The sequence below is a fragment of the Acinetobacter sp. 25-47-122 genome, from assembly GCF_056779695.1.
The window spans coordinates 1-57671 of record NZ_JBWYIJ010000013.1 but is presented as its reverse complement, the minus strand read 5'-3'; the positions used below and the strand labels follow the sequence as shown (position 1 = coordinate 57671).

The following is a 57671-nucleotide window of genomic DNA, read 5'->3' as shown; positions in this document are numbered from 1 at the left end:
TGCTTTACAAATTATGCATTTGTTTCAGCAGGTACTTTTGGATAGCTTACGCCGCCCATTTGTTCAGCGATACGCAGAACTTGGCAGCTATAACCAACTTCGTTGTCGTACCATACATATGCTGTTAAACGGTTACCAGACGTAATTGTTGCTTGTGCATCAAAAACACCTGCAGTGCGTGAACCGATAAAGTCAGATGATACAACTTCAGTAGAGTTTGTATAACCAATTTGACCTTGGAGATTAGAGTTAATAGAAATTTGACGAATATATTCGTTCACTTCATCACGATCAACTTCTTTATCTAAAGTCAGGTTAAGGATTGCTAAAGACACGTTAGGTGTTGGTACACGTACAGAGTTACCAGTTAATTTGCCTTTAAGCGCTGGAAGTGCTTTAGCAACTGCTTTAGCAGCACCCGTTTCAGTGATCACCATATTCAATGTTGCAGCACGGCCACGACGGTCAGCTTTATGATAGTTGTCGATCAAGTTTTGGTCGTTCGTGAACGAGTGAACTGTTTCAACGTGACCATTAATCACTGTATATTTGTCATGAAGTACTTTCAACGTCGGTGTGATCGCGTTAGTAGTACAGCTTGCAGCAGAGATGATTGTGTCTTCATCAAGAATGTCAGCTTGGTTTACACCAAACACAACGTTCTTCATGTCACCTTTACCAGGTGCAGTTAAGATTACACGTGCAGCGCCTGGGCATTTAAGGTGCTGAGCAAGACCTTCAGCATCACGCCATTTACCAGTGTTATCAATCACCAATGCATTTTCGATACCATATGCAGTGTAATCCACTTCTGATGGGTTCGATGCATAAATCACTTTGATGAATTGACCATTCGCAATAATTGCTTCGTTCTCTTCATCTACAGAAATCGTACCTGCAAATGGACCATGAATAGAGTCACGACGAAGTAAAGAAGCACGTTTCTCTAAATCACCATCAGATGATTTACGAACAACAATCGCTTTAAGGTTTAGACCACGACCAAGACCAGACTGACCAATCATAAGACGTGCAAGGATACGACCAATACGACCAAAACCATAAAGCACAACATCTTTATGCTCAACAGATGCAGCATTTCCTTGTAGTGATTTAACAGCGTCAGCAACGAATGCATCTACATCGCCACCTTTTGCTTTAAATTCTACAGCAAGTTTGCCTAAATCGATTTCAGCTGTGCCGATATTTTGTACCTTAACCAATGCTTCAAGGATTGGGAAAGTATCTACAGCAGAAAGTTCAACGTCTAAAACACGTGTACGACGGTGAGCTTTAAGAATTTGGATAACCGAGCGGTTAATTAAAGAGCGACCGTATACTGTAGCTACGATGTTTTTTTCACGGTATAACTGACCAACAAGGGCAATCATACGTTCCGCGAGTTCTTCACGGTTTTTCCAGCGACCTTGGTGCTCTGCATGTAGGGCAACGATAGTGTCTTTGCTCACAGATACGTCCTCTAATTAATTGTAAATCTAAGCATAAATTTCAAAACCCCATAATTGTAAAGGAATTAACTCAGAGTTGAAATGAAAACTCGGTTTATTTTTTACTAAAGCAATTTTCTCTTTGTAAAAAATATATTTTAGCCATTGAATTACAATATAATTTTTTGGGTAAATGATTTCATTTAAATATCAAATACTGATCATTAAGCCTACAAATCCAATTTCGTCACTGAGTTGCAGTCAGTTCAACTAAATAAAGGGGAAGCCGAAATATCCTGACTCAACATCATATTTAAATCTTCTAAATTAAAATCTTCTAAGTTTTCTGGGAGTTTGACCAATACTGGAAGCTTAGTTAAACCATTTTGCCCCGAGGGGAATGCATAATGTCGCTCAAACTCACTTGTAGCTGAAAAACTTTCAAATTCAATAAATACACTATATTTACGGTAGTTCTTAGGCACACTTAAAATATCTAGATAAGCCTGCTTCTTGATTTTCACCATGGCCAATGAAGTTTGTTGAAGTTCTTTTTCTAACTTTTCTCCAGCCACCATTCTTTTTAAAAATGAGCCTTGAACTTCAGCATAATCTCGTTTCAAACGCATCGTATGAGACAGCATTTCTCGGTAATCTTGAATATGTTGGCTTAAATCTTCTTGTAATGCATTTAACGGTTTCTTGGAGCGCTCATGCATGACTCCACGCTCATACATATTCAATGGTACAAATATTTCATCTTTACGCTTTTCAAGTAGTTTTAAATAGGCTAACAACTTGTATTCAAACAATTGGACTGAGGAATTAAAAAATAATGAAGGCTGTTGTTTAAAATCTTTATAATTCGCCAGAATATCTGAAAATATGCGATGCACACTTTTAAACAGATGCTCATATTCTTCAATATGTGATAAATGCTGTTCTAAAGCCACCACGAGAGGTTGTAGCAATTCGACAGTCAATGCTTGCTCAATCTTCCGTAAATGCTGTTTGGCTACAAAATCACTATTACTTCCAGCCATCCCTAAATTTTGTGTCAAAAGCGGTAATATCTTCTGTTCAGCAACATCTTCAAATTCTTGCACAATTTGAATGACATCTTTATGGACTTGATGCTGAATAGTAACCATCATCTGCACGTGTTCCATAAACTGTTTGATATACCCCTCTTCATTGTAACGGCGCATATCCAAAACCAACCCATTGAGATAAATTTGCTGGTTGTATTCCATTCGATCTTCAAATAAAAAACGACGGATCGAAAATGGATTTTGTTCAAACTGACTGGTTGGTGCGATGACGAATAGAAATTCAGAGGTTTTAACAATATCAAAGTGTCGAATGGACTGTTCTTTCAGCAACCATTGTGCAAAAAAAGGATGCTCCATGATCGATGAGTTTCTAGGTAGAAGGGGTTTAAACCAATACCCCAATAATTGTTGCTTAATAAATACCTCTATCATAAAGCTCTTAATCTGAGCTGAAGTTAACTGACGAGCTCCAACTGGTGTTTCAAGATTTAATTCACGAATTAACTTAGCAACATCTTGCAAAAAAACCCGACGCATTAACATTTTTTCGCGTTGTAATTTTAAATTGTCCTCAACAGCAATTAGGTCAATTTGATACAGCGCATTTTCTAAATAGTCTGCCACTTGTACGCAAGCCGTCATCTCCTTCAACCATTGGATAGATTGACATAACTTTGCTGCAATGGAGCGCATTCTTTCACTAGAAAAACTATGCTTTAAAATTCCCAGCGACGTCGTGACTTTATATTCGAATGTGTTATTCACACGATTCCAAAATATATCTTTAGGTTTGAGAATTTGACGATCAATTTCTTCGCGAACGTCACTATCTGAATGTTGAAATATACGCTCTAAGAGTCTTTGCCAGTTTAAATCCAGACTAGGCTCCATCTGTAATAATGCTGCTCTTGTTTGGTACTGAATCATGATTGTTAAATTAGAATTATTATTGATTTAACAAATTTACCACATTTTTATGTTTTAGTTAATTATGTCACAAATATTTTTAAAGAATAAGTAATTATTCTTATCATTCAGTCAAAAACTCTTATGTACAACTCATGCTTATGTAATGATATGAAACTTAGTGCTCATCTTTTTTGGCTAGACGCGATTGTAGTTTCTTATGTTGATATTGAAGTAACTTTTCAGTTCTTCTTTGACGATAGAGATAAATTGTACCTTCCAAAATAAGGAGCAATACAGCAAACCAAATTGGAATATAAGTCAACCATTCTCCTGCTTCCACGCGTTCACCCATTGCTATTGATGCTCCTGCCAACAAAATCGGCTCTAAATAACTCAATAACCCAAAAATCACAAATGGAAGATATCTGCTCGCCAATATGTAACTTCCAAGCCCTAAGGCACTTAAGCAACCTAGACCTAGTACGGCTAAAATGAGATATTTAAACTCAATGATCAGGGGCAATGTGTTTGAATAAAAAAATGCTAGAAAAACAGCAACTGGAATAACCAGCAATAAATCCCACCAGAATCCACCTAAATGATCTGTTCCAAATTTTCTTCTTAAAAAAAAGTAGATCGGATAAGCCACAGCAACATACATGGTTTCCCATGCCACAGTACCGATGCGCCAGATTTCATGGCTAACACCAAGAATTGCAAAAAACACTGCTGCAATTTGCCACTTTGAGAGCTTTTCTTTGTAAAGAACGCAACCAAAGAGAACCATCACCAGAGGCAACAAAAAATATCCTAAAGAAACCTCAAGCCCCCGACCATTGATTGGCCCCCACAAAAATAACCAGAGTTGAGTTGTACACAAAAATGAACTGATCAAGAGCCAAATTAAAATAGATGGTTGTTTGCAAATTTTATTATAAATTTCTCGAACATATTTTAGATCACCCGACCACCACATAAACAGCGTTAAGAAAGGTAACGTGGCTAACATTCGCCAAGCAAAGGTTTGCTCGCTGTCTAGTGGTCTAAGAAAATACGTATAAAAATATAGCACCCCAAATGTCACTGATGCCATAACTGACAATGCTATACCTTTTAACATATCTGAACCTAAATTTTACCAAACGATATTATAGCTAGAATTCGTAGCAATAGATGTTGATGCATAAAAAAACCACGCCTTAGCGTGGTTCTGATCATTTTCAACATTATTTTGTTGAACCAGGTGCTTGACCCGTTTGCTTTGTACGTATCACATCGCTTAAGTCATAACCAACGGATTTAGCATAATCAAGATACTCATTCACAACTGCTTGATCAGGATTATGCGTGCGAGAAAGCACCCACATATACTTACGTTTAGGCTCACCCACAAGTACAGTTTGATAATCCTCATCCAGTTTCAGCACCCAATAATCGCCACGACCAACTGGTAACCATCGAATAGCACTCGGCAAGAAACTAACTTTCAATTTTGTATTAAATGGCTGATTTTGTACAAATGCCTCACCCACTGACTGAGTAACTTTACCGTCAGCAGTAAAACAACGGTTATCAACATTGACATTACCATTTTCATTTAATGTATATGTCGCAGTTACATCACGATCACACTTGTTTTGGAAATAAAGTGGCTTACGTGCTACTTCATACCAAACACCTAAGTATTTATCGAGTTCAACTTTTTCAACAGTATTGAGTGGCTTGTCCTGAGCATAAACCATCGTTGCTGCCCCTAAACCAACCAATAAGGCACCACCCAATACAATCTTGCTAACATTGAAACCAGCAGATGGGAGACTCTTGATCATCTAAATAACCCCTATTTATTGAATTTGTTTGTGAGTATTCATTTACTCTTCAACAATAACGGTTATTTTTCGGCTTAATGTTACGTTATGTGATGATTTTACAGTGTTTTCTGTAAATTAAATCACTGAATTAACTGTGCTTTTAAACGCACGATCTCATCACGGAAACGCGCTGCTTGCTCAAACTGAAGCTCTTTCGAAGCTTTGAGCATTTCCTTCTCTAATTTAGCCAAATGTTTTGCCAATAGTTTTGGATCGGAAACTATATGGCGCTCATCCGCACTTAATGCACGTGCTTGTCCCGATACACTCTCATCAATTGACTCATCATCATACTCTTCACCAGTATCAATTTCTTTGATGACTTGGCGGACTGCTGAACGCGGAGTGATGCCATGTTCTAAGTTAAAATTAATTTGTTTGGTACGGCGACGCTCCGTTTCATCAATTGCTTTTTGCATTGAATCCGTAATCCGATCTGCATATAAAATAGCCTTTCCTTCAACATTTCGAGCAGCACGACCAATGGTTTGGATAAGTGAACGTTCTGAGCGTAAAAAGCCTTCTTTGTCGGCATCTAAAATTGCGACTAAAGATACCTCTGGCATGTCTAAACCTTCACGGAGTAAGTTAATTCCAATCAATGCATCGTAGACACCTGTTCGTAATTCATGAATGATCTTCACACGTTCAACAGTATCGATATCAGAGTGCAGATAAGCCACTTTGATCCCGTACTCTTTTAAATATGACGTCAAATCTTCAGCCATGCGTTTGGTTAACGTTGTGACCAAGACACGTTCATTTTTATCTTTACGTTGATTAATCTCCGAAAGGACATCGTCCACCTGAGTCAATACTGGACGAATCTCAATAACGGGGTCAATCAAACCTGTTGGACGCACCACCTGCTCGGCAATTTGTTCTGATTTTTCTAATTCATAATTGGCAGGCGTCGCACTGACATAAATTGTAGTAGGAATAATACGTTCCCACTCTTCAAACTTCATTGGTCGATTATCCAATGCACTTGGCAAGCGGAAACCATAATTCACTAGATTTTCTTTACGTGATCGATCGCCTTTATACATCGCACCAATTTGAGGAACCGTAACATGCGATTCATCAATAATAAGTAATGCATCCTCAGGCAGGTAGTCGAAAAGCGTTGGCGGGGCCTCTCCAGCTGGTCGACCTGATAAATGTCTCGAGTAATTCTCAATACCATTGGTATAACCAAGCTGTTGCATCATCTCAAGGTCATATCGAGTACGCTGTTCAATACGTTGAGCTTCAAGCAATTTATCTTCAGCTCTGAAATATGCCAAGCGCTCTTTGAGTTCTTCACGAATCGTTTCGATGGCACGCTGCAAGTTATCTTTAGGCGTCACATAGTGACTTTTTGGATAAATCGTAATTCGTGGGACTTTACGAATCATTTTTCCAGTCAAGGGATCAAACCAGCGGATCGAATCCACTTCATCATCAAATAGCTCAATCCGCACTGCATTTTGTTCTGACTCTGCGGGGAAAATATCAAGAATTTCTCCACGAATTCGATAAGTACCTCGTAAAAATTCGAGTTCATTACGCGTATATTGCATTTCTACCAATCGACGAATCAACTCATCACGGCTGACTCGATCACCTGTCACAATATGTAAGAGCATATTCATATATGCGTTAGGATCACCTAAACCATAAATGGCGGACACCGAAGCAACGATAATGGCATCCTTACGCTCAAGCAAAGCACGCGTTGCGGACAACCGCATCTGATCGATGTGATCATTAATAGCAGAATCCTTTTCAATAAAAGTATCAGATGACGGTACGTATGCTTCTGGCTGATAGTAATCGTAATAACTTACAAAATACTCAACAGCATTATGTGGAAAAAAAGCTTTAAATTCTCCATAGAGTTGAGCCGCAAGGGTTTTGTTGTGTGCCATTACAATAGTAGGACGTTGTAATTGCATAATCACATTCGCCATCGTATAGGTCTTACCAGAGCCTGTTACCCCTAATAACAATTGATCCTTAAAACCTTGTTCTACTCCTTTAACAAGTTTCTCAATCGCTTGAGGTTGATCACCTGCAGGCTCGTAATTAGTTACTAATTCAAATGGACGACTGTCACTCACTCGATAATTCTCGCTATACAGATGATGAAAATATGCAATAACACTGGTAATGCATGGCTTGCTTGCTCAAATCTTTATGATTTACTCATCTGATGATGAGGGTGAAAACCATAAATTCAATCAATTTTACTTGACCCTTACAGCAATCAATTGCACCATGAACTTAAATTGCATGTTGATGAAAAAAACTATGACTTACCAATATCACGATGAAACGATTATCAACAGTTTAAATGAAGATACAGTATTTGTATTTGGTAGTAATTTAGCAGGCACGCATGCAGGTGGTGCTGCAAAAATTGCACTTCAACATTTCGGTGCGATTAAAGGTGCTGGCCGCGGCTGGGCTGGACAGAGCTATGCAATACCCACCATGAATGAGCATTTGCAACAAATGCCTCTATCTCAGATTGAACACTACATCAATGATTTTAAGATCTATACAAAAAACCACCCCAAGATTAAGTATTTTATTACAGCCGTTGGTTGTGGTGTAGCAGGTTACAAAGTTGCTGAAATAGCCCCCATGTTCAAAGGTATATCAAAAAATGTGATTTTCCCGATTTCGTTTAAACCTTTCGTTGAACGAACCTTTCCTAAATTAAACCAACCTTTATTACATGCCATTTTTTCTTCTGAACTGCTGTTCGCGGATTCTTTAGAAACGGCATTTGAGCAACTTAATTTAAATGAATCTGAAAAGAAACTAGCCAATATTTTGATCGAAACGCCGATGTTCCCCGTGGACAGTAATGGACGTGAACGCATATTTGAAATCGAAGATATCCTCTATCATCTAAAAGATCAAACCTTCCAATATGAACCGAAGTCCGATCGTGCATTCATGATGGGTGGTGTGGTATTGGCTTTACTTGAACTCTACCAAATTAATGAACAAGATTTTGTTGATGTTTGGCAAGGGCTTAAGTCAATTTCTGCGCCAAAACCTGAGCATCGAGCAAAAAAATCAGTTTAATAAGATGTTGATTTTATAAGATTCATTCACTTATATTGTATAAATGAATGAATTTTAAACACCAAGGCTCGCATCTATGGATCATTTAGATCTGACCATCTTTGATTTATCTCCAATTGCGATGTGGCTACAAGACTTCAGCGGTGTTAAACAAATTTTCGAACAATGGACTGCTGAAGGTATTGAAGATATTGAAGCATATTTAATGGAGGATCACAGTCGTCTCCACCTTTGCTTGAGTACGATTCATACCTTACGTGTTAACCAAAGTACGCTTAAACTGTATGAAGCAAAAAACTTAGAAGAAATTTTAGAAAGTTTTCAGAAGTTCCTTCATCCTGAAGTCAGCACTTTCCAAATCCAATTTTTTGTATCACTTTGGAAGAATACTGAACATCATATTCCAGTGATCAATTATACGACCAATGGAAAGCGTTTAGATGTTCAATTACGCGGTATGAAATTAAAAGGTTATGAGGATAATTGGAAATGCCTACTCATGACCACCGAAGATATTTCCCAATATCAAAAAGCACGTCATTTTGCCGAATCTTTATTTACTTATAATCCAACAGCACTATGGATCATGGATTTTAGCCAAATTAAAAAAAGATTTGAGCTGCTCCGTTTGCAAAACATTGAGAATTTAGACCAACACATTCATCAACATCCAGAATTTGTTGTGGAATGCTTTGAGCAAATAAATTTCATTGATGTCAATGAAGCGGCGCTCAAACTTTTTGCTGTGAAAGATAAATCTCAATTTTTACATCATTCTCATGATTTATTTGATATTAAACGTTTGGAAAATTTTAAAAGCCAGTTACTACAATTGTGGAATCATGAAGAATATCAACAGCGAGAAAGTAGTTTCTACAACGCGAATGGAGAACAAATCTTCGTTTTAGAACAATTAAATATTTTTCCACATAATTTAGATGATTGGGCGGTGATACAAGTCGCCCTTACAGATATCACTGAGCGAAAAAAATTAGAAAATCACTTACATTATTTGGGTCAACATGACATTTTAACTGATTTACATAACAGAACTTATTTTAATGAAGAAATTGAACGGATTGAGCAACTTGATCTCTATCCAGTGTCTTGTATTTACATTGACATGAACGGTTTAAAAATCATCAATGATCAGTTCGGACATGATGTCGGTGATCAGTATCTAAAAAACTTTGCCGAAATTCTTCAATTTGTCACTCACAAAAAAGATTTTTCAATTTCTAGAATAGGTGGCGATGAATTTGTATTATTGATGCCTCATGCCGATGTTGAGCAAGTTAAAATCCTTGTTCATGATCTTGAAACTCAAATACATCAACATAATCTAGATCACCCTCATCTTTCTATCAGCGTTTCACTCGGACATGCTACAAGACTTAAAGGCGAAACCTTAGAAGATATGTTACGCCGTGCAGATAAATGCATGTATATTAACAAGCATCATTTTTATCAAAATAAAAATCTAACGAATTGAGCTTAGGATTTAGCTCAACGTTAGCTTAGCTTAAAAAAGTGTCTTAAATCACGTAAATAATAAAAAAATTTGAATTTTATATCAAAATAATTTAGTGCTATATTATCCACAATTTATTGTTTTAAAAGAAAAGTTCAAGGATAGTTATGGAGATACTTGATTCATCAATTTTTGATTTATCTCCTATCCCAATGTGGTTGGAAGATTTTAGTGCCATTCAAACCATCTTTAACCAATGGCGTAGTGATGGGGTTACTGATTTAGCTTTACATCTTCAGCAAAATCCATATCTTGTGACTTTATGCGCACATCAAATTAAGATTGTTAAAGTAAATCAAAAAACACTCGATCTTTTTGAAGCACAAAGCCTTAAACATCTCACTCAAAATTTAAGCACCATTTTCCAACATCAAATGTTTGATGCACATGTAGCGGAATTAGTTGCACTTTGGAAGGGTGAATTAGAGTTTACAAGTACAACCACTAATTTCACCTTGAGTGGTCAACCCTTAGACATAAAACTGCGAGCTGTCGTTTTACCTGGTTCAGAACAAAGTTTAGACCGTATTTTGCTTACTACAGAAGATATTAGTGGTTATATGCAAGCTCGGCGTTTAGAAGAAAAAAATCGTCGATTAGCTGAAGCAAGATTTAGTTATTCACCCACATCATTATGGGTTGAAGACTTTAGTCGCATTAAATTAAGACTCGATCATCTTAAATCAATTGGTATTGATGATTTCAGAACTTTTTTAGATGTGCATCAAGATTTCGTACAACAATGCATTGAAGACATTGTATTACTAGACGTCAATCAAGCAACATTGGATTTATTCAAGGCATCGACGAAATCTGATTTATTTCAAAATCTAAAAAAGGTTTTCTCAAAAGAAATGCATCAAACTTTTAAGGAACAATTGATCGAACTATGGAATGGGAAAATTCATCATAGTCGTGAAGCAATCAACTACGCTTTAGATGGTTCAATTCGCTATGTTCTACTTCAATTCACTGTGTTTCCAGGTTATGAAGAAGATTGGGGACTTGTACAACTTGCCCTAACGGACATTACAGCGCGAAAAAAAGCTGAGAGCTATTTAGAATATTTAGGTAAACACGACGTTTTAACAAAACTCAAAAATCGCTTGTTCTACACTGAAGAAATCCATCGATTGGAACGCGCACTTATTCGTCCAGTTTCTGCAATTTTTCTAGATATGAATGGCCTTAAACCGATTAATGATCACTTTGGTCATGATGCAGGTGATGAGATTTTACGCAGAATGGGTAATATCTTAAGTAGAACGATTCACAATACCAGTTATACAGCCTCTCGAATTGGAGGTGATGAATTTGTTATCCTGATGCAAGGTGCAAATGAAACTACCGTTCAGTCGACGATTTTGACCATTCAAGAATTATTGAATATCGATAATCAATATTATTCTAACCATATCATCAGTGCATCAATGGGATTTGCTACAAGCCTTGAGAATGAAACAATTGAGGATATGTTAAAGCGTGCAGATCAATCCATGTATGATCATAAGAGACAATACTACAAATATTTATCAAATAAAAATCAATAATTTATAATATTTTTTTTATTTTTAGATCATACATTTTATTTGTTCTTAAAACACCAGTACTTGCACTGGTGTTTTTTTAAAAAAATCAATCTTATTCAGCTCTCATATAAGCTTTACTATATTTTTCATTAAATTATGACAAAAAATTCATGTTCTTGTCTAACAAAAGCAATTGATTTTAAATTAATAAAATGTGATCCTCATCACACTTTAATCACTAACAATGATTAAAAACACTTTATTTTTATAAGAGACTATAACAATGGCTTTGTTCAATTATAAATCATTCGATTACTTACCTAACTTTAAATTAAGTTCAGTTCTCTCAATTCCAGCTCAACTCGTTGGTAATGGTCTAATCGCTGCCACCAATGCTGTAAATACTGTTCTTGATGTAGTTTCTCCTATTGGTTTAGCAGGTAATGCTTTACTTGGCAAACCTTTCGAAGCAGTGCACGAACTTGGTGATAAAATTATTGATGCAGCTTCAGATGCAGTGAATTCAGTGGGTAAAGCACTTGGTGCAACCATCGAACCGAATGACACTCATCATAAAAATGAGTGGGAAGACAAAGAACTCAGCTTAGATAACATTTTAAGCCTTCCTGGGGATTTAATTGGAAACACCATTATCGGTGCAACCAATATTGCCAATGATATTCTTGATGCTGCTGCACCGATTGCTATTGCAGGAAATGCGCTTATCCCTGGTTTTGATGTTGTTCATAAAGCAGGTGATACGATTATTGATGCTGTCTCTGATGTGGCTCATGACATTGGCTCAGCGATTGGCGGGACAATTGAACCTAAAGATACTCATTATGATAATGAATGGTCTCAAGAGCTTCCATCAGCTACTGAAAACCTAAAATCAATTGTGAATACAGTTGCAAATCAAGTTGAAAATGCACTTGAACCTATTTTCGATTATGTTCCTGATTTCAAATTTAGCTCAGTACTTTCTATTCCAGCTCAGTTACTAGGTAATGGTTTAGTCACGACAGCAAATTTAGTCAATACAGTTTTAGATGTGGCTTCGCCTATTGGCCTAGCAGGTAATGCTCTACTTGGTAAACCATTTGAAGTTGTTCATGAGTTAGGTGACCGCATTATCGATGCAGCATCGAATTTACTCAGTGGTGCTGGTGAGGCCCTCGGCTCAAATGTAGAAGCAAAAGATACACACCACAAAAATGAATGGAAAGATGGCGAACTTAGCCTTGATTCAATTTTAAAAATTCCAAGTGAGCTGGTTGGTAATTTGATTATCGGCAAAGATGGCATCGTGAATGATTTATTAGATAGCGTTGCGCCATTGGTTAAAGTTGGTGATAAATTCATTCCTGGTTTCGAAGAAATTCATAAAGCCGGTGATGCAATCATTGATCAAATTTCAGACATTATCGTAAATATTGGTAAGGATATTGGTGCCACTCTTCCACCTTCAGACTCACATTTTGATCGAGAATGGGGGCAACCAAAACAACCAGATCAATCTAATCCATCAGATGACGGTCGTCCTAAATTCTACAAAATTGACAATCAATTCAGTTACCGCGTAAGTGAATCTGCATTTAAACAAGTTCAAGAACTATATAACAAGTTTATCTCAACTGGTTCTTTACAAGGTAAAAATTTCTGGCGCCCTATTTATACCGTGATCAAAGAAGATTTAGCATCAAATGACGCAGTTGATCAGGGTACTAAAAACTGGTTAAAAGTTGCTGAAGCTGTTGCAATAGCTGATCCTCAGAGCTTCCTTTATCAATATGTTCGCTTAGGAACAGGTAAATCACTCGCAGATAAAGGCATCTATATTACGGATGAACAATTCTGGCAAGCATCAAATGTATTGATCAAAACTTTAGCTGACAATTTCTTGAATGGCGTTAAAAATGCTGATGGCGAGACTGTTGTTCCAGCAGGATATTTACCAAGCTCTGATGGTAAGTTTGGATTGGTACTTATGGATGCAACTCAAGCTCTTGAAAACTTGGGTGGCGAGCTAGGTGATTGGACAGGTATCACACCATTAAGTATTCTTGATCACTATTTAGGTGTGGATACTTCACAATTGAACGGTGGTGATAGCCGTCCGTTTACTTGGTATTTAGAGCTATTAGGTGATGTGGTTAAAGCGAACTTAAAAGCTGGTGCGAGTATCTTTGATGTTGTGAATCAAATCGTGACTGAGGGCTTAAACTTCGTTGGACAATTCATCAAAGGTGAAATATTTGATGATGGCTTCTCTTCACGTGATCAACTTGTAAATACATTGACTCAACTTGCTTACGCATATGCAGGTGATTTAGCTGGTTCTGTAGCAGTAGCGACAAACTTATTTAACCCTAACACCAACATTATTACCACTTACTCAGTTTTCGGACGTACCTTAAACGGTAAAGATGGTAATGACATCATTAAAGGCGGTGTCGGCAACGATACGCTTGTAGGTGGTAAAGGTGATGACTTGCTCTTTGGTGGTTGGGGCAATGACATTCTAAAAGGTGGTGAAGGCATCAATGTCCTCGTAGGTGGTCGTGGTGACGATACCTATTATGTACAATCAAAATATGACTTCGTACTTGAACACAACTATGAAGGTACAGACACTGTCATTAGTTCTGCAGATCAGTATCAATTAACCGAAAATATTGAAAACCTTACGCTGATCAATCCAATCAAAGAACTTTTGATTGCTGGATCAGAAATTCAACAAAGTGGTACGGGTAACCAATCTGACAACATTATCACAGGTAGCAAATTCGTAAATAACGAACTAAAAGGCCTCGCTGGAGATGACACCTTAATCGCAAACGGGGGTCTAATTAACATCTTAAATGGTGGTATTGGTAACGACAAATTGTATGGCGATCTTGGTAACGAGACATACTATTTTGATCAAGGCTTTGGAATAGATACAATCTATGAAAAAGGTGGTCAAGATACCATTCAATTTGGTGCTGGTATCTCAATTGATGATTTACTCGTTCAAGACTCTGGGAATGATCGTATCATCAAACTTAAAGATTCTGCTGATCAAATCACTATTAAAGATTGGGCTAAAGGTGAAGCACATCAAGTTGAATCAATCGTATTTAAAGACGGTTCTACATTCAACTTACTGACTCTAGATCAAAACTTAAGTTACGTGTAATTCTTCCCTGCAAAAAAATAGGTGCTTAAAGCACCTATTTTTTATCTTTTACCCATCGAGCGACGTGTACCACGTGGCGGCATCCATGTGCGATCAGCATAGCGCTGAGGCTTTGGACGTAGAACTTCGATTTCTTCATCAGCTTGCTTTGCGTCATTCACTTGCTTGATAGGAAATGGAAGATTCACTACAGGCTTCTTTTTGGGAGAATTTTCCGAACTCATTTGAGACTACTCATTTCAATCTAACGCTATTGTACGGAAATTTGTTTTTTTATGCGACCCACGTTGTTTAATGTGGATATGTATCATTGCATTAAAATTCGGTGAATTTCGTGATTTTTTGCTAATTTGCCTAGATATTGGACGACTAAAACATTCAATTTAAGCTAAGATAGTGTGCTTTTTATTTTTTAATCCCTATAAGAAGGAATACTGCCGTGGACGTACGTCTCTCTGATCGTGTCAATGCCATCAAACCGTCCCCAACGCTTGCTGTGACCAATAAAGCTGCAGAACTTAAAGCTGCTGGTAAAAACGTTATTGGCTTAGGTGCAGGTGAACCGGATTTCGATACACCACAACACATCAAAGATGCAGCAATTGCAGCGATTAACAACGGTTTCACTAAATACACCGCAGTTGACGGTACGCCAGGTCTTAAAAAAGCAATTATCGCTAAATTAAAACGTGATAATAACCTTGATTATGCTGCTAACCAGATTCTCGTTTCTTGTGGCGGTAAGCAATCATTCTTTAACCTTGCGCTTGCATTGTTAAATAAAGGCGATGAAGTAATCATCCCTGCTCCATTCTGGGTAAGCTATCCAGATATGGTGATCATCGCAGAAGGTGTGCCAGTTATTGTTAAATGTGGTGAAGAACAACGTTTCAAAATCACACCAGCTCAATTAGAAGCTGCAATTACTGATAAAACTCGCCTAGTTGTTTTAAACAGCCCATCTAACCCAACAGGTATGATTTATACCAAAGAAGAATTAGAAGCATTAGCTGAAGTTCTTCGTAAATATCCTGAAGTATATGTTGCTTCTGATGATATGTACGAACCAATTCGTTGGGACGACGAGTTTTATAACATTGCTACAGTTGCACCAGATCTTTACGATCGCGTAATCGTTCTCAACGGTGTATCTAAAGCATATGCAATGACAGGTTGGCGTATCGGCTATGCAGCAGGTCCTGCTAAATTAATCGGCGCAATGAAGAAAATTCAATCACAATCTACTTCTAACCCAACTTCAATTTCGCAAGTTGCGGCAGAAGCTGCATTGAATGGTCCTCAAGATGTACTTAAACCAATGATTGAAGCTTTCAAACGCCGTCATGATTTGGTTGTTAATGGCTTGAATGATATCAAAGGCATTACATGCTTACCTGCTGACGGTGCATTCTATGCTTATGCAAACATTCGTCCATTGATCCGTGCAAAAGGTTTAAAATCTTGCACAGAATTCTCTGCATGGTTATTGGAAGAAACTGGTGTTGCGGTTGTTCCTGGTGATGCATTCGGTTTAGGCGGTTATATGCGTATTTCATATGCAACAGCAGATGAAGTATTGGTTGATGCGCTTGCACGTATCAAAAAAGCAGCTGACTCAATCGAAGGCGTAGATGCAGCAATTGCTTCTATCGCAGCTGAAAAATAATCTGATAAATTAATCAGATCAAAAAACCCGCGATTTTCGCGGGTTTTTTTTATTAAATCTAAACCCCTTCATGCACCTACATAACCCAATACGCAACATAAAACCTTTTGGTTAATACGCTCTCTCACTGAAGCGAAAAAAGTGTGCTTTTAGGATTGGATAAACGTCGGAGGTTTTTTTAAAGCTATCCAAACATGATCCATCAGTGATCCAAATAGAATATTGAAATTTAAACACTATTCATAGTATCGATAGCTCATTCTGAAAGATCATATTTATCACTGAAAAATCCCATTTATAGATATGCTTTGCACCATCATATAGAAGTTGGAACTGATCTAAGTAACCATAATATGGGATTTAATTAATGAAAAATAAGTTCTAGAAACACCAATTCACCCTACTAAAGAAGATAAAATGACACAGGCTAACTTGGACTATATTAAAAAAAAATCAATTCACTCAACAATTTCAGATTTGACTTGTGAAAATTTGCCTAAACTGCAAGCTGTTTATTAAACAAATGCTTTGAAGGACGAGAACAACTTAGGCATTCAACATAATATTTAAGTGGTGACTTTAATAAAATCTCACTCACCGCATTCGATTCATTTAACCAAGCAAGCGATTTATTCGTGCCAAGAATGGCATTCCCTTTTATGGAGTAGATATAGACTTTATTTACGTTAGGTGTTAAGTCATTTGCTGCCAAATATTGTTCAAGCGTGAATGATTGATCTTGATCAACAGACCATTTTTCAGAAAACCACAGCTGTAATAACTCACCCAAAACCAGATGATGTTTTTTAAAAGGAAATACATCAATTACCGCGCCCTCTACTTCAATGAAATAAGAACTAGGCGAATTCAAGATAGACAGGTAATTTTGTTTATAGAATTCAAGATTAGAAAAGATCTGAGAAATGGTAAGCGTATTCATTCGCTTTCTCCTATTTTAGCCATTTAGTGCTGGCAAGTTGGTATAAATCCACACTGCTTAAAACTCTGTTTCAAGCGCTCTGTTGTTAAATAAATCTAACAAGCTCATTCTAAATTGGCAAGTAAATTTAAAAAAAACATTTTATTTGAGCAAATAAACAACATGCGGCTCAAAAGTGACAATTGTATGGCAATTTACACTTGACCCAATCTTAAATCCCCTTATAATCGCATTCAGATTCTCCAATAGCTCAGTCGGTAGAGCGACGGACTGTTAATCCGCAGGTCCCTGGTTCGAGCCCAGGTTGGAGAGCCAAATACTAAAAAGCCCAAGCATTTAAGACTTGGGCTTTTTTTTATGTCAAAAAAATCCCCCACTTGGGAGGATTTTCTCAACCATATTTTAAGCTGCTTTTGCTGGAACTCCACTGTGAAAACGGAAGGTTTCATCAGGTGTTAAGATGAGTTGCTTTTCAACTTCACGAATGTGCTCTATACGACTTTGAATATCCTCCTCAGGATCTTTCAATTTCGCAGTTTTAGCCACATCCAGAGCTAGAGCCAAATAATCCTCATAATGGCGTGATTCAGATTTTAGTAAGTAGCGATAATAGCGCCCTAATTCCTCATCGACTCTAGGCGCTAATGCATAAAAACGTTCACATGAGCGTGCTTCCACAAACGCACCAATAATTAAAACATCAATTAGCGCTTCTGGTTCATACGTCCGAATTTCTTTGCGTAAGCCACCCGCATAACGCCCAGCACTTAAACCGACCCATTGCTGCCCGCGCTTGTTCATAAACTCTAAAACCTGCTCATAATGCAGCATTTCCTCACGCACTAATTGAGCGAGCTTAACTTGTAAATCTACAAAAAAGCTGTATCTAAACATGAGATTCATGGCTGTACTGGCTGCTTTCTTTTCACAGTTCGCATGATCTTGCATCAAAATATCAAGATTATTTACAGCCTCATCTAACCAAGCTTGTGGAGTTTCGCAACCAAGGAAGCTTATGACAGGCTTCATTAATTCATCATAATCAATATTTGACATAGTACTCATCAATCTTATCGTGCAGCTTTGATTGCTGCTTTCATATCTTGAACTGCTTGCGTAAGTCCTTTGAAAACAGCATCGGCAATCAGAGAATGTCCAATATTCAATTCGTGTATTTGAGGAATTGCTGCAATAGGAGCAACATTGTCAAGATTAAGTCCATGCCCAGCATTTACGACCAAACCTTTAGCAGCAGCGTATTCTGTTCCACGGATAATACGTTGTAACTCTACCTGCTGTGCTTCTTCTGTTTCAGCATCTGCATAAGCACCTGTATGAATCTCAATAGTTGGCGCACCACAGGCAATTGCAGCATCAATTTGTTCAATATCAGCATCGATAAATAACGATACATCACATCCAATCGCTGCTAATTCCTGTGTAGCAGACTTAACAGCCTCAAAATTACCAACAACATCTAAGCCACCTTCGGTCGTGACTTCTTGACGCTTTTCAGGCACAAAACACACGTGATGCGGCTTTATTTCTTTAGCAAATGCCACCATCTCATCTGTCACTGCCATTTCAAGGTTCATGCGTGTTTTAAGTACAGGGCGCATGCGACGGACATCATCATCATGAATATGACGACGATCCTCACGTAAATGTAATGTAATGCCTTCAGCCCCTGCCTCTTCACAAATTAGTGCTGCCTGTACTGGATCCGGGTAGCGTGTGCCTCGAGCCTGTCTTAGAGTTGCAACATGATCAATGTTCACACCAAGCAATGCAGCCATAACATTTTCCTAATTTGATTTTGATTGAGCGTTTTGAATCCACAATTGACGACTTTTTAGTGGGCGATCACCCAATAATGAAGTAATCATTTGACGATATAATTTATTCAACAATTGTAACTGTTCAGCGTTGAAATCTGTACCATTTTCATAATTTATCATGCTGCGAATTTGCTCACCTGTCAGTGTAGCGGCACTTGAATACTGAACTGGTATGAAGCCTTCGTTTAATTGAAATTGATATTTTTGTGAAGTTAAAATTTCATTTTGGTGTGCATCTATCGAGTAATCAATCGCATAACCAAGCTCTTCTAGAAGTACGTATTCAAATTGACGAAGAATTTGCTTCAAGAATTCGTTAGGATTTGAATGTTGAGCTAATTTTTGTAAACTTTCTAATGTCTTGTGGTACTGTGCAAAAGTATCTGGCATTGCCTCTTCTAATGGACATAATCTCAATAAGATTTCATTTAAATAAAATCCTGAAAAGAATGCATCTCCATGAAAAAAAATAGGATGATTAACAATTTCTAATTTTGTGAAATTTTTTAATTCAGACTTACCTGTCGCTTGGAGTGCGATAGGCTGATATTGCGGTGGTGGAGGTTGTCTTAGTATGCCGTCAACTCGTCCATACTCTTCAGTGAATAAATGGACAACATGACTCCGCTCTCGATACTTTCGATGATGGATTAAGTATCCATGCAAAAGTTCATTTCGCATCGACTAATCTTATTATTTATCTTTTTTTAGTTCTTTTTCATCATCGTCATCACCATCGGGAATAACAGCCCCAACTACTGCTGCAGTACCTTTGACGACTCCTTTGGTGGTTTTATACGCAACTTTTACAGGAACTGTGACAACTTTATGAATGCAACCTTGTAAAACCAAAGCACATACAATTATCGCAACCATCTTCATCATCATCATCATCAGCTCCTATAACCGTTTAATCCTTAGATATCACTATATCCTAGGCTTTTTAATGCACGCTCATCATCAGACCAACCGCCTTTGACTTTAACCCAAAGGGTGAGCATGATCTTTTCTTCGAACATTTTTTCCATATCAGCACGTGCATCCATACCAATTTTTTTCAACTTTGATCCTTTTTCACCGATGACAATGGCTTTTTGCCCAGGGCGATCAACAAAAATCGTAGCATCAATATAGGTACAAGCAGGCTTCATACGACCAGTTTTCTCATTTAAAGTCGCTTCTTCTGTTTTAAACGATTCAATTTGAACCGTTAAATCATATGGAAGCTCTTCACCCAGTTGACGCATGATTTTTTCACGAATAATTTCAGAAGCTAAGAAGCGCTCAGAACGATCTGTGAGTTGATCTAGTGCATACAATGGTGGTTGAAACGGTAAGTATTTTTCGATCGTATCACGAAGATGATCAAGGTTAGCGCCACGCAATGCCGATACTGGAACGATCTCAGCAAAATTCATTAATTTAGTACGCTCTTGAATTAATGGTAATGCCTGATTTTTATTCTCAAATGTATCCAATTTATTAATGACCAAGATGACAGGCATTTCGGCATTTTTGAGCTTCTCAAGGACTAATTCATCATTTTGAGTCCATTTGTCAGCGTCTACAACAAACAGTACAAGATTTACATCACGCAAGGCTGAATGAGCTGCACGATTCATCATTTTATTGATAGCACGGACTTCTTTCTTATGCATTCCAGGGGTGTCAACAAATACTGCCTGAGATTTCTCACGCGTATCAATGCCCACAATCTTGTGTCGAGTTGTTTGAGGCTTACGAGACGTAATCGAAAGCTTCTGACCCAAAATATGGTTCATTAATGTAGATTTACCTACATTCGGACGACCTACAATTGCTACAAAGCCACTTTTGTAGTCTGAGGGAATTGTAGTACCTTGAGAACTAAAAAATTGATTGATTAAATCATTGCCGCTGTCTTGCGACTCGTGATCAGCATCGATGTGATCGGAATGAGTAGTCATGAAGACTTTTGCTCCAAAAATTTTAAAATTTCCGCCGCTACTGCTTGCTCAGCAAAACGACGACTTGAACCCTCACCCATACATTTTGGCAAGCCTTCAACCATACATTCCACTTTAAAATGTTGGTTTGGTGCATCACCCTGAATATCAACAACCTCATACACTGGGAGAGGTTTTTTACGAGCTTGAAGATACTCTTGTAAACGGGACTTAGGATCTTTCAATTGATCTGTTGGTTCAATATGATCTAAATAAGGTTCATACCATTTCAACACAATTGATTCTAACAACTTTAAATCTTGGCTATCAGTATAGATTGCACCAATAATCGCTTCGACTGTGTCAGCGAGTATCGACTCTCTATGATGACCACCAGATTTTAATTCACCAGTACTGAGTATTAAACTCTGACTAAGTTTCAAATCTGTTGCAATTTTGCCTAACGCTTCTTGTCGAACCAAAGTAGCTCGCATACGCGTCAGACGACCTTCGTTTTCATGTGGATAAGCATGATAAAGGTAATTGGCAATAATCATACCTAACAATGAATCGCCTAGAAACTCTAGGCGTTCATAGTTATGTTTATGGCTAACCGATCGGTGTGTCAATGCAAGTTGAAGTAATTCAATTTTCTTAAACTGATAACCGATGCGACTCAGTAAGCGAGAATCACTTACTTTGAACTGACCTTTGATCAAAACTTTTCTCGAATGTGAGGACTAAATCAATATTAAATAAGAATGGCTTTCTTACTTCATATTTCTTTGTCACTTGTAAACCTTGTTTAGATTTGACAGTCGCAATATCTTTGAACTCAATGTCACGGATATTGTTCATGCTAAATTTCTGCCCCATTGTTGAAGCAAACTGTTGTGGTGTTGTCGCCTTTGAGCTGATTGCAACTTGTTCTTCAATCAATTGATTGATTAGTCGGTCATCCCAATAAGGCTGCCACAATGCTACGAGCACTTTAAGTCCAAATGCCGCAACAATTACCCCTAATAAAATCGCTGTATACGATGCACCGCGTTGAGTGTTACGCATTTTTTATTATCCATATATTTGAAGATTACTGAATTTGACCATTACGACTGAATGATGGCAATTTCAAACCAGCTTCTTTATGCATCCATACATAAATTGCTTGTCCTGTTAAATTTGCCTCAGGTACGAATCCCCAGATTCGACTATCAGCACTCTGATCACGGTTGTCACCCATGGCAAAATAATATCCTTTCGGAACAGTTACTTCCCAGCTTTGACCATTTGTTCTCACAAAGCGATCATTCGCAGTGGCAACATAAGGAAGATCTTGTTTGGTTTGTGCATAATTGAAATGCGCAATAATCGGGTTTTGACCTTCCAAATTACGAACCAAATACTTATGATCACCTAAAGTTTCATAATGATAAATTGAATTTGGCGTGTCTGAAACATCTTTTACACGATTAAATTCAGCCGATTCCGTTACAACTTTTTCACCATTGATGGTTAATTGATTATTCTCAAAAACGATATGATCACCAGGTAAACCAATAATACGCTTAATATAGCTAATTGATGGGTTTGGTGGATATCTAAATACCGCCACATCACCACGTTCAGGCTCATTGACATTCAAGACTTTGGTGTTGCTAATCGGTAAACGAACACCATATTGATATTTGTTCACCAAGATATAATCACCCGTTTCCAATGCCGGAACCATGGATTCAGAAGGAATATTATAAGGTTCAAAGAAGAATGAACGCAGCACTAACACAACTGCAAGTACAGGCCAAAAATCATATGCCCATGTAATAATGAAATTTTCATTCCCTTTTCCTTTGGTTGCTCTTTGTTTGAGCACCAATTTATCCAGCAACCATAATCCAAAAAAGATTAGGGTTGCAGGTACGAGAATGAGGTTAAAATCAAAATCCATGGGATATTCCTTGTTGTTATCGCTCTACTTTTAACACAGCTAAGAAAGCTTCTTGTGGGATTTCTACACTACCCACCTGCTTCATACGTTTCTTACCTTCTTTCTGTTTAGCGAGAAGTTTCTTCTTACGTGAAACGTCACCACCATAACATTTTGCCAATACGTTCTTACGCATTGCTTTTACTGTTGAACGAGCGATAATTTGAGCACCAATCGCAGCTTGAATCGCCACATCAAACATTTGACGAGGAATCAAATCTTTCATTTTTTCTACAAGTGCAATACCACGATGACGCGCATCTTGACGGTGACAAATCATTGCCAATGCATCAACTTTTTCACCGTTGATCAAGACATCTACTTTTACAAGAGAAGAAGACTCAAAACGGACGAAGTTGTAATCTAATGATGCAAAACCACGTGAACATGATTTCAATTTATCGAAGAAATCCATCACGACTTCAGCCATTGGTATCTCAAATGTAATGGCTACTTGATTTGCCATAAATTTCATGTCTTTTTGAACACCGCGTCGTTCAACGCACAACGTCATTACATTACCAAGATATTCTTGTGGCACAAGGATATTACATTCTGCGATCGGCTCACGAAGGTCTTCTACAGTAGATCCATCTGGCATTTTTGATGGACTGTCGATATAAACTGTCTCACCACTCTTCATAACAGCTTCGTAAATTACAGTCGGTGCCGATGAAATCAGGTCTAGATCATATTCACGCTCTAAACGCTCTTGAACAATCTCCATGTGCAGCATACCCAAGAAACCGCAACGGAAACCAAATCCTAATGCATCTGAACTTTCAGGTTCAAAGAATAATGCTGAATCGTTAATTTGCAGTTTTTGTAATGCTTCACGGAAAGGTTCAAATTCACTCGAATCAATTGGAAATAAACCAGCGTATACCTGTGGTTTAACTTTTTTGAATCCAGGTAAAGTTTCTACTTCTGGCGTTGTAGCAAGTGTAATCGTATCTCCAACTGGCGCACCAAAAATATCCTTGATACCAGCAATCACAAAGCCAACTTCACCTGCTTCTAAAATATCAGTTTCTGTATGTTTAGGATTGAAAATACCGACAGAGGTAATGATGTGCGTTTGACCTGTTGATTTCATCAACATTTTATCGCCTTTACGCACCCGACCTTGCTTAATACGAACTAAGGATACAACACCTAAATAGTTGTCAAACCATGAGTCAATAATTAAAGCTTGAAGCGGCGCTTCACGGTCACCCGTCGGAGCAGGAATGGTATTCACAAGTGTTTCTAAAACACCTTCGATTCCTAATCCAGTTTTAGCTGAACACGTAGGTGCTTCAGTTGCTTCAATTCCGATAATGTCTTCAATTTCTTGAATAACACGCTCTGGTTCAGCTTGAGGTAAATCAATTTTATTAAGTACTGGAAGAACCTCAAGACCTTGCTCAATAGCTGTATAACAGTTTGCAACTGACTGAGCTTCAACACCCTGAGCTGCGTCAACAACTAAAAGTGCACCTTCACAAGCAGCAAGCGAGCGCGAAACTTCATATGAGAAGTCAACGTGCCCAGGTGTATCAATAAAGTTCAGTTGATATTCTTCGCCATTTGGGTGTGTATAATAAAGCGTCACAGATGCAGCTTTAATGGTAATCCCGCGCTCACGCTCAAGCTCCATTGAGTCTAGAACTTGCGCTTGCATTTCGCGATCTTGCAAACCACCACAGGTCTGAATAAAACGGTCAGCTAAAGTTGACTTCCCGTGATCAATGTGAGCAATGATCGAAAAGTTACGTATATTTTTGATATTTACGGATTTTTTAGCTTGCGCCATGGGTTACCTTGAACAATAAATTGCGCTATGCATGAAATAAAAACTACATAGCAAAAGCTGTTTAACAAATTGCGGACGATTATAGCAGATGGATTTTTCAAAGTATTCATAATAATGAACACCATGTGGTGAAATATTTAATTCGTTCGACTCAAGCAATTCTTTAGTTAGCGGGTAAAGAATAATCTTGAGTGAAATCCAAAGGATTTACTACCTCAGAAATAGGCTGATAAGCTTGAGTAAATGTTGGCGATAATCGTTTAGGTCTGCCTGTCGCAATCTCTACACAGGCCCATTTGGTATTTCCCACAAATAATAATGATTGGTCTGAAGGTCTAAAAAAAGCGTACTGACGGAATGAATACATCGCATTCAAATCATTAAGCCAAGTTCTTAAAATAATTTCATCATTTTCAAAACACGCCTTTCTGTAATTCATGTGATGCTCAACTGCAACCATGGCATGTTTGAGTTCTAGATATTGCTCAACCCCTAAACCCAGTTGTTCAATATGTGCTGTTGCAACATCTTGCATCCATTTTACATACACCACATTATTCACATGACCTAAAATATCAATGTCTTGTGCTGTTGCTTTTATTTTAAGGTCAAAGATTGTACTCACTGTATTCCCTTGTATTGCGTATTCATCATCAACATTCGAAAAGAGTTTAATATAATTTTAGGGTTAAATAAAAAAGACCTTGCTATCGCAAGGCCTTTTATTCAATTCATGTTTACTTGATTCTCAATCCGATCATGGCATTTCGCCCTTCACGGATGATACCCACTCGTGCAACTGTATTCGTTTTAAGATTAGCCACCGCTTCCACAAAATCTTGTGTTGTACTTACATTCTTACCATTAATCGAGGTGATCACATCACCAGCCATAATACGAGATTGTGCCGCCAAACCTCCGCGTACAACCTCTTGAATGTAGACACCACCTTTAACACCAAGACGTGTTTTTTCAACAGGTGCAAGTTCGCGAATCGCAACACCTAGTGTAGGTCCGCGTTTTTTGGCTTCACTTACATTTTGCGCTTGTGCTGGTGTTTCATCTGGTGCTGATGCAAGTGTTGCTGAAATCGTACGTACACGTTCATCGCGCAAGATTTCTAGCTGAATTTTTTGATTTGGCTGTGTTCTATTTAAGTAATTTAATAGCTCACTCGTTCTTGAAATTGCAGTTCCGTTGTACTTCAAAATAATATCATTTTGCTTTAAGCCAGCGCGCTCTGCTGGGGAATTTGGCGCAATTTCTGTGATTAAAGCACCTTCAGGTTTTGGTAGTTTATAAGCTTCTGCGAGGTTACGATCAATCTCTTGTAAATGAATACCAAGATATGAGCGAGTAACTTTACCATTTTTCTTTAATTGATCCGCCACATCCATGGCTACATCGATTGGAATGGAGAACGACAATCCCATATATCCGCCAGTACCACTGAAAATACGAGAGTTCACACCAATCACTTGACCTTGTTGATTAAACAATGGTCCCCCAGAGTTACCAGGGTTTAATGCGACATCGGTTTGAATAAACGGAACTGATCTTTCACCCAACATATTTCTTGATTTGGCACTGACAATCCCTGCAGATGCCGAGTACTCAAAACCAAACGGTGAGCCAATGGCGAGAACAGGTTCCCCAACTCTTAATTGGTCGATATTCCCCGTTGAAAGTGCTGGGTAGTTCGTACCTTCAACTTTAAGTAATGCCACATCAGTACGTTCATCACTACCAATAACTTTGGCATCAATCTCGCGACGATCATTTAACATGATGGTGATTTGTGAAGCATTTTCTACAACATGATGGTTGGTAATCAGGTAACCATCACGGCTAATAAAAAATGCACTTCCAAAACCCGTTTTCTCTTGAGGAGCTTGGCGCTGCGGAATAATAATTTGGTTGCCGAAGAATCGTTTCAGTAGTTCAGGTACTTGTTGTTGAAGAATTTCTTCTTGTGTCATTTTCTTAACAACATTCACGCTGACGACACCCGGACTTACTCGCTCTACAAGATTTGAAAAGTCAACAGTAGCCGCCGCTTGAGTTTGCACTGCCGCAGTAAAGACTGCAGCAAAAAGTCCTGATGCTATAACGCGATTTTTCATGTTAAGTGAACTCTCATTTATGATTCTTGGATAAAATAATTTTTAGCACAATCAAAATTCTCTGTGCGTAAATAAATGTTTCTATATTAATAGAAAACAATACTTTACTTAAAATATGATTAAAAACTAATAGTTCAAGTGCATAAAAAAAAAATTGATCAATCAAACTCTTGAATTTTGCTTTGAAAAAGAGCCATATTAACGCACTTTTAAAATTCAGTTTGCGAATGGAAATGCCGAAAAATACAAGTACGCATCAATTTGATGTGATTATTGTGGGCAGTGGCGGTGCGGGTTTAAGTCTAGCACTCTCATTACCTGATCATTTTAATATCGCAGTGTTAGCAAAATCTCATTTGAAAGATGCCAGCACGTATTATGCACAAGGCGGCGTTGCAGCTGTTCTTGATGAGGCTGATTCTATTCAACAACATATTGATGACACGCTCATTGCAGGTGCCTATCTCTGTGAAAAACAAGCTGTTCAACACACGGTTGAAGGGGGAAAACCCTCTGTTGATTTTTTACTGAAACAAGGTGTTAAATTCACACTAGATGATGAAGATAACTTACATCTCACACGTGAAGGTGGGCATTCTCAGCGCCGCATTATTCATTCTGCCGATGCAACAGGGAAAGCTATTTCAACCACTTTAGTTGAACGGGCACAAGAAAAAAACAATATTCACATCTTTGAAAATTACATTGCGATTGACCTCATTACAGCGCATAAGCTGGGGCATTTGAATCAGGAAAATCGTGCTTTAGGCTTATATGCTTTAGATGAGCAAACCGAGCAAGTGCATACTTTCTTAGCACCATTTACTGCACTGGCATGTGGCGGTGCCATGAAAGCATATTTATATACCTCTAACCCTGATATCGCTACAGGCGATGGTATTGCAATGGCATATCGTGCTGGATGCCGCGTCGCCAATATGGAATTTAATCAATTCCACCCAACCTGTTTATATCACCCTCAAGCACGTTCCTTCTTAATTACTGAAGCAATGCGTGGTGAAGGCGCTTATCTTCGTTTACCTGACGGCGAACGCTTCATGCTTCGTTTCGATGAACGTGCAGAGTTAGCACCACGTGATATTGTAGCTCGAGCTATCGACTACGAAATTAAACGATTGGGTATACGACATGTATGGCTAGATATTACCCACAAAACCCCTGAGTTCATTAAAGAGCACTTCCCTACGTTGTATGCTCGCCTACTCGAGCTGGGTATTGATATTACCAAAGATATGATCCCAGTTGTGCCAGCAGCGCACTACACCTGTGGTGGTGTCGTAGTCGATGAACATAGTCAAACGGACATTCAAGGTCTATATGCGATTGGTGAGACGTCTTATACAGGTTTACACGGCGCTAACCGTATGGCAAGTAACTCACTTTTAGAATGTTTTGTATATGGTATGAGTGCAGCAAAGCATATTCAAGATCAACATCAAAATATTATAGATCACTATGAAGTCCCTGAATGGGATGCTTCTCAAGTCATGAATCCTGATGAAGACGTTGTCATTTTACAAAACTGGGATGAGTTACGTCAGACCATGTGGAACTATGTAGGTATTGTACGAACGACCAAACGTTTAGAACGTGCATTACACCGCGTTGAAATGCTGAAACATGAAATCACCGAATATTATCAAGATTATCATGTCAGTAAAAATCTAATTGAGCTTCGTAACCTTGTGCTCGTTTCTGAAATGATTATTCGTTGTGCGATGCAAAGAAAAGAATCACGCGGATTACATTACACTTTGGACTATCCTGAGCCTTCGCAAGAATTACGAAAAACCGTACTCACCCCACCAAATTTTGAAGTGGAAACACCTTTAGTTGAGGTTTAAGTTCAAATTAAAAAAAGCGAGTTCATACTCGCTTTTTTATGCCCTTTTGGGAGGAATTGAGTAAGTTCCAGTAACGTGAGCTATCGGCTCATCATTCCCAACAGAGTACAAGTAAACCTCTCCGACAACTAGAGTTTTGCCAACTTTCATTAATTTACAAACACCCTTGATGTCACAACCACCTTTCGGTTTTTTAAGAAAGTTTATATTCATATTGGTCGTCACTGTAAGACCTACAATACCAATTTCTCCGAGTATTGCGATATACAATCCATAATCGGCTGCTGTCATCATAGTCGGACCTGAAACTGTCCCTCCAGGTCTTAAATCATTTTCATCAACATGATAAATGACTGTAGCACCACGTGGCTCTACTGACATTATTTCACATTTTTGGAGACTTTGTGGAAATTCGGTTTGTAGGAATTTGAGTATTTCTTCTTTATTACTGATCATATTGAGTCTAATCGTTCTTCCATAAACAATGACTCAATATAAATCATATTTGCATCTTTTAATTAGCATTTATGCTCAGCTTTCCATGAACTAATTCGTTCAATTGCATCATTAAATACTTGCTCAGGACTTTGTGTTGCATCAATACGCTTAACACGATTCGGCTCTAACTGCTGCAATTCAGCAAATCCTGCACGTACTTTTTCAAAAAAAGCTGCTTTTTCTTGTTCAAACCGATCCAATGCTCCACGCGCTCGTGCTCGTTGCATCCCGAGTTCTGTCGGTGCATCCAACCAAAATGTCAGGTCTGGCATTTTTAGGACAAAGTTTTGGTTTAAAAGTGCTAATTTTTCACGACTTAACCCACGACCTGCACACTGATACGCGAAACTGCTGTCACAAAAACGGTCGCATAACACAATCGAACCATTTTCAAGTGCAGGTATTATGACTTGTTGCAAATGTTGCGCTCGAGCTGCGTACATCAATAATAGTTCAGTATCATTACTCATTCTTTCTTCATGATTCACCGTCAGAAGTACGGAACGAATTTGCTCAGCGAGCGGAGTACCACCTGGTTCACGAGTTAGAACAACTTGCTTTGATTGCTCAAGGAAGTAGTCACGAATTTTATGGATCAATGTCGTTTTACCAACACCTTCTGTGCCTTCAAAGCTAATAAACACGTCTATTTTACCCCTTATTTTTTAGATCGAATCACAGCAAGATATTCTTGAACAGCGCGATTATGGTCATCTAGATTGGTACTGAATTTGTGACCTCCATTTCCAGTCGCCACAAAATAAATATAGTCAGAATGATCTGGATGCATTGCCGCTTCGATCGCTTTATCACTTGGTAATGCGATCGGTGTTGGTGGCAATCCGTAAATCGTATATGTGTTATATGGTGTCGGCGTTCTTAAATCTTTACGGGTAATGTTGCCCGTATATTCATCACCCATACCATAAATTACGGTTGGATCAGTTTGTAAACGCATACCTATTTTTAATCGACGAACGAATACGCCCGAGACTTTATCTAACTCATGATCAACATTGGTTTCTTTCTCAATAATTGATGCCATGATGAGCGCTTCATATTTATTTTTATAAGGCAAATCAGAAGCTCGATTTTCCCAGGCTTTATCTAGTGCCTTCATCTGATGTTGATACAAATCAGTTAAAATTTTACGATCTGTTTCACCCTTCGCAAAAAAATAAGTATTAGGCGCAAATAAACCTTCTGGATGTGAAAATGGAATATTCAATTCCTTTAATATTTCTGCATCACTCAAATGAACCAGCTCTTTCGTCACCAATTCATCATTTTTGAGTGCATTTTTTAACTGCTTAAATGTTGTACCCTCAATGACCAAAATTCGATTCAGTTGTGCATTTTCAGAATTCGAAATCATGTCTAGAACTTGACGGACACTCATTCCCTCTTTAACTTCATAGACTCCAGCTTTCATGCTGTCATGAATCATGAATCGTTGATAAATCTTTAAAATAATGGGAAATGAAACTTGTTTATTTTGAGCTAAACGATCAATAAATTGTGAGTAAGTATCACCATGATTAATCGCGAGCATTTGCTTTTTACCTTCTACAGGATAATCCTTCCATAGACTTGCAGATAGAATCATGGTTGCAAGCAACATTAGGCCTGCAATAATGAATAAAAGCGCTTTAGGTTTAAAGGATGTCTTGCTGTTCTTTTTCTTTGTTGATTTCTGAGGAGAGGACATAAGCTTTAAATCTGATTAAGTTGAAGGTGGTGAAAAAGATCAATACACGCTTGTGTATCTAATCGACGATCATCAAGGCAAGAGGCGATTTTCATTGGGTGGAGCGCATTACAATAAAATACACTTTGAATGTGAAGAAGTTCATTCAAATCAATTACTCTTTTTTGGAACGTTATACAATAATGATTCATACGCTCCAAAATTTCAGCACGCATCACCCCATGAACGCCATTATAACGAAGTTCAGGGCAAATCCACGTATCATTCAATCGTATAAAGCAGTTGCTGCTGATTCCTTCAACAATATAGCCTTGCACATCTGTAACTAAGGCTTCTTGAAAACCCTTCTCATCGGCTTCCTGCTTTAGTAACACTTGTTCTAACCGATTCAGTGATTTAATTCCCACCAATTGTGGCATGGTTAAACCCATCGCTCGCTCAAGTAAACCACTCACAATGACTTCATAGTGATGATCAGTCACGTTTTGCGGATAATAATACAACCAAAGATCTGCTGAATGATGAGGTAAACTGTATCCTCGTTGCCCCTCACCTCGACTCAGTACAATTTTAATGGTCCCGTTTAATTGATCATACTTTTGCTGTAAATACTGGATAGACTCAGAAATATAGTCAAGATTAGCTTGAAGTGACAATCGCTCAATGGCGGTATTCAATCTTTTTAAATGACGTTCAAATAATTCAATTTTATTATTTCGAATTCTCGCCGTGGTAAAACAGCCATCTCCATAATGGAAGCCTCGATCAAAAATAGATATTGCATCCATTGGCTTGGCATTTTTTAAACAGATCATTTCAAGCAACCTCATTCCGTTCTCATAGTGTAAAAAGTCACTCACAAAATGAATAGCTGTTTTGATCATAACTTTTTCATTTCTTCTTATTTTTTTATTTTAAAAAATTTCCCTATGCTCAAATCATCAAAAAACGACAAACACATGGGATAATGATGCGTTCTTTTAAAATTGGGGTCATTGCGGCTTTACTTTCAGTCACTTCTGTTTCCACACTCGCAAAAGATTTTTTAAATGTTTCATATGATCCAACTCGCGAACTCTATGACAACTTTAATAAAGAGTTTGGAGCATATTGGAAAAAGCAGACTGGTCAAGATTTGAATTTTAAACAATCTCATGGTGGATCTGGTAAACAAGCGCGTGCTGTCATTGATGGCCTAGATGCAGACGTTGTGACTCTCGCACTCGCAGCAGATATTGATGCCATTGCTGAAAAAACCAATTTATTACCAAAAGACTGGCAGAAAAAATTCCCACAGAACTCTACACCCTATACCTCAACCATCGTGTTTTTAGTCAAAAAAGGCAATCCCAAAGGGATCAAAGACTGGGGAGACTTGATTAAAAATGATGTTGGAATTATTACGCCAAACCCTAAGACATCAGGTGGTGCACGTTGGAATTACTTAGCAGCATGGGCTTGGGCAAAACACCAACCCGGCGGTAACGATGCTAAAGCACAAGAATTTGTACGACAAATTTATAAAAATACTAAAGTGCTAGACTCTGGTGCACGTGGTGCCACAACAACTTTTGCAGAGCGTGGCATTGGAGATGTACTCCTGGCTTGGGAGAATGAAGCGCATTTAGCACTTCGTGAACAACCTGGAAAATTTGAAATCATTACACCAACACTTTCCATTCTTGCTGAGCCCCCTGTAGCAATTGTTGAGAAAAATGCGCAAAAAGATGGCAACCTCAATGTCGCAAAAGCTTATTTGAATTATCTGTATTCTCCAGCTGGTCAAACCATTGCGGCCAAAAACTTTTATCGACCACGAAATGCAACGGTACTTTCAAAATATCAATCCGTGTTTAAACCTTTGAAATTAGTCACGATTTATAAAGAGTTTGGAGGTTGGACAAAAGTCCAAAAACAACATTTTGATAATGGCGGGATATTCGATCAAATTGTCAAAGCAAACAGTAATAAATAAAATTAAGATTTAAGCTTTAACTTATGACGTGCCGATCATATTCATGATCGGCATTTTTTTAATAACACATATAAATCTTTTTTTTTCATATAAAATTCATTTTTAATTATTTTTTATGCATAAAGATTAGATTTATTCTAGCGCCATGTAACAGAATATTTTCTTTTGAGGTTGCCATGCGCTTTTCAACTAAATTAAAACTTAGGGTTCTCGCAGCTTTTGTTTCGGCTGCTTCGCTTAGTGCTTCCGCTAAAGATTTATTAAACGTCTCTTACGATCCTACTCGTGAACTCTACGTAGAAGTAAATAAAGAATTTGGTGCGTATTGGAAATCTCGGACTGGGCAAAACGTCAACTTTCGTCAGTCACATGGCGGTTCAGGTAAACAAGCGCGTGCAGTCATTGATGGTTTAAATGCAGATGTCGTGACTCTCGCACTCGCAGCTGACATTGATGCGATTGCTGAAAAAACCAATTTATTACCAAAAGATTGGCAGAAAAAATTCCCACATAATTCCACACCCTACACTTCCACAATCGTTTTCCTCGTCAAAAAAGGAAATCCAAAAAATATTAAAGACTGGGGTGATTTAGTAAAACCGGGTGTGGACATTATTACACCAAACCCTAAGACGTCAGGTGGCGCACGTTGGAATTATTTAGCGGCTTGGGCATGGGCTAAACACCAACCAGGTGGAAATGACGCCAAAGCACAACAATTTGTTCAACAAATTTATAAACAAACCAAGGTCTTAGATTCTGGCGCTCGTGGCTCAACTACAACTTTTGCTGAACGCGGTATTGGCGATGTTTTGCTTGCTTGGGAAAATGAAGCTCATTTAGCACTGCGTGAACAACCAGGTAAATTTGAAATTGTGACGCCAACACTTTCTATACTTGCTGAACCATCTGTAGCGATCGTTGAAAAAAATGCAGAAAAATCAGGCAATAAATATTTGGCGCAAGGTTATTTGAATTTCCTTTACTCACCTAAGGGACAACATATTGCCGCGAAGAATTTCTATCGTCCGCGTAATCAAGCTGTATTAAAACTATATTCATCAACATTTAAGCCATTGAAATTGGTCACAATTGATCAAGAGTTTGGTGGCTGGGCGAAAGTACAAAAAGCTCATTTTGAGAATAATGGTATTTTTGACCAAATTACCAAAGCCAATAACACAAAAAAATAATCAGTGGAGCATGACATGATACATACACTCATTGTACCCGGCGTCGGCGGAAGTGATGAAAATCATTGGCAATCATGGTTGCAACGTCAAGTCATGCCATGCTCACGTGTTCAACAAGATGATTGGAACTTTCCCTTACTTTCAGATTGGATTAATCGTTTTGTAGAAAAAATTTCGCAGATAGATGCACCCGTACAGATTGTTGCACATAGTTTTGGCTGTTTAACGTCAGTCGCTGCTCTGCATCAGCACCCAGAAATAGCACAGAAAGTTAAACAACTGGTTTTAGTTGCACCAGCCAATCCAAGTCGTTTTGGTGAAAATGGTTTTGCTCGTTTGAGTTTGACTGATTATAGTTTTTACTTTCATCAAATTAAGATTAGCGTTCCCACAAAAATGCTCATCAGTGAAAATGATCCGTGGTTAGGTTTTGAGGATGCAAAAAAATTAGCAAAATCATGGGGTGTAAAACCGATTAACTTAGGTCAAGTCGGTCATATTAATGTTGATTCAGGATTTGGACCATTTCCAGAGATCTTCGATTTTATGATTCATGAAAAGCTGTCGAACTATATCAATAGTATTGATAATGGCAAGTTGTATTACAAATTTGCAATTTAAAGTTCGCCACTTATTCTTGATAAATTTTTCAATTCAATTGCTTATTGATTTCGGTAAGCTTTTTCTCTCATTTGAGGAGTAGTCATGTCGCAGCGATCCCGAGTGCTGCCAGGATTTGGTCTATCTCTAGGCTTTACCCTAGCGTATTTATCTTTAATTGTGCTCATACCCTTGTCGGCTGTTTTTATTAAGTCTTTAGGTATTGGCTGGGAAGGTTTATGGGAGATTTTAAGTTCTGAGCGTATCTTAAAATCATTACAACTAAGTTTCAGTGCTGCACTCATTGCTGCCTTCATTAATGTTGTATTTGGCTTATTACTCGCTTGGTGTCTCGTGCGCTATAGTTTTCCTGGTAAACGAATTGTTGATGCATTGGTTGATTTACCCTTTGCGTTACCAACAGCTGTTGCTGGGATTGCATTAACATCTTTATATGCTCCGACAGGCTGGATTGGTCAATATCTTGAACCCTTAGGAATTAAAGTCGCTTATAGTCCTATTGGGATTACATTAGCGCTGATATTTATTGGCTTACCTTTTGTGGTTCGTACAGTACAACCTGTACTAAGTGACTTAGAGACTGAACTTGAAGAAGCAGCGTCAGCCTTGGGTGCAAATCGACTACAAATTGTAACCAAAGTGATTTTACCAATTCTTTTCCCTGCTTTAATCACAGGATTTGCTCTCGCATTTGCCCGTGGTGTGGGTGAATATGGTTCAGTTATCTTTATTGCAGGTAACCAACCCTTCGAAACTGAAATTGCGCCATTAATGATTATTTCTCGATTGGAAGAATATGACTATGCAGGTGCAACGACAATCGCCGTTGTTATGCTCCTTATTTCATTCGCTATCTTGTTCTTGATTAACTTGTTACAAGCATGGGCGAGTCGTCGCACAGGGAGAACTGCACAATGAGTTTGAATACAAATAGCAATGCTTTAGCGGAAAAATTGCAATCTCGTGATGCGACGCGAGAACCGACTTGGGTTCGTTATACACTCATTGTCGTTGCCATGATTTTCTTCCTCAGTTGCTTAATCCTGCCTTTGATTTTAGTTTTTGTTGAAGCATTCAAACAGGGTATCGGCGTTTATGCGCAAGCTTTAGTTCATCCAGACACGTTGTCGGCTGTAAAGCTCACCTTACTAACAGCTGCAATTGCTGTACCGCTCAACGTAGTATTTGGTGTGGCGGCGGCTTGGTCTGTTGCGAAATTTAATTTCCGTGGTAAATCCATATTAACCACGATTATTGATATGCCTTTCTCAGTATCACCTGTAATCGCAGGTTTGATGTTGGTATTGATGTTTGGTACTCAAGGTTGGTTCGGCGGATGGCTGATGGATAACGACATTAAGATTCTATATGCCGTTCCAGCAATTGTACTAGCAACCATCTTTATTACAGTTCCTTTTGTGGCACGTGAGCTCATTCCACTGATGGAAGCTCAAGGTACAGAAGAAGAGGAAGCGGCAATCGTTTTGGGTGCTTCAGGCTGGCAAACTTTTTGGAAAATCACGATTCCAAATATTAAATGGGGCTTGATATACGGGGTTATTCTTTGTAACGCACGTGCAATGGGTGAATTCGGGGCAGTCTCTGTAGTATCGGGTCATATTCGTGGAGAGACCAATACATTGCCACTGCATGTAGAGATTCTCTACAACGAATATACCTTTAGTGCAGCATTTGCTGTTTCATCCCTCTTGGCTTTATTGGCGATTGTGACATTGATTCTTAAAACATGGGTCGAAATTCGCCAAGAGAAATTAAGCAAACGTAATGAAGATTCTACAGTTTAAAGGAAGTATCCGATGAGTATTCAAGTTAAAAATATTGAAAAACACTTTGGTGCTTTCCATGCACTAAACAATATCTCCCTAGATTTTCCTGATGGTCAACTCGTGGCATTGTTAGGACCTTCAGGCTGCGGTAAAACGACTTTACTTCGCATTATTGCTGGTCTTGAATCTGCCGACAGCGGTCAAGTGATCCTTGAAGGTCAAGACTCAACAAATGTTCATGTTCGTGAACGTCAAGTCGGCTTCGTATTCCAACATTATGCTTTATTCCGTCATATGACAGTATTTGACAATATTGCTTTTGGTTTACGTGTTCGTCCACGTTCAACACGCCCTTCAGAATCTGAAATCAAAAAACGGGTTACACGACTACTTGATTTAGTTCAATTAGGATTCTTAGCAGATCGTTATCCAGCACAATTGTCAGGTGGACAGCGTCAACGTATTGCGCTTGCACGTGCGCTTGCAGTTGAACCTCGTGTACTACTTCTGGATGAGCCATTTGGCGCACTTGATGCAAAAGTTCGTAAAGAGTTACGTCGCTGGCTGAGAACTTTACATGATGAACTCCACATCACCTCGATTTTTGTAACCCACGATCAAGAAGAAGCGCTTGAAGTTGCAGATCAAATCATTGTAATGAATAAAGGTAATGTTGAACAAATTGGCTCACCTCGTGAAGTTTATGAAAAACCAGCAACGCCTTTTGTATTTGACTTCTTAGGTCAAGCCAATAAGTTCGAAGGTCATAATCAAGCGGGAATCGTACAGATCGGAAATGATCGCATTCAACTGCCTTTAGCTAAAGATGCACCTGAAGGTAAAGTGATTGCCTTCATTCGACCAGATGAGTTTCAAATTCACGCTCAACCTACAGACAATGCAATTCAAGCAACGTTCTTACGTGAAGTTTGGATTGCAGGAAAAGTGGTTGCCGAACTTCAAGGTCAAGATGGCAATCTCATCGAAATTCTACTCACTCCAGATGAAGCTAAACTGCATCAATTCCGCCCAAATCAATCGGTTTGGTTAACGACTAATACATTGCACTTATTTGCACAAGAAAACGCATAAAAATGTGTAGATGGGGCTTTTATATAGCCCCATCATTTTAAAGGTAACAAAGACTATGAACTTTCAACAATTAAGAATTATTCGAGAAACCGTCAGACAAAATTTTAATTTAACGGAAGCTTCCGCTGCCCTTTACACGTCTCAATCAGGCGTAAGTAAACATATTAAAGATTTAGAAGATGAATTAGGTGTTCAACTATTTATCCGAAAAGGTAAACGCTTATTAGGGTTAACTGAACCTGGTCAAGCTTTACTCGGTATTGTGGAGCGAATGCTGGTCGATGCAGACAATATTAAAAGATTAGCCGATGATTTTAATCGTGTAGATGAAGGTACATTAACCATCGCAACCACTCATACTCAAGCGCGATATGTATTACCACCAATTGTAAATTCATTCAAAAAATTATTTCCGAAAGTTCATTTGATTTTGCAACAAGCAAGCCCAACTGAAATCACTGAAATGTTACTTTTAGGCGATGCAGATATTGGTATTGCTACTGAGAATCTGACTACTGAAGAAAACTTAGCAAGTGTTCCTTTTTATAACTGGAAACACAGTATTATTACGCCTCAAGGTCATCCACTTACTCAAATAGCAGCGCGAGAGATTAGCTTAGAACATTTGGCAGAGTATCCGATTATTACCTATCACGGTGGTTTTACGGGACGTTCAAAGATTGATAAAGCCTTTGAAGACTCAGGACTTGATGTTGATTTAGTGATGTCTGCGCTTGATGCTGATGTAATCAAAACTTATGTGGAGTTAGGTATGGGTGTCGGGATTGTCAACGATGTAGCCTACGATACAGAACGAGATCATCGCTTAAAACAAATTGATACTGATTTATTCGGGGTGAATACCACTTGGATTGCTGTACGTAAAGGTCATTTGTTACGTGGATACGGTTACGAGTTTATTTCGCTATGTGCACCTAGTGCTGATATCAAAGCATTAAAACGTGTGGCTTATCCTGAAGATTAATAAGCTACAAATAATAAAGGTGCCTATAGCGCCTTTATTATTTGCATTAACTTGCATAAAAAAACGAGCCGAAGCTCGTTTTTTTAATTGGATCTTACCAGTGGAAGCTCACACCCACTTTACCGACTGGAAGCCACTCATATTTGTCTTTAGATTCAATTTTCGCTTCTAAAGCTTCAGCTGCATCAGCACCAGTACCAGTACCACCAACTTCAGCTAAACCTACTGAAGTAATATTTGCAGAAGGGTTACCAGTGTAATAAGCACCTACTTCACCAAATACACCGAAGTTTTTATTGATTTTAGGAGCAAAACCAAAACCTACGTATGGAGCAAAGTCATTTTTGTATGACATTTTACCATCGATGAAACCTTGACCAGATGGAGCGTTGTAATTTTTGCCATCAATCTTAACAACATCATTCGTATTGTTTAAGCGCTTAGTAACATCGTATTCATTATCGATATATGCTACACCAGCAGCCATATATAGACCTTGAGCCCATGGATTTTGACTCGCGCCCCAAGGACGAATCTCAGCATTTAAGTATGCCAAACTATTATCCATATCTAAATCGTACTTAGTACCGTCAATAGATAAATCATCAGACCAAGAGATATCACCACCGTTGTAACCTAAAGCAAGACCAACGTATGGGTTAGCAGTCCAAAGTAATGCACCACCGTAACCAGTTGTACCAACTTCAGCACGAACACCAGTAGGGATTAATTGATTAGCTTCAAATACATTACCTGTACGTACTACTTGAGTGTCCGCCATAGCGAAGCCTGAAACAGATAATGCTGTTGTAACAGCGAGTAATTTTAACACTTTCATTTTTTTCTCCTCAAAGAAATGAGTTGTTCTTTAATCATTAATGTGTTCGACTCGGAAGCATCTTAATGGAGATTTCAAAGCTGGTTAATATTCAAATTGATGCTTTTTTGTTATTTTTTGATACAATTTTGATTTAGTTGTTGTTTTATAAATAATTTGCACTTAAGTCTTTTATTAACTTTTATTAACATACTTATAAAGAATAGTCATTATTGTCGGACATTTTTTCAGGATTAATTGTAATTTTTATAATCAATTTAGTGTAAAATCTTGGAAATTTTTTTTGGAAGAGAAGATTATGTCTCAGCTTTCGTCAATCATCGAACAAGCGTTTGAAGATCGTGCAAACTTCACAGCTACAGATTGCCCTGCTGAAATTCGCCAAGCAGTCGAGGAAGCAATTGCTGGCTTAGATAATGGTTCATTACGTGTTGCTGAAAAGATTGATGGTGAATGGGTTGTTCATCAATGGTTAAAAAAAGCTGTTCTATTGTCATTCAAACTTAATGATAATAAACCAATCGAATCATGCGATCTCCAATTCTATGACAAAGTAGACACTAAATTTACAGGTTGGACTGAAGAGCAATTTAAAGCAGCTGGTGTACGTGTTGTACCGCCTGCAGTTGCACGCAAAGGTTCTTATCAAGCTAAGAATGTTGTACTTATGCCATCTTATGTCAACATTGGCGCTTATGTTGATGAAGGTACAATGGTTGATACATGGGCGACTGTAGGTTCATGTGCGCAAATTGGTAAAAATGTTCACCTTTCTGGTGGTGTTGGGATTGGCGGTGTACTTGAGCCTCTTCAAGCGAACCCTACGATCATTGAAGACAATTGTTTTATCGGTGCACGTTCTGAAATCGTTGAAGGTGTAATCGTTGAAGAAGGTTCAGTGATTTCAATGGGTGTTTACATTGGTCAATCAACTAAGATTTATGACCGTGAAACAGGCGAAATTCACTACGGCCGTGTTCCAGCAGGTTCAGTTGTTGTTTCTGGTAGCCTTCCTTCAAAATGCGGTAAATACAGCTTGTATGCTGCAATCATCGTGAAAAAAGTCGATGCTCAGACTCGTGCTAAAACAAGTTTGAACGACTTATTACGCGCTGACTAATTTTTTTAATATTTTATAGTATTTGGAGTTACACTCCACATCTCTACGGTTAGTAATAATCGTAGAGATTTTTCTTTTATATAATCTCTATTTTAGTTTGGTTTTGTCGATATGAGTAATTTGCGATCTTCCGCTATTCCTGTTTCTGATCCGTCTGCGGGGTTACGTATTACGGAGATCTTCTATTCATTACAAGGTGAAGCCAACACTTCAGGCTTACCTACAGTGTTTATACGCTTAACAGGTTGCCCACTGCGTTGTACATATTGTGATACCACCTATTCTTTTGAAGGTGGTCAACGACACTCTTTAGAGGATATTATCCAAACCACCCTTGATTTTAAGACACCTTATATTTGTGTTACTGGTGGTGAACCATTAGCCCAACCCAATGCGTTACCGCTCATGGAGCGTCTAGCAGATTTAGGTTGTGAAGTTTCCCTTGAAACGAGTGGAGCGCTAGATGTTTCAAAAGTGGATCGTAGAGTTTCTAAAGTCCTAGATTTAAAAACACCAACTTCAGGTGAAGACTCACGTAATTTAATGAGTAATTTAGACCATTTAACTCAACATGATCAGATTAAATTTGTCATATGCAATCGTGAAGATTATGAATGGTCTAAACAACAAGTGAATCAATATGAGTTGCACAAGCGTGTAAGTACAGTTTGGTTCTCACCTGCTTTTGCTGTTGAAAAAGGCGCTGCGAAGTTACCACAACTTGCGCGTGATTTAGCACAATGGATCTTAGAGGATCACTTACCAGTTCGTTTCCAGCTTCAATTACATAAGTTGCTCTGGAATGACGAAACAGGTCGTTAAAACCTAAAAAAATAGCTCAAATTAAAACAGTACAGCACTTTTCTGTACTGTAGTTTGAGACAAAATGATCTTTTAGTGTGCTGACACTTTAATGGTCGTGCCATTCAAATTAATCCCTTTCATTGAAATATCCCCAATCTTATTATTTATTGTTGATGCATCTCCAACGCCTACTCCCCATAACATTGCATTAAAACCATTTTGATCTCCGAGACGGTTTATTTTGAGTTCCAGTCCATCTGTACGTATCGAACCTGCAACATCAAAATCAAGATTATTGATGCCAAAACGCCCTGGTTGAGTATTTTTTAAATTAATAAATTCTATTCCGAATGCGCCACCACCATCATGATCGTGGACTTTGAAGCCCTCTAAACGTAAGCCATCTTTAAATATTCCATTCAGTTTTAAAAGACTGCCTTGAGGTGCTGAACCGAGCTGAATATTGGTAGAGAGATTGGATACATAAAATTTCATATTATCCATAATTTTAACGGGATCACTATAGCCTCTTCCGGTTGGACTAACTTGACCCGATTTACCCACCCAAATATCACCGGTATTAATAATAATATCTTCAGGAACAAATACACCTAAATTCAGAAAAGGCCCTGTAGTACTACTCCCTCCTTGAGCATCGATTTTTAAGGTAATACTAATATCTGCCGAACCAGAAGAAAGTGATAATGGATTCTTACTACGTCCATTCGCTGTACCGAAAATTAAGGCACCTGCTTTTGTGTTTCCTTCGTTGTAATCTGGCCCGAATCCACTGTTATCGTGCCAAATCAAATCAGCTTGAATGGGTCCACCTGGTAAAAGGCTAATCGTAATACCATCTTGTGCTGCATATGTTGACAATTCTTGATCTGAAAGCTCCTCAAATGCAAAAGAATTTGTACTGATCAACGCAGCAGTGGTTAAAATTAAAGTATTAATTTGATTCATTTTCATTCCGTAAAAATTATTTTTGTAAGTTTTAATCAAGTATTTGTTAAATTATATTTAATATTTAAACAAAAACAACAACTGTTTAAACTTTATTCGACTCAAAAGAGAGTTTTATTACATCTTGTAAAATGAATTCTAAAACGAACATTTCACTTTCTTTATAATGATCTAATTTAGTTTTGTGACTTCTGCAGATCTATATATTCAAAAAATTTATACCCCATTATTCTTTATATAATCAGTTATAATTCATTTTTTATTTACTTTAATTTTTTGGAGTTCTCCTATGCGCCCTCGTGCCATTGTATTGTTATCAGGTGGTTTAGACTCAACGACTTGCTTGGCTTGGGCGCAAGCACGCTATGAATGTATCGCTTTAAGTTTTATGTATGGTCAACGCTCAACAACTGAATTGGATGCTGCACGTAAACTGACACAACAAGCAGGCGTTGAACATCGCGTGATTAATATAGATTTGGGTAATTTAGGTGGTTCTGCATTAACTGATCATTCCATTGATGTTCCTGATCAAGAACAAGAAGGAATCCCTGTCACTTATGTTCCAGCACGTAATACGATTTTCCTGTCTTATGCACTTGCAGCAGCAGAAGTGTTTGACGCAGAAGCCATCGTAATTGGAATTAATGCGGTGGATTATTCAGGTTATCCAGATTGTCGACCAGAATTTATTGAAGCATTTGCTAATATGGCAAGATTAGCGACAAAAGTAGGTGTGGAAGGAAAACCTCTTAAATTTGAAACACCTTTACTACAATTATCCAAAGCAAATATTATTCGCTTAGGCATCGAACATGGCGTAGACTACAGTCAAACGGTGTCATGCTATCAAGCAGATGACCAAGGACGAGCTTGTGGAAAATGCGACAGCTGTCGTTTGCGTAAACAAGGTTTTGCAGATGCTGGCGTTGAAGACCCAACTCGTTATATACCGTAATAACAGGGTGCCATATATGAAAAATTTAAAATCAAACATTATTCTTTCAGCCATTGTTTCTGCTGCAGCACTTTTCGGTTCTGCTGCTCAAGCAAATGAGCCGAATAATAAAATGCAGCAAGCCTACAAAAGTACTAACGTAAAATCTGCACTGATTAATGTTTGTAAGGAAGAAACTGCTAAAGGGAATAAGCTTTCTGCTGCTGAAGTCAGCAAATATTGTACTTGTGCAATTGAAGCAGACGGCAAGCTCACTAATGCTCAAAAATGGGAAATCCAAAGTGCGATTAACCAAAAGAAAAGCCCTTCTAGTTTAGCTATCGTGAAGAAACAGAATACTGATCTTCAAGCATGCTTCGGCCCACAGTTAACGTCTAAGCTACAGTCGTTAACAGAGGAAGCAATGAAAGCAGCACAAGCTAAAAAATAATTGCAGCTTGTATAAGGTCTAAGATAGCCACCTCGTGTGGCTATTTTTTTGAATTCCCCTATAAATGTAGTGACAACTTTTGAGGAAATTATAATGTCAACGGAAACAATTAGTTTACCCAATCAAACATTCCCAACGACTACAGGTTCTGTGAATTTAACTGAGTTGAATACAGATTGGCTCATCATTTATTTTTATCCAAAAGATTCAACACCTGGGTGTACAACGCAAGCTGTTGGTTTTTCATGTTTGAAAGATCAGTTTGATGCGCTTCATACCACTATTTTCGGTGTTTCTAGAGACTCAGTAAAAGCCCATCAAAACTTCACCGAAAAGCAAGCTTTAACAATTGACTTGATTAGCGATAAAGAAGAAGTGCTTTGCCAACACTTTGATGTGATTAAAGAGAAAAATATGTATGGAAAAAAAGTGATGGGGATTGAGCGCTCAACTTTTATTTTTCATCAAGGCAAACTCGTTAAAGAATATCGTAAAGTCAAAGCTGCAGGGCATGCTGAACAAGTGCTTGAAGATTTAAAAGCTTTGCAGAACTAATGAAAAAACCCACGATTGACGTGGGTTTCATCTACTTATAATTCTTTTTGACTACAATTAGAAATCAAAGCTTACGCCAAGTTTATAGGTACGTCCTGCACCCAATGTTGTAAAGCCACTGTTAAATACACCCGCCCAATATTTTTCATCTGTGACATTGTCAATATTGGCACGGAAAGTCGTATCTACACCGCCAAGATTGGTTGTGTATTTCGCACCGATATCGAGTAACGTATAGTCAGGAAGTTCGAGCGTATTGGTATTGTTGAGATATTGGTTATCCACATAGTTAGCACGTGCATTCACACTTAAACCATCCACCGGGAGTTTATACTCAATGCCAAGCCCTGCTGTGAACTCAGGTTGACCTTCTACTGTATTTCCCGAAAGCTTAACTTTTCCACTCATACCTTTGGTATATTCAGCATCAATATAAGCCAAGTTACCCCAAACAATCACATCATCTGTGACATTGCCTGAGAATCCATACTCAAGTCCTTTCGAGGTAGTTTCACCACCATCGGTCGTAATCTGAGTCGATCCATTGATCGGGGTGGCATAATACTCTGTAATTGTACTTGGTTTTTCAATTTGATATGCAGCAAGGGTATGTAACCAAGAACCATGTTGATATTTTGCGCCCACCTCATACTGTTTAGTTTGGAATGGTGCGAATGTTTTTCCAAAATTCACATCTGTTTCCGTCGTTACAGTATTGCCTTGAGACAACCCTTCTACATAACTTGCATAAAGCGAGATATCTTCACCCCAAGGTTTCACCACGATCCCTAAACTTGGTGACACTTTATCTTCGCTATATTCAACGCCAGTCAATGGATTTTTGATGTCCATATCTTGGTAACGTGCACCTAAAATGAATTGTAATTTATTATCAAGCACGGAAATTTGATCAGTGAATGAATAACTGATGAAATCATTATCGGCCTGTTTAAATATTTCAGGCGCCTGCTCTGGCATATGACCTTCGTGGCTTGGATCGTAGAGATTGGTGACAAATGGGACAGCTGTAGATCCTTGTCCTTTATGTTTCACTGTTTCAATATTTAAGTAGTCTGCACGTAAACCAATTTTATGTTCAATTGATCCAGTATTAAATGCACCCTCTAAACCTAAGTTTGCTGAGGTATTATTTTGCTTTAATTTTACATGATAATATTGAGAGTTCGCGTCACCTGCATCATTGATTACGATCATGCGTGTACCAAAAAGATGCCCTTGATATTTTTGTTCTGCAGTACCAACGCCAGCAATGACTTTTAAATTATCTAGTAATTTATATTCACCTGACAATCCAACATATTGTGCTGATTGTTTACCATGGATATTCGGGAAAAAGTTACTACGACCGTCAGGTGCATCTAAGACTTTGCCAAGCTGTGCAAATGAAACCATCGCAGGCGAACCACCTTCACGTTTATCATCCGTCACATAAGCATCAAAATTCACTTTTGCTTTATCAGTGGTCCAATCTAATGCTAATACGGCTGAGGTACTTTCATCTTCTAGGCCATCAACAACATGTTCACCTTGTCCATAATTGGCACTTAAGCGAGCACCAAACTGTTGATCTTGACCAAAGCGGCGTGCAACATCAAAGCCAGATTTATAAAAACCTTCTTCTTCGAAATTCGCGGTGACACGGGTAAGTTCTTTGTCTGCACGTTTCGTATTTGCAACGATTACACCGCCAACGCTTCCACCCGGTGCCATCCCTGCAACAAGTGCATTCGGTCCTTTGAGCACCGTCACTGAATTGAGAATATCTGTGGTCACACGCCCCGTAGGTGCCATGCCATAAGTACCATTTAAATTGTAATCTTCCCAATTCACACCAAAACCACGAATACTAAAGTTTTCATTGAGATGCCCACTATTGGTCGTGGTACGAATACTTGGGTCGATCTTTAAGACATCCATAATGGTATGCGCGTGTGCATCTTGAATGGCTTGATCGCTGTAGTTACGGATGGTAAACGGCGTGTCTAACACATCCTTTTCACCTAAAATATTCAGTGTAGCTTTTTTTTTCAGTTTACCTGTGACATCGGTTTCTTGTGAGTCTGCTTTTACTACAATGGTTGCCAATTGTGTTGGTTCTTGCGCAACTGCAAAACATGGTATAGAAACTAAAGACAAAAATAATAGATTTCTTTTCACGTGGCTGCCCTCTTATATACGGTTTTGGGCACATCATACACAATTTAAATGATAATGATTTTTATTTATAATTAATTTATCATTAATATTTACTTTTGTTTTTAACTAATTCACAGTTATATTCGATCATATTACAACCTTAGAAAAGTATCTCGTCCAACTTATTCAGAGCGACTTAGTTTGAAAATTTAAGTAAGCATAAATATCAAGTTATCGATCGAAGCACAGTGAATCTAGACATGAATAATCTAAGACATTATTTATTAAAATTTTAAATATGATCAAAAATTATGAGGTAGCTCTTAGAGTTACAGATGCTGTGATCAAACATTTGGAAAATAAAAGTTGTCTTTTAAAAGGTTTTTTGCACAACTCCATGCTTTAATTTCTAGTTAACTAATTAAGTTATAGGCGATGTACCACATGATTAAAGCAATCAAAATATCCAAGACTTGCCATGCGCGGGGATTGTGAAAGTAAGCGGATAGATATTGCGCACCAAAACCCAAACTAAAGAAAAATAACCATGATGCCGTAATCGCACCGATAGCAAACGATAATAAGTGATCTTCAAATTGCGTCGATATCGCACCTACAAGCACGACAGTATCTAAATACACATGAGGATTCAGCCATGTAAATGCCAAGCAAATGAGAATAATTTTAAACCATGAAACAGCCGTATGATGATCAAGACACATCGATTTTTTGGTCGAAAATGCTTGATAAAAATGATGTAAACCATATACCACTAGAAATATAGCCCCACCCCATTGTGCATATGTCATCACTTGTGGATGGCCTGAGATAAACTGCCCAAATCCAAATACACCAGCCAAAATTAAAAGTGAGTCTGAAAAGGCGCAAATGATGCAAATAGACAGAACATATTCTTTTTTTAAGCCCTGTTTAAGCACAAAAGCATTCTGAGCACCTATCGCCATAATCAAACTTAAACTCGTTACAAAGCCATTAAACAGTACGGATAAAGACATAAAACACCTAATATTTATCATTAGGCGGATTATGAACAATTCAATCTTAAATTGAGTATTATTAAATTAATATTAAGTTCATTAAGTTTTATTAAATCATGATTTTCAATTATAAAGACTGTGTCGCGTTTATCACCGTGGCGGAAACTGGAAGTTTTGATCTGGCTGCTAGAAAGCTTTGTCTCTCTGCGGCTGCAATTACTCTTCGAATCCAACAATTGGAACGTCAGATTGGTCAAACATTAATCCTGAGAGAACGACCTTGCCGTGTGACACATTCAGGTGAAATATTGCTTGAACATTTATTACGGCAAAAGCGTCAAGAAGAAAATGTTTTGCAGCTTATTCAGGGAAAAAATCAAAATTCTGAGTTTTATAAAATTATCATTGGAACGAATGCAGATTCATTAGAAACATGGCTCTTGCCTGCGATTGCTGAACAGTTAATAGAGCAAAAAATCACAATACAACTTCGAATAGATGATCAGGATCATACGCATCAATTAATGGAATCAGGCTATGTAAATGCGTGTATAAGCGCTGAATCCCAACCTATGACAGGTTGCCACTCAGAATTTTTGTTCACGATGCGTTATCAAATGGTATGTACGCCAGAATTCAAAATAACATGGTTTAAAAACGGACTAAATCGCGATTCCTTTCGCCGTGCGCCTGCGGTCATCTTTAATGATAAAGATCATTTACATGAAACGGTTCTACTGAATCAATTTGGATTACCGCAATCTAGTTATCCATATCATTATGTCCCCTCTTCTAAGTCATTTGTCGATGCAATCCAACTCGGCTTAGGCTATGGCATGGTGCCTGAACTGCAAATTCAAGACTTACTCGACCAAGGAGTATTAATTTGTTTGTTGCCTGAGGCAACACAAGACGTTGATCTATATTGGCATCATTGGAAACAGCAGTCCCCACAACTCAAACATATTACAGACATACTCATGACATTAAAAAAGCAGTGAGTGAATCACTGCTTTCTTTTCATCGATTTAGTTGGCTTTCCACTGCCCTTCAAGCTTGATATTCACTTTTTCACCAATTCCACCAATCGCTTTGCGCATACCGAAATCACTACGATTGATGACTGTTGTAGATTGTACATTCAACACATTTGGATTCGATGCATTTGGAGTTAAAATTGTATCAAATGAAACTGGGCGTGTCACACCACGCATGGTGAGTTGACCATCAAATTTGTATTTATTATTTCCTAAAGCACGAATTTGATTACTTTGAAAGGTCACAGTTTTATATTTGCTTGCATGAAAGAAACTGTCACCAAAGACCATATCCTTTAAAGAGTTTTTGCTCAGTTTAAGGCTATTCACATCCATCACAAATTTAGCTGAACCTTGATTAGGCTGTGCCGGATCAAAATTCATCTGTGATTGATACTTTTGAAATTGCCCATTTACAATCGACATTCCTGCAGATCGGATATCAAAGCTGATCTTACTGCTAGGTGATAGTATCCATGTTTGCGCTTGAGCAAAAACAGAAGCAGATAACAGCACTGTGGCCAAACTCATTTGTGTAATAGTACGCACGATTTCCCTCGGTTTTCTTGTGTTAAACACAATCATTCAATTGATTCACTCAAACTTGTACTGTCTTGACGTTGGTATTTAGTTTTCAGTTGTTGGTAAATTTCTGAATTTTGAAACGCTTGTAAAAATTGAATCGTTCCGTGGGGAAGTTCTTTTTCCATAATTTCCCCCCGATAGTATGCTTCACGAAGTGGTGTTGCAGAAATTGCACCTTTTAAACTATCGAGCTCCAACATCTCCCATTCTGGGAAAAATTTGAGGTAATAGGATGAGTCATCTTTAAAGTGACCGATTAAGCCGACTTGATCACTTGGCTGTACTACACCCGCCACTAAAGATTTGACCAATTTTTGCCATTTTTCATCATTATAAACATCAATGACGTGTACAAATTTGATTCTTGCCTGTTGATCAGCAGAAAAGTTAGACAAAATCATCTGTTCACGTTCAATGGCTAAAAATGGATTTTTTATATTCCGCTCTAATTGAGCAGAACCAAGCGCTAAAATAACGTTCTGGCTATGCGTCAGCGCAATTTTAATGGTTTCCATATGTGCCAAATGAAAAGGCTGAAAACGTCCGATATAAACCAAATAATCAAATTTATAATTCATCGCCAAGTCACGTTTATGAACTGATCAGTTATGTCACTCTTCGCCAGAATACGACATAATAGATTTCATAAAATCTATATTAATTGAAAGCAAGGATAGTACGATGTCATTAAGTTGTATTCAACAACCTCATGAGCATTTAAATGCAAAATTAGAAGATGGTGTGCTGACCTTGGCGATTAATCGTCCTAAAGCCAAAAATGCATTATACGGCGAATTATACCTCTGGATCGCCAAAGCCCTTGATGAAGCAGACAAAGATCAAGCTGTTCGTGTGGTCATTTTACGTGGCGAAGATGCAGATTTCAGTGCTGGTAATGATATGCAAGACTTCATGAAATCTGCGGCGATGAAAGATCAAATTCGTCCAGAAGATGGTCCTCCTTTTGTGCTTTTAAAATCTGCTGCTAAATTTTCTAAACCACTGATTGCTGCGGTACGTGGTGTCGCAATTGGTATTGGCGTAACGATCTTATTGCATTGCGACTTAGTTTATGCAGATAACACTGCTTTGTTCCAAATTCCATTTGTAAGCTTAGGTCTTTCACCTGAAGGCGCATCTAGTAAATTACTAGCACGTCAAGCAGGTCATGTGAAAGCAGCAGAACTTTTATTAACTGCTGATAAATTCGACAGTAAAAAAGCATTGGCTGCAAACTTGATCAACAGTATTGAATCTGACGTTTATGCAACTGCCGCTCAAAAAGCCACACAACTGGCTTCACTACCACTTGCTTCTCTCGTGCAATCTAAAGCCTTAATGAAACATGATGTTGATGAGATCGTGTCCTGGATTGATCATGAAGCAGTAATCTTTATGGGGCGCGTCGGCTCTCCAGAAATGATGGAAGCTGTACAAGCTTTTATGCAAAAACGTAAACCTGATTTCACACAATTTAATTAAGCTAAAAGATCCGAGTCTCACGACTCGGTGAATACTCTCTATCTAAGGAATGGATCATGACGACTGAAAAAAAACGCTACTACGAACCTGCACCACAAGACATTGATGTTGAAAATTTCAAAAAGGTCGTGACCAGTCGTCGATCTGTTCGGAAGTTTACAGAAAAACCTATACCGTCTGATATCCTCGATCAATGTTTAGATTTAGCACTCTTGGCCCCTAATTCATCTAACTTACAACCTTGGACTTTTTATGTTGTCCAAAATCCTGAAAAGAAACAAAAGATTGTAAAAGCGTGTTTAAATCAATGGGCTGCGCGCACAGCGGCTGAATTGATTGTCTGTGTCGCACGTACAGATCGAATTAATGAAATGGCAAAACTGAATATTCAAGAATTTCCATTTCCTGAGATTCCTCCACTCGTCAAAAAATATTATACCTATATTCCACTGAATTATAAAACGGGTTACTTAAATGCAATTGGTAACTTTAAGAAAGTAACTTTCAAAGTAGCACGTAATTTTGACAAACAAATGCCTGTTACCGCTTTTACACCTGCGGATGCCAAACTTTGGGCAGCGAAGACAACAGCTTTAGCCTGCGAAAATCTTGTACTTGCGCTCAGAGCTTATGGATTCGACAGTTGTATGATGGAAGGTTTTGATGAACCTTTAGTATGTAAAACATTGGGGCTCAATGCTAAAGAGTTTCCAATTATGGTCATTGGTGCGGGAGAGCGTGCTGAAGATGGTGTGTTCTTCCCACAATATCGTTTCGATCGAGACTTATTTATTCAAAAAGTTTAAATGTAATATCACACATTTTTGATGACTTATTTTTCGTGTTGACACTTCAAACAATTGCTTACTGTTTGTAGTGTCAATTTTTTTATTTTATCTCGATTTATATTTTTGATCGTATTTTTTCAAAAATGATTTTAAGCCAAAATATTAATTGAGAATAAGATGAAAATTAAACTTCCCTCAAGCATTGTTAAACATATAGATTATTCATCTCTTGTAAATGGTCAAGCTTTTGATCCAAACACTGCGACACACACACCTGTCGGGAAATATACCTGTGTACACTACGGGATCATGATTCCTAATCTACCTGCCCCATTCAACTTTTTAAATATGATTGTGGTTGCAGGACAACCTCTCGTTAAAATATTCAGAAATTCTCATTTAATAAAAACTTCAGATTTAGATACCGCAAATCTATTAATTGGTACTGCTGCAACACAGCCTAATTTATTTTCTGGATATAGTATACAGCATGAATGTTTACTGGCGACTAATGGTCAATATCTCAAATTCGGTAATGACTTAGTTATAGAGGCTAACTACCCAGACATTAAAGCAACTCGCCAAGGTCACGCTTTCAATTATGAACTTGAATTGAAAGCAACTGATAAAATCGCACATTTCGTTAAACTTGCAGGAAGCATGTATGAACATTGGTCACTGCTTTGTGAGTACCAAGGATATTTAGAACTCGATGGGCAGAAAACTCAGGTTCAAGGTCTATGCACCTTCGAATATGCACGTGGTGTCAATATCAACATTCCCATTCGATTTTTTACTTATCAAATCTTAAATATTAATAACCACACTCAAGTCTTATTTGTGGACACTCATGGTCCAATGGGCTTAGTTTTGCAAAGTCGTGTTTACGTTCGTTCTGTAGATCATCATGGAGGAATATACGAACGAGGGCTTGAATCTGTGGTGCATGAATATGAGCCTGAACCTGTAACTACACCAAATGGCATTAAAATGCGTTTACCTCGAGTCTTTGAATGGCAAGTCAATGATGATCAAGGAAATCTTCTGATTTCTATTTATGGCAAGGCTAATGGCGACTTTAAATATGGTATGGCTGGCGGTTATGCAGGTAGTTACCAATATTCAGGTCAATTCAAAGGTCAGCATATTCAGGGTCGAGGTTATATTGAGTATATTGATCCTATAAGCAATTAAGCGCTTCAAAATAAACTTTCAATAATTAAGCCTCATGAGATGGGGCTTTGACATTTAAAGACATGTTCATTCATTCAAATTATTTCTAAACTCATTTCAACATTATAATTTCAGCATTTTAAACTGAGGATAGAGCATCCTTAGTTTTTCCAATGCATGACTTGAGTCTTGAATATCGGTATGAGCGCAAGAAAAAGTAAAATTAGAACCGATGCTGGTATTTTTCCAAGCATGGTATACGAGACACTGCAAAATATGGGCGTTGATGTGGATTTAATATTTTCGCAATTAAATGCGTTACAACATCCAATCGACTATCCTCAACGCGATTTAAGATATGACAATCGTGTTCAAAAAAAATTCTGGGAACTCACAGAAGTTATTACACAAAATTCCAATATTGGTTTAACTGTCGGTCATCATCTCCCCACTTTTCGTGGTCAACTTTTTGAATACATTTTTTTAAGTAGTGCAAATTTTGGCGATGCATTAAAAATAGCAATGAAATACTATCAATATTTCACTACAGGATTGGATATTGAACTTCACATAGAAGATGACACCGTTACCCTAAAAGGTTTTCATCACCCTGTCCGTCATTATTTAGAATGTACGATTACCATTGTTTTATCTTTTTTTGATTATATCAGTCAGGGAAAATTTCAAGCACAAGAAATTTGGCTCAGCTACGACAATACAGAATTTCTGGACTTATATCATGAGCTATGGCATTGCCCAGTTTATTTTAATCAGCCTTATGGTTGTATAAAATTCAAAGCAGAAATTCTAGAATATGCCTCTCCGTCTGCTCAGCCTGATTTATTTCTGTTACATCAAGCTATCATTGAGAAGCACATTGAACTTGTAGATAAACATGAACTAGTCATTAAAATTGAAGAGGCTTTAGGCGAACAACTAAAATTAAGACAATTCGCTCTAGAAGATATCGCAAGAATTCTTAAACTCTCCCCGCGTAAAATCCAAATTTCACTCAAAGATATTGGAACGAATTACGAGAATGTTCTAACGTCATTAAGACAAAAACTTGCTCGTCAGTTACTAGCGAAAACCGCACTCAAACATGATGAAATTGTCTATTTAACAGGGTTTTCAGAGCCATCAGCTTTTTCTCGAGCCTTCAAATATTGGACAGGAGAATCTCCATCCTCGTATCGTCAGCGCATACAAAATTCAACCGATCATGGGTCAATAGAGATAATGTGTAAGAATTCAAAAGCTGGTTCTTCATAAGGATGACTGGCTTTTAATGCACGTGCCACTTCTATGGCTTTATCTTCAGGCACAATAGTTTCTACACGCCACTCTTCAACTTGTTCAAGCTCTCCGACTCGACCTATAAATGGTTGAGCCCCATTGACAGGTTTAAATTGACCTAAGCCCTTGACCTGCCAAGCGCATTGCTCATAATCACCGATCCCGCCTGCACCTGCTTCAAATACTGCCTGTTTCGTCAACTCTAGATGTGATTCTGGTACAAAATAGATCAGTTTAAGCATGAATAACCTCTTCCACTCTTTTCCGCTCTGTTGTCATTTGCATAAGGGCTTCGGTAATCATTTTCAATGCAATATTGTTTGAATGACGATGATAATTCGCATATAGACCAAGCTGTGGTAATTGCTCATCTGTTTTCACAATTTTGATATTATGATTTAAAAACTTCAGGAGGTATTCGGGAGCAAAACTAAAGCCCATTCCCAAATTAATCAGATTGATATGCTGTAATACATTAGTCACCCACAGCATTTGATCATCCATCTTTTCGAAGGGAACTAGAACATTTAATTTGTCATAGAATATTGGTGAAGCATTTTGTTCACACATAATCACTGATGAATTTTTTAACTCTTGTAGTTTCAATGTCCGTTCTGAAGGATGAAGATTGTCCGCAGCCACCAAATAAATTTGTTCTGTCAGAATATGGATATCTTCATAATCTGAATGATCCATTTTGTATCGAGTAAAACATATATCAAGTTCAGCATTTCTAAGTTTTTGTATTTGCTCAGTACAAGTCAAACTGTGTAAATGAATTTTAAGATTAGGAATATTCTTTCTTAACTGCGCCAGAATGCTAGGCATCAGTTTCAGTTCAGCCACATTCAAAAATCCAATGTGAATCTGATTATTCTTTTGCTGAGCGACCTGTCTAGCTGCAGCTACAGCTTGCTTGGCATTGTCCAGCGTCAAAGCTGCGTATTTTAAAAATGCTTCCCCCTCATCAGTCAGTTTGACTTTACGAGTGGTCCGATCAAATAAAGTAACACCGACTTCCTGTTCAAGATCTTTAATTTGCTGACTGAGTGATGGTTGTGCGGTATAGAGCTTTTCGGCAGCTTTAGTAAAGCTTTGCTCTTGAGCAACAGTCATAAAATACCGTAAATGTCGTAATTCCATATCTCAATCAGCCCATCGTGCATAAGTGCACTTTCATTACTTTGAATTTTATATAGATCGATAGTTTATATGAATACGACTATAGATCACTGCACTTTTTTTCTAGACTGACTCAATTCAAAAACTTTCCCCATGTATTCAATTCATTTAGGAAAAAGCATGTCTCAACATTTTGACACTGATGTTCTTGTCATTGGTACTGGTCCTGCTGGTTCAACTCTGGGGCTTGCCCTTGCCAATTATGGCGTCAAAGTTCAATTGTTTACCCAGTTTAATTGGTTAGCCAACAGTCCTCGTGCACATATTACTAATCAACGTGCCATGGAAGTCCTCCGTGATTTAGGTATCGAAGAACAGGTGAAGGAAATCGCAACACCTTGGGAACACATGGGTGAAAGTCTCATCACAACCAGTTTAGTCGGTGAAGAAATTGCTCGTATCAGTGCTTGGGGCACAGGCGATGAACGTCATGGCGATTATATCAAAGGAAGTCCATGCCCTTTAGTAGATCTTATCCAACCTAAAATGGAAGCGCTACTCGTTAAAAATGCGGCTAAGCGAGGCGCTATTTTTAACTTCAATACTGAATATTTATCTCACGTACAAGATGAACACGGTGTGACTGCGACTTTCCTCAATCGGATAACCAGTACCGAATTCAATTTACGCGCCAAATACTTGGTGGGAATGGACGGTGCACGTTCAAAAGTTGTCGAACAATTGGGATTACCACTTGAAGGCGTTATGGCGCGAGCTGGTACAGTGTATGTGACCTTTAAGGCGGACTTATCTAAATATGTTCAGCACCGCCCTGCGATTTTGCAATGGATAGTCAATCCTGAAGCAAGTTTTGGTGATTTAGGTATGGGGCTATTGCGTGCCATCACCCCATGGAATGAGTGGATTATGGGTTGGGGCTTCGATATTTCTAAGGGCGAGCCTCAAGTGACTGCAGAGCAAGTTCGTGCACGTTTAGATGCTTTCGTTGGTGAGCATGTTGAAGATGTTGAAATTCAAAAATTGTCTTATTGGTACGTGAACCAAACATGGGCAACTGAATATTCGAAAGGTCGTGTATTCTGTGGTGGTGATGCAGTGCATCGTCACCCACCATCAAGTGGTCTAGGCTCAAACACCTGCATGCAAGATGCCTTTAATCTCGGTTGGAAACTTGCATATGCAGTTAAAGGTTGGTCTCAACCTACGCTTCTCGATTCTTATACCGTTGAACGTGCGCCTGTAGGTAAGCAAATTGTTGCACGTGCCAACCAATCACGATTTGATTATAAACACCTCAAAGAAGTTTTTGGTTTTGATCAAGGTGTAACAACCCAAAAGCAAATGCTGGAGCGTATTTTTGCTGAAAATGAACAAGGCGCTGAAATACGTACAAAACTCTACAATGCATTAGCAATTAAAAATTTTGAATTTAATGCTCAAGGTGTTGAACTGAATCAGCGTTATAGCTCAAATGCGGTCATCTCTGAATCAGAACCTGAAGTATTTAAACAAGATGATCAACTTTACCTACAAGCCACTACACGCCCTGGAGCAAAAGTACCGCATACTTGGCTCATCAATGCTAAAGGTCAAAAAGTTTCAACTCTAGATATTACGGGCAAAGGGCATTTTACCTTACTCACAGGCCTCTCAGGCAAAGGCTGGAAACAAGCTGCTGAAAAACTTAATCTTGGGTATTTAGATGTCATTCAAATCGGTTCAAGAGATTATCGTGATGTCTATGGTACATGGAATGCGAAGTCTGAAATTCATGAATCTGGTGCTGTTTTAGTACGTCCAGATGGCTATGTTGCTTGGCGTTATCAAGACAGTACCAATGAATCTTTTGATTTTGAAAATACTTTGAGAGCAGTTCTGAAACAGATCCAACTTACTGTTTAAACGAATAAAGCCACCGTTAGGTGGCTTTATTCTGCTGAATTTTTTGGCTAACGTCAGGATTAATAAACAAAGTGTCTTATGATCATGGTCGAAATTTGTTAGATATGTTTATTTGACTTCCTTCATCCTATATACACACAGCTTAACTTGGTATTTCCCTGAGGTGTTTCATCCAAGCTCAGCTCACTAATCCACTTCTCGCCAAAGTATTTTTTCAGTTGATAAAGTACAGTCGATGGGTGACCTTGAAAAATAAAATAATAAGCGCCTGATTCACTCTCTGAAGTTTTAATTGCTTGAAATGCAATTTTGATGACTCGCACACCATACTTTTTAAAGTTCACAGCAAAATCATCTTGAACCATATGTTTGGTTTTATAATTTTGATAAGCATAGATTCCCTGATAAACATCATGGGCTAATTTAACTTCCTGTTTCGTCTAATTTACCTTAATTCCACGCTTTTTTGTTCATTAAGATCATTTGAAATTTGAAAGATTTGCGCTGACGCTTGACAGTTTAAAGAATTTAAATTCATCAGTTTATCAACTGTAATATTTGTTGGATAAGCATGACTGCACATAAGTGCCAAGCCTGTTAAGATCAATATTTTTTTCATAGTGACTATTCTAAAATCTAAAATTTATAAAACATTAAAACCACGAACAATCTGATGACTCGATTGAGTTTTAAAGTTAAATAATAGTTACTCAGTTTAATTAGGTATTTTTTAGCTCCAAATATATTATTCATATAAATTAGAGTTCTTTCATAAGTCATTTTTTACTCAGCTCCATGTTATAGATTCCAGCAATTAAATTAAATCTTAAGCCTAGTCTTTTGCCGCG

General features: G+C 38.1%; 55 protein-coding genes and 1 tRNA gene. 25 read left to right on the top strand and 31 right to left on the bottom strand.

Annotation, left to right across the window (positions count from 1 at the left end; genetic code table 11):
* Positions 1-11: 11 nt before the first annotated feature.
* The 5 genes from AC1M9P_RS12470 to uvrB all read right to left on the bottom strand — a co-directional run bounded on the left by AC1M9P_RS12470 (position 12) and on the right by uvrB (position 7382).
* On the bottom strand, positions 12-1469 hold the full coding sequence (locus AC1M9P_RS12470; protein ID WP_180028420.1) for a glyceraldehyde-3-phosphate dehydrogenase: 1458 nt from the start codon (positions 1467-1469) through the stop codon (positions 12-14).
* A 245-nt stretch (positions 1470-1714) separates the two neighbouring features.
* Entirely contained in the window at positions 1715-3427 is a 1713-nt protein-coding gene (locus tag AC1M9P_RS12465; RefSeq protein ID WP_481587797.1) for a hypothetical protein, read from the bottom strand.
* A 157-nt stretch (positions 3428-3584) separates the two neighbouring features.
* On the bottom strand, positions 3585-4529 hold the full coding sequence (gene rarD / locus AC1M9P_RS12460; RefSeq protein WP_481587796.1) for an EamA family transporter RarD: 945 nt from the start codon (positions 4527-4529) through the stop codon (positions 3585-3587).
* 106 nt (positions 4530-4635) lie between these two features.
* Entirely contained in the window at positions 4636-5238 is a 603-nt protein-coding gene (locus tag AC1M9P_RS12455; RefSeq protein ID WP_179997910.1) for a lipocalin family protein, read from the bottom strand.
* 122 nt (positions 5239-5360) lie between these two features.
* Complete coding sequence (gene uvrB / locus AC1M9P_RS12450; RefSeq protein WP_180028424.1) at positions 5361-7382, bottom strand: excinuclease ABC subunit UvrB; 2022 nt, start codon at positions 7380-7382, stop codon at positions 5361-5363.
* Positions 7383-7572: 190 nt separating this feature from the next.
* On the opposite strand from uvrB, the gene AC1M9P_RS12445 reads away from it, so the two are divergent.
* The 4 genes from AC1M9P_RS12445 to AC1M9P_RS12430 all read left to right on the top strand — a co-directional run bounded on the left by AC1M9P_RS12445 (position 7573) and on the right by AC1M9P_RS12430 (position 14596).
* Entirely contained in the window at positions 7573-8358 is a 786-nt protein-coding gene (locus tag AC1M9P_RS12445; RefSeq protein ID WP_092767050.1) for an A1S_2505 family phage non-structural protein, read from the top strand.
* Positions 8359-8434: 76 nt separating this feature from the next.
* Complete coding sequence (locus AC1M9P_RS12440; protein ID WP_092767051.1) at positions 8435-9850, top strand: sensor domain-containing diguanylate cyclase; 1416 nt, start codon at positions 8435-8437, stop codon at positions 9848-9850.
* 146 nt (positions 9851-9996) lie between these two features.
* On the top strand, positions 9997-11439 hold the full coding sequence (locus AC1M9P_RS12435) for a sensor domain-containing diguanylate cyclase (protein ID WP_481587795.1): 1443 nt from the start codon (positions 9997-9999) through the stop codon (positions 11437-11439).
* Between the two features lie 262 nt (positions 11440-11701).
* The gene (locus tag AC1M9P_RS12430) at positions 11702-14596 is read left to right on the top strand and encodes a calcium-binding protein (RefSeq protein WP_481587794.1); all 2895 of its coding nucleotides are present in this window, start codon (positions 11702-11704) and stop codon (positions 14594-14596) included.
* Between the two features lie 41 nt (positions 14597-14637).
* Here the strand turns inward: AC1M9P_RS12430 and AC1M9P_RS12425 are convergent, their stop codons facing one another.
* Positions 14638-14820: a hypothetical protein gene (locus tag AC1M9P_RS12425; protein WP_092767054.1), complete on the bottom strand. Its 183-nt coding sequence runs from the start codon at positions 14818-14820 to the stop codon at positions 14638-14640.
* A 215-nt stretch (positions 14821-15035) separates the two neighbouring features.
* On the opposite strand from AC1M9P_RS12425, the gene AC1M9P_RS12420 reads away from it, so the two are divergent.
* Entirely contained in the window at positions 15036-16262 is a 1227-nt protein-coding gene (locus tag AC1M9P_RS12420) for a pyridoxal phosphate-dependent aminotransferase (RefSeq protein ID WP_035265512.1), read from the top strand.
* Between the two features lie 496 nt (positions 16263-16758).
* On the opposite strand, the gene AC1M9P_RS12415 is transcribed toward AC1M9P_RS12420, so the two are convergent.
* Positions 16759-17202 (bottom strand): hypothetical protein, encoded by a 444-nt coding sequence (locus tag AC1M9P_RS12415; RefSeq protein ID WP_481587793.1) that lies wholly within the window; start codon positions 17200-17202, stop codon positions 16759-16761.
* Positions 17203-17441: 239 nt separating this feature from the next.
* On the opposite strand from AC1M9P_RS12415, the gene AC1M9P_RS12410 reads away from it, so the two are divergent.
* A tRNA-Asn gene (locus AC1M9P_RS12410) sits at positions 17442-17517 on the top strand.
* A gap of 87 nt (positions 17518-17604) precedes the next feature.
* Here AC1M9P_RS12410 and AC1M9P_RS12405 read toward each other — a convergent pair.
* The 11 genes from AC1M9P_RS12405 to AC1M9P_RS12355 all read right to left on the bottom strand — a co-directional run bounded on the left by AC1M9P_RS12405 (position 17605) and on the right by AC1M9P_RS12355 (position 26867).
* Positions 17605-18258: a MiaE family protein gene (locus tag AC1M9P_RS12405; protein ID WP_180028430.1), complete on the bottom strand. Its 654-nt coding sequence runs from the start codon at positions 18256-18258 to the stop codon at positions 17605-17607.
* A gap of 14 nt (positions 18259-18272) precedes the next feature.
* The gene (gene pdxJ, locus AC1M9P_RS12400) at positions 18273-18998 is read right to left on the bottom strand and encodes a pyridoxine 5'-phosphate synthase (protein WP_035267175.1); all 726 of its coding nucleotides are present in this window, start codon (positions 18996-18998) and stop codon (positions 18273-18275) included.
* Positions 18999-19007: 9 nt separating this feature from the next.
* Positions 19008-19721, bottom strand: a complete 714-nt coding sequence (recO, locus tag AC1M9P_RS12395) for a DNA repair protein RecO (protein ID WP_481587792.1) — start codon at positions 19719-19721, stop codon at positions 19008-19010.
* Between the two features lie 12 nt (positions 19722-19733).
* Complete coding sequence (locus AC1M9P_RS12390; RefSeq protein ID WP_180028433.1) at positions 19734-19925, bottom strand: NF038104 family lipoprotein; 192 nt, start codon at positions 19923-19925, stop codon at positions 19734-19736.
* Positions 19926-19957: 32 nt separating this feature from the next.
* Positions 19958-20986 (bottom strand): GTPase Era, encoded by a 1029-nt coding sequence (era, locus tag AC1M9P_RS12385; protein ID WP_035267178.1) that lies wholly within the window; start codon positions 20984-20986, stop codon positions 19958-19960.
* The gene (gene rnc, locus AC1M9P_RS12380; protein WP_035267179.1) at positions 20983-21684 is read right to left on the bottom strand and encodes a ribonuclease III; all 702 of its coding nucleotides are present in this window, start codon (positions 21682-21684) and stop codon (positions 20983-20985) included. The genes era and rnc overlap by 4 nt, the downstream gene beginning before the upstream one ends.
* Positions 21656-22030 (bottom strand): DUF4845 domain-containing protein, encoded by a 375-nt coding sequence (locus AC1M9P_RS12375; protein ID WP_035267180.1) that lies wholly within the window; start codon positions 22028-22030, stop codon positions 21656-21658. The genes rnc and AC1M9P_RS12375 overlap by 29 nt, the downstream gene beginning before the upstream one ends.
* Positions 22031-22055: 25 nt before the next feature.
* A complete protein-coding gene (lepB, locus tag AC1M9P_RS12370; protein WP_481587791.1) occupies positions 22056-22910 on the bottom strand; it encodes a signal peptidase I in 855 nt (284 codons plus the stop codon).
* A gap of 16 nt (positions 22911-22926) precedes the next feature.
* Entirely contained in the window at positions 22927-24744 is a 1818-nt protein-coding gene (gene lepA, locus AC1M9P_RS12365; RefSeq protein WP_180028436.1) for a translation elongation factor 4, read from the bottom strand.
* 163 nt (positions 24745-24907) lie between these two features.
* Entirely contained in the window at positions 24908-25369 is a 462-nt protein-coding gene (locus AC1M9P_RS12360; RefSeq protein WP_180028437.1) for an acyl-CoA thioesterase, read from the bottom strand.
* Positions 25370-25481: 112 nt separating this feature from the next.
* The gene (locus AC1M9P_RS12355) at positions 25482-26867 is read right to left on the bottom strand and encodes a Do family serine endopeptidase (protein WP_481587790.1); all 1386 of its coding nucleotides are present in this window, start codon (positions 26865-26867) and stop codon (positions 25482-25484) included.
* A gap of 233 nt (positions 26868-27100) precedes the next feature.
* On the opposite strand from AC1M9P_RS12355, the gene nadB reads away from it, so the two are divergent.
* Positions 27101-28732 carry an L-aspartate oxidase gene (gene nadB, locus AC1M9P_RS12350; protein WP_373683328.1) on the top strand — a complete coding sequence of 544 codons (1632 nt, stop codon included), beginning with the start codon at positions 27101-27103 and terminating at the stop codon, positions 28730-28732.
* Between the two features lie 36 nt (positions 28733-28768).
* Here nadB and AC1M9P_RS12345 read toward each other — a convergent pair whose 3' ends face one another.
* The 4 genes from AC1M9P_RS12345 to pabC all read right to left on the bottom strand — a co-directional run bounded on the left by AC1M9P_RS12345 (position 28769) and on the right by pabC (position 31753).
* A complete protein-coding gene (locus AC1M9P_RS12345; RefSeq protein WP_481587789.1) occupies positions 28769-29188 on the bottom strand; it encodes a PaaI family thioesterase in 420 nt (139 codons plus the stop codon).
* 62 nt (positions 29189-29250) lie between these two features.
* Positions 29251-29874 (bottom strand): dTMP kinase, encoded by a 624-nt coding sequence (gene tmk, locus AC1M9P_RS12340; protein ID WP_481587788.1) that lies wholly within the window; start codon positions 29872-29874, stop codon positions 29251-29253.
* 14 nt (positions 29875-29888) lie between these two features.
* Positions 29889-30938: an endolytic transglycosylase MltG gene (gene mltG / locus AC1M9P_RS12335; protein ID WP_481587787.1), complete on the bottom strand. Its 1050-nt coding sequence runs from the start codon at positions 30936-30938 to the stop codon at positions 29889-29891.
* A 5-nt stretch (positions 30939-30943) separates the two neighbouring features.
* Positions 30944-31753, bottom strand: coding sequence for an aminodeoxychorismate lyase (gene pabC, locus AC1M9P_RS12330; RefSeq protein WP_481587823.1), 810 nt, complete (start codon positions 31751-31753; stop codon positions 30944-30946).
* A gap of 152 nt (positions 31754-31905) precedes the next feature.
* Between pabC and AC1M9P_RS12325 the strand changes: the two genes are divergently transcribed.
* From AC1M9P_RS12325 to AC1M9P_RS12295, 7 genes are all read left to right on the top strand, one after another.
* Positions 31906-32913, top strand: a complete 1008-nt coding sequence (locus AC1M9P_RS12325; protein WP_481587786.1) for a sulfate ABC transporter substrate-binding protein — start codon at positions 31906-31908, stop codon at positions 32911-32913.
* 176 nt (positions 32914-33089) lie between these two features.
* Positions 33090-34106, top strand: a complete 1017-nt coding sequence (locus tag AC1M9P_RS12320; protein WP_481587785.1) for a sulfate ABC transporter substrate-binding protein — start codon at positions 33090-33092, stop codon at positions 34104-34106.
* A 15-nt stretch (positions 34107-34121) separates the two neighbouring features.
* The gene (locus tag AC1M9P_RS12315; RefSeq protein ID WP_481587784.1) at positions 34122-34727 is read left to right on the top strand and encodes an alpha/beta hydrolase; all 606 of its coding nucleotides are present in this window, start codon (positions 34122-34124) and stop codon (positions 34725-34727) included.
* Between the two features lie 84 nt (positions 34728-34811).
* Positions 34812-35645, top strand: a complete 834-nt coding sequence (gene cysT, locus AC1M9P_RS12310; protein WP_035267202.1) for a sulfate ABC transporter permease subunit CysT — start codon at positions 34812-34814, stop codon at positions 35643-35645.
* Positions 35642-36532 carry a sulfate ABC transporter permease subunit CysW gene (gene cysW / locus AC1M9P_RS12305; protein ID WP_035267204.1) on the top strand — a complete coding sequence of 297 codons (891 nt, stop codon included), beginning with the start codon at positions 35642-35644 and terminating at the stop codon, positions 36530-36532. The genes cysT and cysW overlap by 4 nt, the downstream gene beginning before the upstream one ends.
* 12 nt (positions 36533-36544) lie before the next feature.
* Entirely contained in the window at positions 36545-37606 is a 1062-nt protein-coding gene (locus tag AC1M9P_RS12300) for a sulfate/molybdate ABC transporter ATP-binding protein (RefSeq protein ID WP_035267206.1), read from the top strand.
* Between the two features lie 55 nt (positions 37607-37661).
* A complete protein-coding gene (locus AC1M9P_RS12295; protein ID WP_092767071.1) occupies positions 37662-38591 on the top strand; it encodes a CysB family HTH-type transcriptional regulator in 930 nt (309 codons plus the stop codon).
* 94 nt (positions 38592-38685) lie between these two features.
* Here AC1M9P_RS12295 and carO read toward each other — a convergent pair whose 3' ends face one another.
* Positions 38686-39429, bottom strand: a complete 744-nt coding sequence (carO, locus tag AC1M9P_RS12290) for an ornithine uptake porin CarO (protein ID WP_179997890.1) — start codon at positions 39427-39429, stop codon at positions 38686-38688.
* A gap of 298 nt (positions 39430-39727) precedes the next feature.
* Between carO and dapD the strand changes: the two genes are divergently transcribed.
* Both dapD and queE read left to right on the top strand, forming a co-directional pair.
* Positions 39728-40549: a 2,3,4,5-tetrahydropyridine-2,6-dicarboxylate N-succinyltransferase gene (gene dapD, locus AC1M9P_RS12285; protein WP_179997889.1), complete on the top strand. Its 822-nt coding sequence runs from the start codon at positions 39728-39730 to the stop codon at positions 40547-40549.
* Positions 40550-40660: 111 nt separating this feature from the next.
* Positions 40661-41371 (top strand): 7-carboxy-7-deazaguanine synthase QueE, encoded by a 711-nt coding sequence (gene queE, locus AC1M9P_RS12280; RefSeq protein WP_481587783.1) that lies wholly within the window; start codon positions 40661-40663, stop codon positions 41369-41371.
* A 72-nt stretch (positions 41372-41443) separates the two neighbouring features.
* On the opposite strand, the gene filA is transcribed toward queE, so the two are convergent.
* Positions 41444-42319, bottom strand: a complete 876-nt coding sequence (gene filA, locus AC1M9P_RS12275; protein ID WP_481587782.1) for a putative pilus system protein FilA — start codon at positions 42317-42319, stop codon at positions 41444-41446.
* A 289-nt stretch (positions 42320-42608) separates the two neighbouring features.
* Here filA and queC point away from each other — a divergent pair, with 289 nt between their 5' ends.
* The 3 genes from queC to AC1M9P_RS12260 all read left to right on the top strand — a co-directional run bounded on the left by queC (position 42609) and on the right by AC1M9P_RS12260 (position 44262).
* A complete protein-coding gene (queC, locus tag AC1M9P_RS12270; protein WP_180028449.1) occupies positions 42609-43277 on the top strand; it encodes a 7-cyano-7-deazaguanine synthase QueC in 669 nt (222 codons plus the stop codon).
* Positions 43278-43293: 16 nt separating this feature from the next.
* Positions 43294-43707 carry a hypothetical protein gene (locus AC1M9P_RS12265; RefSeq protein WP_481587781.1) on the top strand — a complete coding sequence of 138 codons (414 nt, stop codon included), beginning with the start codon at positions 43294-43296 and terminating at the stop codon, positions 43705-43707.
* Between the two features lie 93 nt (positions 43708-43800).
* Positions 43801-44262 (top strand): peroxiredoxin, encoded by a 462-nt coding sequence (locus AC1M9P_RS12260; RefSeq protein ID WP_481587780.1) that lies wholly within the window; start codon positions 43801-43803, stop codon positions 44260-44262.
* Positions 44263-44319: 57 nt separating this feature from the next.
* Here AC1M9P_RS12260 and AC1M9P_RS12255 read toward each other — a convergent pair whose 3' ends face one another.
* Both AC1M9P_RS12255 and AC1M9P_RS12250 read right to left on the bottom strand, forming a co-directional pair.
* Positions 44320-46440 (bottom strand): TonB-dependent receptor, encoded by a 2121-nt coding sequence (locus AC1M9P_RS12255; RefSeq protein ID WP_481587779.1) that lies wholly within the window; start codon positions 46438-46440, stop codon positions 44320-44322.
* A gap of 392 nt (positions 46441-46832) precedes the next feature.
* Positions 46833-47435, bottom strand: coding sequence for a LysE/ArgO family amino acid transporter (locus tag AC1M9P_RS12250; RefSeq protein ID WP_481587778.1), 603 nt, complete (start codon positions 47433-47435; stop codon positions 46833-46835).
* 101 nt (positions 47436-47536) lie between these two features.
* Here AC1M9P_RS12250 and AC1M9P_RS12245 point away from each other — a divergent pair, with 101 nt between their 5' ends.
* A complete protein-coding gene (locus AC1M9P_RS12245; RefSeq protein WP_481587822.1) occupies positions 47537-48418 on the top strand; it encodes a LysR family transcriptional regulator ArgP in 882 nt (293 codons plus the stop codon).
* Positions 48419-48445: 27 nt separating this feature from the next.
* Here AC1M9P_RS12245 and AC1M9P_RS12240 read toward each other — a convergent pair whose 3' ends face one another.
* Complete coding sequence (locus tag AC1M9P_RS12240) at positions 48446-49003, bottom strand: YceI family protein (protein ID WP_481587777.1); 558 nt, start codon at positions 49001-49003, stop codon at positions 48446-48448.
* 32 nt (positions 49004-49035) lie between these two features.
* Entirely contained in the window at positions 49036-49617 is a 582-nt protein-coding gene (locus AC1M9P_RS12235) for a nicotinate-nicotinamide nucleotide adenylyltransferase (protein WP_481587776.1), read from the bottom strand.
* A gap of 103 nt (positions 49618-49720) precedes the next feature.
* Between AC1M9P_RS12235 and AC1M9P_RS12230 the strand changes: the two genes are divergently transcribed.
* The 4 genes from AC1M9P_RS12230 (at position 49721) to AC1M9P_RS12215 (ending at position 53754) form a co-directional block, all read left to right on the top strand.
* The gene (locus AC1M9P_RS12230; protein WP_481587775.1) at positions 49721-50521 is read left to right on the top strand and encodes an enoyl-CoA hydratase-related protein; all 801 of its coding nucleotides are present in this window, start codon (positions 49721-49723) and stop codon (positions 50519-50521) included.
* Between the two features lie 56 nt (positions 50522-50577).
* Positions 50578-51327: a nitroreductase family protein gene (locus AC1M9P_RS12225; RefSeq protein WP_481587774.1), complete on the top strand. Its 750-nt coding sequence runs from the start codon at positions 50578-50580 to the stop codon at positions 51325-51327.
* Between the two features lie 159 nt (positions 51328-51486).
* Positions 51487-52503: a DUF6670 family protein gene (locus AC1M9P_RS12220; RefSeq protein ID WP_481587773.1), complete on the top strand. Its 1017-nt coding sequence runs from the start codon at positions 51487-51489 to the stop codon at positions 52501-52503.
* 180 nt (positions 52504-52683) lie between these two features.
* Positions 52684-53754, top strand: a complete 1071-nt coding sequence (locus AC1M9P_RS12215; protein ID WP_481587772.1) for a helix-turn-helix domain-containing protein — start codon at positions 52684-52686, stop codon at positions 53752-53754.
* Here AC1M9P_RS12215 and AC1M9P_RS12210 read toward each other — a convergent pair.
* A complete protein-coding gene (locus AC1M9P_RS12210; protein WP_481587771.1) occupies positions 53703-54020 on the bottom strand; it encodes an NGG1p interacting factor NIF3 in 318 nt (105 codons plus the stop codon). The genes AC1M9P_RS12215 and AC1M9P_RS12210 overlap by 52 nt on opposite strands.
* On the bottom strand, positions 54013-54921 hold the full coding sequence (locus tag AC1M9P_RS12205) for a LysR family transcriptional regulator (protein WP_481587770.1): 909 nt from the start codon (positions 54919-54921) through the stop codon (positions 54013-54015). The genes AC1M9P_RS12210 and AC1M9P_RS12205 overlap by 8 nt, the downstream gene beginning before the upstream one ends.
* A gap of 159 nt (positions 54922-55080) precedes the next feature.
* Between AC1M9P_RS12205 and AC1M9P_RS12200 the strand changes: the two genes are divergently transcribed.
* On the top strand, positions 55081-56823 hold the full coding sequence (locus tag AC1M9P_RS12200; RefSeq protein ID WP_481587769.1) for an FAD-dependent monooxygenase: 1743 nt from the start codon (positions 55081-55083) through the stop codon (positions 56821-56823).
* Between the two features lie 122 nt (positions 56824-56945).
* On the opposite strand, the gene AC1M9P_RS12195 is transcribed toward AC1M9P_RS12200, so the two are convergent.
* Positions 56946-57167, bottom strand: a complete 222-nt coding sequence (locus AC1M9P_RS12195) for a hypothetical protein (RefSeq protein WP_481587768.1) — start codon at positions 57165-57167, stop codon at positions 56946-56948.
* Positions 57168-57671: the final 504 nt, after the last annotated feature.

Excerpts from the sequence above, each read along its gene's own strand:
- AC1M9P_RS12465 (WP_481587797.1), bottom strand. The coding sequence starts at position 3,427 with ATGATTCAGTACCAAACAAGAGCAGCATTATTACAGATGGAGCCTAGT.
- rarD (WP_481587796.1), bottom strand. The coding sequence starts at position 4,529 with ATGTTAAAAGGTATAGCATTGTCAGTTATGGCATCAGTGACATTTGGG.
- AC1M9P_RS12455 (WP_179997910.1), bottom strand. The coding sequence starts at position 5,238 with ATGATCAAGAGTCTCCCATCTGCTGGTTTCAATGTTAGCAAGATTGTA.
- AC1M9P_RS12445 (WP_092767050.1), top strand. The coding sequence starts at position 7,573 with ATGACTTACCAATATCACGATGAAACGATTATCAACAGTTTAAATGAA.
- AC1M9P_RS12440 (WP_092767051.1), top strand. The coding sequence starts at position 8,435 with ATGGATCATTTAGATCTGACCATCTTTGATTTATCTCCAATTGCGATG.
- AC1M9P_RS12435 (WP_481587795.1), top strand. The coding sequence starts at position 9,997 with ATGGAGATACTTGATTCATCAATTTTTGATTTATCTCCTATCCCAATG.
- AC1M9P_RS12430 (WP_481587794.1), top strand. The coding sequence starts at position 11,702 with ATGGCTTTGTTCAATTATAAATCATTCGATTACTTACCTAACTTTAAA.
- AC1M9P_RS12425 (WP_092767054.1), bottom strand. The coding sequence starts at position 14,820 with ATGAGTTCGGAAAATTCTCCCAAAAAGAAGCCTGTAGTGAATCTTCCA.
- AC1M9P_RS12415 (WP_481587793.1), bottom strand. The coding sequence starts at position 17,202 with ATGAATACGCTTACCATTTCTCAGATCTTTTCTAATCTTGAATTCTAT.
- AC1M9P_RS12405 (WP_180028430.1), bottom strand. The coding sequence starts at position 18,258 with ATGTCAAATATTGATTATGATGAATTAATGAAGCCTGTCATAAGCTTC.
- pdxJ (WP_035267175.1), bottom strand. The coding sequence starts at position 18,998 with ATGGCTGCATTGCTTGGTGTGAACATTGATCATGTTGCAACTCTAAGA.
- recO (WP_481587792.1), bottom strand. The coding sequence starts at position 19,721 with ATGCGAAATGAACTTTTGCATGGATACTTAATCCATCATCGAAAGTAT.
- AC1M9P_RS12390 (WP_180028433.1), bottom strand. The coding sequence starts at position 19,925 with ATGATGAAGATGGTTGCGATAATTGTATGTGCTTTGGTTTTACAAGGT.
- era (WP_035267178.1), bottom strand. The coding sequence starts at position 20,986 with ATGACTACTCATTCCGATCACATCGATGCTGATCACGAGTCGCAAGAC.
- AC1M9P_RS12375 (WP_035267180.1), bottom strand. The coding sequence starts at position 22,030 with ATGCGTAACACTCAACGCGGTGCATCGTATACAGCGATTTTATTAGGG.
- lepB (WP_481587791.1), bottom strand. The coding sequence starts at position 22,910 with ATGGATTTTGATTTTAACCTCATTCTCGTACCTGCAACCCTAATCTTT.
- lepA (WP_180028436.1), bottom strand. The coding sequence starts at position 24,744 with ATGGCGCAAGCTAAAAAATCCGTAAATATCAAAAATATACGTAACTTT.
- AC1M9P_RS12355 (WP_481587790.1), bottom strand. The coding sequence starts at position 26,867 with ATGAAAAATCGCGTTATAGCATCAGGACTTTTTGCTGCAGTCTTTACT.
- nadB (WP_373683328.1), top strand. The coding sequence starts at position 27,101 with ATGCCGAAAAATACAAGTACGCATCAATTTGATGTGATTATTGTGGGC.
- AC1M9P_RS12345 (WP_481587789.1), bottom strand. The coding sequence starts at position 29,188 with ATGATCAGTAATAAAGAAGAAATACTCAAATTCCTACAAACCGAATTT.
- mltG (WP_481587787.1), bottom strand. The coding sequence starts at position 30,938 with ATGTCCTCTCCTCAGAAATCAACAAAGAAAAAGAACAGCAAGACATCC.
- pabC (WP_481587823.1), bottom strand. The coding sequence starts at position 31,753 with ATGATCTGTTTAAAAAATGCCAAGCCAATGGATGCAATATCTATTTTT.
- AC1M9P_RS12325 (WP_481587786.1), top strand. The coding sequence starts at position 31,906 with ATGATGCGTTCTTTTAAAATTGGGGTCATTGCGGCTTTACTTTCAGTC.
- AC1M9P_RS12320 (WP_481587785.1), top strand. The coding sequence starts at position 33,090 with ATGCGCTTTTCAACTAAATTAAAACTTAGGGTTCTCGCAGCTTTTGTT.
- AC1M9P_RS12315 (WP_481587784.1), top strand. The coding sequence starts at position 34,122 with ATGATACATACACTCATTGTACCCGGCGTCGGCGGAAGTGATGAAAAT.
- cysT (WP_035267202.1), top strand. The coding sequence starts at position 34,812 with ATGTCGCAGCGATCCCGAGTGCTGCCAGGATTTGGTCTATCTCTAGGC.
- cysW (WP_035267204.1), top strand. The coding sequence starts at position 35,642 with ATGAGTTTGAATACAAATAGCAATGCTTTAGCGGAAAAATTGCAATCT.
- AC1M9P_RS12300 (WP_035267206.1), top strand. The coding sequence starts at position 36,545 with ATGAGTATTCAAGTTAAAAATATTGAAAAACACTTTGGTGCTTTCCAT.
- AC1M9P_RS12295 (WP_092767071.1), top strand. The coding sequence starts at position 37,662 with ATGAACTTTCAACAATTAAGAATTATTCGAGAAACCGTCAGACAAAAT.
- carO (WP_179997890.1), bottom strand. The coding sequence starts at position 39,429 with ATGAAAGTGTTAAAATTACTCGCTGTTACAACAGCATTATCTGTTTCA.
- dapD (WP_179997889.1), top strand. The coding sequence starts at position 39,728 with ATGTCTCAGCTTTCGTCAATCATCGAACAAGCGTTTGAAGATCGTGCA.
- queE (WP_481587783.1), top strand. The coding sequence starts at position 40,661 with ATGAGTAATTTGCGATCTTCCGCTATTCCTGTTTCTGATCCGTCTGCG.
- filA (WP_481587782.1), bottom strand. The coding sequence starts at position 42,319 with ATGAATCAAATTAATACTTTAATTTTAACCACTGCTGCGTTGATCAGT.
- queC (WP_180028449.1), top strand. The coding sequence starts at position 42,609 with ATGCGCCCTCGTGCCATTGTATTGTTATCAGGTGGTTTAGACTCAACG.
- AC1M9P_RS12265 (WP_481587781.1), top strand. The coding sequence starts at position 43,294 with ATGAAAAATTTAAAATCAAACATTATTCTTTCAGCCATTGTTTCTGCT.
- AC1M9P_RS12260 (WP_481587780.1), top strand. The coding sequence starts at position 43,801 with ATGTCAACGGAAACAATTAGTTTACCCAATCAAACATTCCCAACGACT.
- AC1M9P_RS12250 (WP_481587778.1), bottom strand. The coding sequence starts at position 47,435 with ATGTCTTTATCCGTACTGTTTAATGGCTTTGTAACGAGTTTAAGTTTG.
- AC1M9P_RS12235 (WP_481587776.1), bottom strand. The coding sequence starts at position 49,617 with ATGAATTATAAATTTGATTATTTGGTTTATATCGGACGTTTTCAGCCT.
- AC1M9P_RS12230 (WP_481587775.1), top strand. The coding sequence starts at position 49,721 with ATGTCATTAAGTTGTATTCAACAACCTCATGAGCATTTAAATGCAAAA.
- AC1M9P_RS12225 (WP_481587774.1), top strand. The coding sequence starts at position 50,578 with ATGACGACTGAAAAAAAACGCTACTACGAACCTGCACCACAAGACATT.
- AC1M9P_RS12220 (WP_481587773.1), top strand. The coding sequence starts at position 51,487 with ATGAAAATTAAACTTCCCTCAAGCATTGTTAAACATATAGATTATTCA.
- AC1M9P_RS12215 (WP_481587772.1), top strand. The coding sequence starts at position 52,684 with ATGAGCGCAAGAAAAAGTAAAATTAGAACCGATGCTGGTATTTTTCCA.
- AC1M9P_RS12210 (WP_481587771.1), bottom strand. The coding sequence starts at position 54,020 with ATGCTTAAACTGATCTATTTTGTACCAGAATCACATCTAGAGTTGACG.
- AC1M9P_RS12205 (WP_481587770.1), bottom strand. The coding sequence starts at position 54,921 with ATGGAATTACGACATTTACGGTATTTTATGACTGTTGCTCAAGAGCAA.
- AC1M9P_RS12200 (WP_481587769.1), top strand. The coding sequence starts at position 55,081 with ATGTCTCAACATTTTGACACTGATGTTCTTGTCATTGGTACTGGTCCT.